The organism is Streptomyces viridochromogenes DSM 40736 (assembly GCF_000158955.1).
GTDB lineage: Bacteria > Actinomycetota > Actinomycetes > Streptomycetales > Streptomycetaceae > Streptomyces > Streptomyces venetus.
The window spans coordinates 6,536,849-6,594,519 of record NZ_GG657757.1 but is presented as its reverse complement, the minus strand read 5'-3'; the positions used below and the strand labels follow the sequence as shown (position 1 = coordinate 6,594,519).

42 protein-coding genes, 5 pseudogenes and 1 riboswitch (2 of these 48 running past the window's edge) are annotated in these 57,671 nt (G+C 71.5%); of the genes and pseudogenes, 23 read left to right on the top strand and 24 right to left on the bottom strand.

What is annotated here, in order from left to right:
* The 14 genes and pseudogenes from SSQG_RS29080 to SSQG_RS29030 form a co-directional block, all read left to right on the top strand.
* A pseudogene (locus tag SSQG_RS29080) lies at positions 1 to 4,183 on the top strand (type I polyketide synthase) (its annotated part extends 107 nt beyond the left edge of the window); the annotation flags it as partial.
* Positions 4,184 to 4,219: 36 nt separating this feature from the next.
* Positions 4,220 to 4,693: pseudogene (locus tag SSQG_RS44085) on the top strand (KR domain-containing protein); the annotation flags it as partial.
* A gap of 51 nt (positions 4,694 to 4,744) precedes the next feature.
* Positions 4,745 to 6,151 carry a phosphopantetheine-binding protein gene (locus SSQG_RS43095; RefSeq protein WP_338117312.1) on the top strand — a complete coding sequence of 469 codons (1,407 nt, stop codon included), beginning with the start codon at positions 4,745 to 4,747 and terminating at the stop codon, positions 6,149 to 6,151.
* Positions 6,148 to 6,582, top strand: coding sequence for a hypothetical protein (locus SSQG_RS43760; protein ID WP_338117289.1), 435 nt, complete (start codon positions 6,148 to 6,150; stop codon positions 6,580 to 6,582). Before SSQG_RS43095 ends, SSQG_RS43760 begins: the two co-directional genes overlap by 4 nt.
* On the top strand, positions 6,579 to 7,100 hold the full coding sequence (locus SSQG_RS43755; RefSeq protein ID WP_003993494.1) for a 3-oxoacyl-[acyl-carrier-protein] synthase III C-terminal domain-containing protein: 522 nt from the start codon (positions 6,579 to 6,581) through the stop codon (positions 7,098 to 7,100). The genes SSQG_RS43760 and SSQG_RS43755 overlap by 4 nt, the downstream gene beginning before the upstream one ends.
* 26 nt (positions 7,101 to 7,126) lie before the next feature.
* Positions 7,127 to 8,125: a 3-oxoacyl-ACP synthase III family protein gene (locus SSQG_RS29070; RefSeq protein WP_003993493.1), complete on the top strand. Its 999-nt coding sequence runs from the start codon at positions 7,127 to 7,129 to the stop codon at positions 8,123 to 8,125.
* Positions 8,122 to 9,393, top strand: coding sequence for a type III PLP-dependent enzyme (locus tag SSQG_RS29065; protein WP_003993492.1), 1,272 nt, complete (start codon positions 8,122 to 8,124; stop codon positions 9,391 to 9,393). Before SSQG_RS29070 ends, SSQG_RS29065 begins: the two co-directional genes overlap by 4 nt.
* A gap of 50 nt (positions 9,394 to 9,443) precedes the next feature.
* Positions 9,444 to 9,701 (top strand): acyl carrier protein, encoded by a 258-nt coding sequence (locus SSQG_RS29060; protein ID WP_003993491.1) that lies wholly within the window; start codon positions 9,444 to 9,446, stop codon positions 9,699 to 9,701.
* Between the two features lie 2 nt (positions 9,702 to 9,703).
* The gene (locus SSQG_RS29055) at positions 9,704 to 10,546 is read left to right on the top strand and encodes a hypothetical protein (RefSeq protein WP_039933831.1); all 843 of its coding nucleotides are present in this window, start codon (positions 9,704 to 9,706) and stop codon (positions 10,544 to 10,546) included.
* 9 nt (positions 10,547 to 10,555) lie between these two features.
* Entirely contained in the window at positions 10,556 to 11,029 is a 474-nt protein-coding gene (locus SSQG_RS43090; RefSeq protein ID WP_003993489.1) for a holo-ACP synthase, read from the top strand.
* Between the two features lie 45 nt (positions 11,030 to 11,074).
* A complete protein-coding gene (locus tag SSQG_RS43085) occupies positions 11,075 to 11,482 on the top strand; it encodes a 3-aminobutyryl-CoA ammonia lyase (protein WP_244299271.1) in 408 nt (135 codons plus the stop codon).
* Positions 11,483 to 11,492: 10 nt separating this feature from the next.
* Positions 11,493 to 12,749, top strand: coding sequence for an MFS transporter (locus SSQG_RS29040; RefSeq protein ID WP_052310355.1), 1,257 nt, complete (start codon positions 11,493 to 11,495; stop codon positions 12,747 to 12,749).
* Positions 12,746 to 13,216 carry an ester cyclase gene (locus tag SSQG_RS29035; protein WP_003993486.1) on the top strand — a complete coding sequence of 157 codons (471 nt, stop codon included), beginning with the start codon at positions 12,746 to 12,748 and terminating at the stop codon, positions 13,214 to 13,216. Before SSQG_RS29040 ends, SSQG_RS29035 begins: the two co-directional genes overlap by 4 nt.
* 168 nt (positions 13,217 to 13,384) lie before the next feature.
* Complete coding sequence (locus tag SSQG_RS29030) at positions 13,385 to 14,911, top strand: class I adenylate-forming enzyme family protein (RefSeq protein WP_039933829.1); 1,527 nt, start codon at positions 13,385 to 13,387, stop codon at positions 14,909 to 14,911.
* Positions 14,912 to 15,119: 208 nt separating this feature from the next.
* Here SSQG_RS29030 and SSQG_RS29025 read toward each other — a convergent pair whose 3' ends face one another.
* The 4 genes from SSQG_RS29025 to SSQG_RS29010 are packed head-to-tail and all read right to left on the bottom strand — an operon-like array spanning position 15,120 to position 20,468.
* Entirely contained in the window at positions 15,120 to 15,770 is a 651-nt protein-coding gene (locus SSQG_RS29025; protein ID WP_003993484.1) for a thymidine kinase, read from the bottom strand.
* Between the two features lie 37 nt (positions 15,771 to 15,807).
* On the bottom strand, positions 15,808 to 17,004 hold the full coding sequence (locus SSQG_RS29020; RefSeq protein WP_039933828.1) for an alkaline phosphatase family protein: 1,197 nt from the start codon (positions 17,002 to 17,004) through the stop codon (positions 15,808 to 15,810).
* On the bottom strand, positions 17,004 to 17,591 hold the full coding sequence (locus SSQG_RS29015; RefSeq protein WP_003993482.1) for a DUF5998 family protein: 588 nt from the start codon (positions 17,589 to 17,591) through the stop codon (positions 17,004 to 17,006). The genes SSQG_RS29020 and SSQG_RS29015 overlap by 1 nt, the downstream gene beginning before the upstream one ends.
* A 51-nt stretch (positions 17,592 to 17,642) precedes the next feature.
* Positions 17,643 to 20,468 carry a bifunctional GNAT family N-acetyltransferase/acetate--CoA ligase family protein gene (locus SSQG_RS29010; protein ID WP_003993479.1) on the bottom strand — a complete coding sequence of 942 codons (2,826 nt, stop codon included), beginning with the start codon at positions 20,466 to 20,468 and terminating at the stop codon, positions 17,643 to 17,645.
* A 177-nt stretch (positions 20,469 to 20,645) separates the two neighbouring features.
* Here SSQG_RS29010 and SSQG_RS29005 point away from each other — a divergent pair, with 177 nt between their 5' ends.
* A complete protein-coding gene (locus SSQG_RS29005; RefSeq protein ID WP_003993478.1) occupies positions 20,646 to 20,927 on the top strand; it encodes an HPr family phosphocarrier protein in 282 nt (93 codons plus the stop codon).
* A 147-nt stretch (positions 20,928 to 21,074) separates the two neighbouring features.
* Here the strand turns inward: SSQG_RS29005 and SSQG_RS29000 are convergent.
* From SSQG_RS29000 to SSQG_RS28985, 4 genes and pseudogenes are all read right to left on the bottom strand, one after another.
* A pseudogene (locus SSQG_RS29000) lies at positions 21,075 to 21,769 on the bottom strand (GntR family transcriptional regulator).
* Between the two features lie 188 nt (positions 21,770 to 21,957).
* Positions 21,958 to 22,743 carry a M23 family metallopeptidase gene (locus tag SSQG_RS28995; RefSeq protein ID WP_003993476.1) on the bottom strand — a complete coding sequence of 262 codons (786 nt, stop codon included), beginning with the start codon at positions 22,741 to 22,743 and terminating at the stop codon, positions 21,958 to 21,960.
* Between the two features lie 12 nt (positions 22,744 to 22,755).
* Positions 22,756 to 22,920: riboswitch (cyclic di-AMP (ydaO/yuaA leader) on the bottom strand.
* Positions 22,921 to 23,110: 190 nt separating this feature from the next.
* Positions 23,111 to 24,499, bottom strand: coding sequence for a M16 family metallopeptidase (locus SSQG_RS28990; protein ID WP_003993475.1), 1,389 nt, complete (start codon positions 24,497 to 24,499; stop codon positions 23,111 to 23,113).
* Positions 24,496 to 25,893 (bottom strand): M16 family metallopeptidase, encoded by a 1,398-nt coding sequence (locus SSQG_RS28985; RefSeq protein ID WP_039933825.1) that lies wholly within the window; start codon positions 25,891 to 25,893, stop codon positions 24,496 to 24,498. Before SSQG_RS28985 ends, SSQG_RS28990 begins: the two co-directional genes overlap by 4 nt.
* 253 nt (positions 25,894 to 26,146) lie before the next feature.
* On the opposite strand from SSQG_RS28985, the gene SSQG_RS28980 reads away from it, so the two are divergent.
* On the top strand, positions 26,147 to 28,603 hold the full coding sequence (locus SSQG_RS28980; protein WP_003993473.1) for a DNA gyrase/topoisomerase IV subunit A: 2,457 nt from the start codon (positions 26,147 to 26,149) through the stop codon (positions 28,601 to 28,603).
* Here the strand turns inward: SSQG_RS28980 and SSQG_RS28975 are convergent.
* Positions 28,600 to 29,718, bottom strand: coding sequence for a CobW family GTP-binding protein (locus SSQG_RS28975; RefSeq protein ID WP_003993472.1), 1,119 nt, complete (start codon positions 29,716 to 29,718; stop codon positions 28,600 to 28,602). The genes SSQG_RS28980 and SSQG_RS28975 overlap by 4 nt on opposite strands.
* A gap of 132 nt (positions 29,719 to 29,850) precedes the next feature.
* On the opposite strand from SSQG_RS28975, the gene SSQG_RS28970 reads away from it, so the two are divergent.
* The 3 genes from SSQG_RS28970 (at position 29,851) to SSQG_RS28960 (ending at position 33,238) form a co-directional block, all read left to right on the top strand.
* Positions 29,851 to 30,795 (top strand): sucrase ferredoxin, encoded by a 945-nt coding sequence (locus SSQG_RS28970; protein ID WP_003993471.1) that lies wholly within the window; start codon positions 29,851 to 29,853, stop codon positions 30,793 to 30,795.
* A gap of 92 nt (positions 30,796 to 30,887) precedes the next feature.
* Positions 30,888 to 32,558, top strand: coding sequence for an ATP-binding protein (locus SSQG_RS28965; protein ID WP_039933823.1), 1,671 nt, complete (start codon positions 30,888 to 30,890; stop codon positions 32,556 to 32,558).
* Positions 32,558 to 33,238: a DUF7342 family protein gene (locus SSQG_RS28960; protein WP_003993469.1), complete on the top strand. Its 681-nt coding sequence runs from the start codon at positions 32,558 to 32,560 to the stop codon at positions 33,236 to 33,238. Before SSQG_RS28965 ends, SSQG_RS28960 begins: the two co-directional genes overlap by 1 nt.
* Before the next feature lie 12 nt (positions 33,239 to 33,250).
* Here the strand turns inward: SSQG_RS28960 and SSQG_RS28955 are convergent, their stop codons facing one another.
* From SSQG_RS28955 to SSQG_RS28940, 5 genes and pseudogenes are all read right to left on the bottom strand, one after another.
* Positions 33,251 to 34,843: a solute symporter family protein gene (locus tag SSQG_RS28955; protein ID WP_003993468.1), complete on the bottom strand. Its 1,593-nt coding sequence runs from the start codon at positions 34,841 to 34,843 to the stop codon at positions 33,251 to 33,253.
* Positions 34,840 to 35,400 (bottom strand): DUF485 domain-containing protein, encoded by a 561-nt coding sequence (locus tag SSQG_RS28950; protein ID WP_003993467.1) that lies wholly within the window; start codon positions 35,398 to 35,400, stop codon positions 34,840 to 34,842. The genes SSQG_RS28955 and SSQG_RS28950 overlap by 4 nt, the downstream gene beginning before the upstream one ends.
* A 69-nt stretch (positions 35,401 to 35,469) precedes the next feature.
* Positions 35,470 to 35,928: pseudogene (locus SSQG_RS28945) on the bottom strand (LuxR C-terminal-related transcriptional regulator); the annotation flags it as partial.
* Positions 35,904 to 36,050, bottom strand: a pseudogene (locus SSQG_RS44080) (DUF1453 domain-containing protein); the annotation flags it as partial. The pseudogenes SSQG_RS28945 and SSQG_RS44080, both read right to left, overlap by 25 nt.
* 209 nt (positions 36,051 to 36,259) lie before the next feature.
* Positions 36,260 to 38,380, bottom strand: a complete 2,121-nt coding sequence (locus SSQG_RS28940; RefSeq protein ID WP_003993465.1) for a DNA gyrase/topoisomerase IV subunit B — start codon at positions 38,378 to 38,380, stop codon at positions 36,260 to 36,262.
* Positions 38,381 to 38,821: 441 nt separating this feature from the next.
* On the opposite strand from SSQG_RS28940, the gene SSQG_RS28935 reads away from it, so the two are divergent.
* Complete coding sequence (locus SSQG_RS28935; protein WP_003993464.1) at positions 38,822 to 39,052, top strand: DUF7455 domain-containing protein; 231 nt, start codon at positions 38,822 to 38,824, stop codon at positions 39,050 to 39,052.
* 126 nt (positions 39,053 to 39,178) lie between these two features.
* On the opposite strand, the gene SSQG_RS28930 is transcribed toward SSQG_RS28935, so the two are convergent.
* From SSQG_RS28930 to SSQG_RS28900, 7 genes are all read right to left on the bottom strand, one after another.
* A complete protein-coding gene (locus SSQG_RS28930) occupies positions 39,179 to 40,015 on the bottom strand; it encodes a S1 family serine peptidase (protein WP_039933821.1) in 837 nt (278 codons plus the stop codon).
* Between the two features lie 135 nt (positions 40,016 to 40,150).
* Complete coding sequence (locus tag SSQG_RS28925) at positions 40,151 to 41,692, bottom strand: RNA polymerase sigma factor (RefSeq protein ID WP_003993462.1); 1,542 nt, start codon at positions 41,690 to 41,692, stop codon at positions 40,151 to 40,153.
* Between the two features lie 427 nt (positions 41,693 to 42,119).
* Entirely contained in the window at positions 42,120 to 43,007 is an 888-nt protein-coding gene (locus SSQG_RS28920) for a FadR/GntR family transcriptional regulator (protein ID WP_039933819.1), read from the bottom strand.
* A gap of 161 nt (positions 43,008 to 43,168) precedes the next feature.
* On the bottom strand, positions 43,169 to 45,655 hold the full coding sequence (locus tag SSQG_RS28915; protein ID WP_003993460.1) for an ATP-binding cassette domain-containing protein: 2,487 nt from the start codon (positions 45,653 to 45,655) through the stop codon (positions 43,169 to 43,171).
* A 108-nt stretch (positions 45,656 to 45,763) separates the two neighbouring features.
* Positions 45,764 to 46,522, bottom strand: a complete 759-nt coding sequence (locus SSQG_RS28910; RefSeq protein WP_010034909.1) for an NUDIX hydrolase — start codon at positions 46,520 to 46,522, stop codon at positions 45,764 to 45,766.
* Between the two features lie 130 nt (positions 46,523 to 46,652).
* The gene (locus SSQG_RS28905) at positions 46,653 to 48,572 is read right to left on the bottom strand and encodes a glycogen debranching N-terminal domain-containing protein (protein ID WP_039933817.1); all 1,920 of its coding nucleotides are present in this window, start codon (positions 48,570 to 48,572) and stop codon (positions 46,653 to 46,655) included.
* Positions 48,573 to 49,237: 665 nt separating this feature from the next.
* Positions 49,238 to 50,977, bottom strand: coding sequence for a DUF4192 domain-containing protein (locus SSQG_RS28900; protein ID WP_003993457.1), 1,740 nt, complete (start codon positions 50,975 to 50,977; stop codon positions 49,238 to 49,240).
* Positions 50,978 to 51,106: 129 nt separating this feature from the next.
* Here SSQG_RS28900 and SSQG_RS28895 point away from each other — a divergent pair, with 129 nt between their 5' ends.
* Both SSQG_RS28895 and SSQG_RS28890 read left to right on the top strand, forming a co-directional pair.
* Positions 51,107 to 53,272, top strand: coding sequence for a RecQ family ATP-dependent DNA helicase (locus SSQG_RS28895; RefSeq protein WP_039933815.1), 2,166 nt, complete (start codon positions 51,107 to 51,109; stop codon positions 53,270 to 53,272).
* A 364-nt stretch (positions 53,273 to 53,636) separates the two neighbouring features.
* Positions 53,637 to 54,251 (top strand): hypothetical protein, encoded by a 615-nt coding sequence (locus tag SSQG_RS28890; RefSeq protein WP_003993455.1) that lies wholly within the window; start codon positions 53,637 to 53,639, stop codon positions 54,249 to 54,251.
* A gap of 290 nt (positions 54,252 to 54,541) precedes the next feature.
* Here the strand turns inward: SSQG_RS28890 and SSQG_RS28885 are convergent, their stop codons facing one another.
* From SSQG_RS28885 to SSQG_RS28875, 3 genes are all read right to left on the bottom strand, one after another.
* Positions 54,542 to 55,159: a hypothetical protein gene (locus tag SSQG_RS28885; protein WP_078506938.1), complete on the bottom strand. Its 618-nt coding sequence runs from the start codon at positions 55,157 to 55,159 to the stop codon at positions 54,542 to 54,544.
* Between the two features lie 68 nt (positions 55,160 to 55,227).
* Entirely contained in the window at positions 55,228 to 55,929 is a 702-nt protein-coding gene (locus tag SSQG_RS28880) for a ribonuclease HII (RefSeq protein ID WP_003993453.1), read from the bottom strand.
* 82 nt (positions 55,930 to 56,011) lie between these two features.
* Positions 56,012 to 56,632 carry a TetR/AcrR family transcriptional regulator gene (locus tag SSQG_RS28875; protein WP_003993452.1) on the bottom strand — a complete coding sequence of 207 codons (621 nt, stop codon included), beginning with the start codon at positions 56,630 to 56,632 and terminating at the stop codon, positions 56,012 to 56,014.
* Positions 56,633 to 56,819: 187 nt separating this feature from the next.
* Between SSQG_RS28875 and SSQG_RS28870 the strand changes: the two genes are divergently transcribed.
* A protein-coding gene (locus SSQG_RS28870; RefSeq protein WP_003993451.1) for an MFS transporter crosses the window boundary here: on the top strand, positions 56,820 to 57,671 show its 5' portion. Its footprint extends 696 nt past the window's final position; only the first 852 of its 1,548 coding nucleotides appear in the window; its start codon is at positions 56,820 to 56,822; its stop codon lies beyond the right edge, outside the window.

Below are 57,671 nucleotides of genomic sequence, written 5' to 3'. Positions count from 1 at the left end.
CGAAGCGCAGTTGTTGCAGTACCTCAAGCGCACGACCGCCGAACTCGACCGTGTCGAGGCCCGTCTGCGGCAGGTGACGGAACGGGACACCGAGCCGTTGGCGATCGTCGGCATGAGCTGCCGGTTCCCCGGCGACGTGACCACCCCCGACGAGCTGTGGCGGCTGGTGGACGAGGGCCGCGACGCGATCACCGGGTTCCCGACCGACCGGGGCTGGGATCTGGAGAACCTGTACGACCCGGACCCGGAGAGCATCGGCAAGAGCTACGTCCGCGAGGGCGGCTTCCTGCACGACGCGGCCGACTTCGACGCCTCGTTCTTCGGCATCTCGCCGCGCGAGGCCGTCACCGTCGACCCCCAGCAGCGTCTGTTGCTGGAAACCACGTGGGAGGCGTTCGAGAACGCCGGGCTCGTCCCGGACACCCTGCGCGGCAGCGACACCGGCGTCTTCGTCGGCATCATGTTCGACGAATACGGCCTCCGCTTCCTCAAGTCCCCGGTCGAGGGCTTCGACGGCTACCTCGGTGTCGGCAGCGCGGGAAGCGTCGCGTCGGGCCGCATCTCCTACTCCTTCGGATTCGACGGCCCCGCCGTGACCGTCAACACCGCGTGCTCCTCCTCGCTGGTGGCCCTGCACATGGCGGGTCAGTCGCTGCGGCGCGGCGAGTGCGGCCTGGCGGTCGTGAGCGGTGTGATGCTGATGGCCACGCCCTTCTCCTTCACGGAGTTCAGCCGGCAACGCGGTCTGGCGGCCGACGGGAGGGCCAAGTCGTACGCCGCCGGAGCCAACGGCACCTCCTGGGCCGAGGGTGTCGGTTCCCTGATCGTGGAGCGCCTGTCCGACGCCCGCCGCCACGGGCACCGCGTCCTGGCCGTGATCCGCGGCTCGGCCGTCAACCAGGACGGCGCGAGCAACGGGCTCACCGCCCCGCACGGTCCTTCCCAGGAGAAGCTGATACGTGAGGCGCTGGCCGCCGCCGGGCTCAAGGCGAGCGACGTGGACGTGGTCGAGGGGCACGGCACCGGCACCAAGCTCGGCGACCCCATCGAGGCCAAGGCACTGCTGGCCACCTACGGCCAGGGACGCGACGGCCGACCGCTGTGGCTCGGTTCGCTGAAGTCCAACGTGGGTCACACCCAGTCCGCCGCGGGAATCGGCGGCATCATCAAGATGATCAAGGCCATGGAACACGGCCGACTGCCCCGAACCCTGCACGTGGACGCGCCGAGCCCACACGTGGACTGGTCCTCCGGCGACGTCCGGCTGCTCACCGAGCCGGTCGAGTGGCCCGCCTCCGACCGGGCGCGCCGGGCGGGTGTCTCGAGCTTCGGCATCAGCGGCACCAACGCCCATGTCATCCTCGAGGAGCCCGCGCCCTCCGACAGGGCCGGCGCGGCGCCCGAGGCCGCTGTGCGACCGGAGCCGCCCGAGGGTTTCGTTCTCCCCTGGCTGCTGTCCGGACGAAGCGCGGAGGCGCTGCGCGCCCAGGCCCGGAAGTTGCTGGCGGCCCTGGGCGGGGAGCACCCCCTCGACATCGCCTACTCCCTGGCCACCTCACGTGCTGCGATGGAGCACCGCGCCGTCCTCACCGCGGGCGACCGGGACACCCTGCTCTCCGCCCTCGAGGCGGTCGCCGACGGCACCCCCACCGCATCCGCCGTCCAGGGCCAGGCCCGGGCGGCGGGGCGGACCGCGTTCCTCTTCACCGGCCAGGGCAGCCAGCGGCTCGGCATGGGACGCGAACTGTACGCCACGTACCCCGCGTTCGCCGCCGCTCTGGACGCCGTGTGCGACGCGCTGGACGAGCACCTCGCCCGCCCGCTGCGCCAGGTCGTCTTCGCCGACGAGGACGCCGACGGGCTGCTCGACCGGACCGAGTACACCCAGCCGGCCCTGTTCGCCCTGGAGGTGGCGCTGTTCCGGCTGCTCGAAGGCTGGGGTGTGCGGCCCGACTTCGTCACCGGCCACTCCATCGGCGAGATCGCCGCCGCGCATGTCGCCGGAGTGCTCTCGCTCCCGGACGCGGCCAAGCTCGTCGCGGCCCGCGGGCGGCTCATGCAGAACCTGCCCGGCGGCGGCGCGATGATCGCCGTGCAGGCCACCGAGGAGGAGGCCCTCGCCGCCCTCGCCGGCGCCGAGGACCGCGCGTCGGTCGCCGCGCTCAACGGCCCCGGCTCACTCGTCATCTCGGGTGACGAGGACGTCGTCACCGCCGTCGCCGCGCGTTTCGAAGGGCAGGGACGCAAGACCAAGCGGCTCACGGTCAGCCACGCCTTCCACTCGCCCCACATGGACGGCATGCTGGACGACTTCGCCGCCGTGGTGGAGAGCCTTTCGTTCGCGGCTCCCGTCATCCCCGTGGTCTCCGACGTCACCGGAGAGGTGGCCGGTGCGGACACCCTGGGCCGGCCCGAGTACTGGGTCCGGCACGTACGCGAAGCCGTCCGCTTCAGCGACGCGGTCGCCACCCTGCGGGAGGCGAAGGTCAGGACGTTCGTCGAGATCGGCCCGGACGGCACGCTCTCGGCCATGACCCGCCAGTGCCTCGGCGACGAACACGACGCCCTGGTCGCGCCGTTGCTGCGCCGGGACCGGCCCGAGCCCCACTCCCTCGTCACGGCCGTCGCCGAGCTGCACGTCCGCGGTGTCCTCGTGGACTGGGAGGCGTTCTTCGAGGGCTTGGGCGCACGCCGTGTCGACCTGCCCACCTACGCCTTCCAGCGGCAGCGGTACTGGCTGGACGAGCCGGACGCGCCCGGCGACGTCTCCTCCGTCGGCCTCACCGCGGCCGACCATCCGCTGCTCGGGGCCGTCACCACTCTGGCCGCCGGCGACACGGCGGTCTTCACCGGTCGCCTCTCCGGTCGGACCCACCCGTGGCTCGCCGACCATGTCGTCTTCGACAGGACTCTGGTGCCCGGTACGGCATTGCTGGAGCTGGCGAACCTGGCAGGTGCCCACACCGGGCACGAGACGGTGGAGGAACTGACGCTCCAGGCACCGATGGTCCTGCCGGAGGAAGGCGGCATCCGGGTCCAGCTGATCGTCGGCGCTCCCGAGCCGGACGGCCGCCGTCCGGTGACGGTGCACTCACGGCCCGACGACGAGGCCGGGGACGACGAGGCGGCCTGGACGCTGCACGCCGCGGGCCGGCTCGCCCGCGCCGAGGAGGCCACGCCGGAGTCCGGCATCACCGAGTGGCCGCCGCGGGACGCCGTCGAGGTGGACGTCGACGGCCTCTACGACCGGCTGGCCGACACCGGCTTCGCCTACGGTCCCGCCTTCCAGGCCCTGACCGCCGTATGGCGGCGCGGGGACGAGCTGTTCGCGCAGGTGGACCTGGCCGAGGAGCCGGCGGCTGAGGCAGCGCGGTTCCGGCTGCACCCGGCGCTGCTCGATGCGGCCCTGCACGCCCTGGCGTGGGAGGAGCTGCGTGACGGCACCCCCTCGGGCCGACTGCCCTTCTCCTGGAACGGCGTACGGCTGCACGCGCTCGAAGCCTCCTCACTGCGAGTCCGCTACACCCGCCAGGATGCCGACACGGTCACGCTGACGGCCGCGGACCCGGAGGGCAACCCGGTCATCACCGTGGAGGGGTTCGTCTCCCGCGCCGCCTCGGTCGGGCAGTTCGGCACCGCCCGCGTGACCGCTCCCGACGGACTCCACCAGGTGGACTGGACGGAGCTCCCGTCGGCTTCCCGCACCGCCCCGGCCCGCACGGTGCGGCACTTCACCACCCCGGCGGCCGCGCTGGAGGCGCTGGCGGGTGGGAGCGGCATGGCCCAGGACACCGTCGTGCACTGTGCCGGGGCCATCGGCACGGACCTCGCGGGCGCCCTGCGGGAGACCACCGGCCAGGTGCTCGACCTGCTGCGGACCTGGCTGACCGAGGGGCCCGAGGCGCCGTCCCGGCTGGTGCTGGTCACCCGCCGGGCCGTCGCGGCGCGGCCCGACGAGGACGTCTCCGACCTGGCCGCTGCCCCGGTGTGGGGTCTGGTCCGGTCGGCCCAGTCGGAGGCGCCGGAGCGTTTTGTCCTCGTCGACCTCGACGGTGACGATGACATCGGCGAACAGCTCCGAGGCCCGGACCTCGCGGCGGCGCTGGCCTCGGGTGAGCCTCAACTCGCGGTGCGGGGCGGCACATGGCTCACTCCTCGCCTGGTCAGGGCCGCCGTCTCGGCCGCCGTCGAACCGGATCCCGCCGCCTGGCAGGGCACGGTGCTGATCACCGGCGGCACCGGCGAACTCGGCGCTCTGCTAGCCCGTCACCTGGTGACCGAGCACGGCGCCCGCAGGCTGCTGCTCACCAGCCGGTCGGGACCTTCCGCGCCCGCAGCCGCCGAACTGACCGCACAGCTGCGAGAGCTGGGAGCGGGACGTCAACCGTCGCGGCATGCGACGTCAGCGACCGCGAGGCGCTGGCCGGGCTCCTGCGCACCGTCCCGGCCGAGCATCCGCTGACAGCCGTGGTCCACACCCGCGGGCGTTCTCGACGACGGGGTCGTCACGTCACTGACCCCCAAGCGGCTGGACACCGTCCTGCGCCCCAAGGCGGACGCGGCCCTGCACCTGCACGAACTCACCGAGGGCACCGGTCTGAAGGCGTTCGTGCTGTTCTCCTCGGTCGCCGGCACGCTGGGCAGCCCGGGACAGGGCAGCTACGCGGCGGGCAACACCTTCCTGGACGCGCTGGCCCAGCACCGCGCCGCCCGGGGGCTGCCCGCCACCGCGCTCGCCTGGGGCATGTGGCAACCCAGCGGCGGCATGGCCGGCACGCTCGGGGCCGCGGACCTCAAGAGGATGGAGCGCTACGGAGTGCTGGCCATCACTCCGGAGCAGGGCACGGCCCTCTTCGACGCCGCGTGCGCGACCGGACGGCCCGTCCTGGTCCCCGTGCGGCTGGACCGCAAGTCACTGCGCGACTCGGCGCGGGCGCTGCCGCCGCTGCTGCGCGGACTGGTGCGCGGCACGGCACGGCGCTCCGCGGCCGCCGCCGCGCCCGCGACGGGCGTCCCGGCCGGCCCGACACTGCGCGACCGGCTGGCCGGGCTCGCCGGAGAGGAACGGGCGAAGGCCGTGACCGAGGCGGTGTCGGCCGCTGTCGCCGGGGTGCTCGGCCACAACAGTGCCGACGCCGTCGACGCCGAGACGTCGTTCAGGGATCTGGGATTCGACTCGCTGACCTCGCTGGAGCTGCGCAACGCGGTGAACCAGGCCACCGGTCTGCGGCTCCCGGCCACCGCGGTCTTCGACCACCCGACGCCGGAGCAGTTGGCCGCCTTCGTGGACGGGCAGCTGGGGGCCGTCCCGGCCGGCTCACCGGCGACGGGCCAGGACGGCGGGGGCACCCTGGTCTCCCTCTTCCGCGACGCCCACGAGCGGCACCGGCTCGGGGACGCGGTGGACCTGCTGGTCACGGCGTCCCAACTGCGCCCGTCCCGCGACGAAGGGGCGGCGCCGGCCGCCTTCCCGAAGGCCAGTGGGCCGGAGGGGGGTCCCGTGGTGGTCTGCTTCCCCTCCATGATCGCGATCTCCGGGCCGCAGGAGTACGCCGCCTTCACCGCCGCTCTCCCGAGCCGTGCCGTGTCGGTTCCGCCGCTTCCCGGCTTCTCTCCCGGCGAGGAGCTGCCCGCGTCGCTGACGGCCCTGGCCGACGCGCAGGCGCAGGCCGCCCTGGATCTCGCCGGAGACCGGGGGCTGGTGCTCCTCGGCCGGTCCACCGGCGGCTGGATCGCCCACGCCGTGGCGCGGCGGCTTGCGGAGCGGGGCGCGGCGCCCCGGGCGGTGGTGCTGATCGACACCCTCGCCTGCCCCCTGGACCTGGACGACCTCTCCATGGTGGCCGACCAGATGCTGGCGCCGGAGAGCAGCGTCTGGATGGACGACCACCGGCTGATCGCGATGGGCGGCTATCTGCGCGTCTTCGACGGCTGGGCCCCTGAGGGCATCGGGGTGCCGACGGTTCTGGTGCGGGCGCAGGAGCGTTCCGGGTCGCACGACCGACCGCGCTGGCCGCTGGCCGACACGGTCGTCGACGTGCCCGGTGACCACTTCACCATGCTGGGCGAGCACGCGGCGACGACGGCCCGCGCCGTGGACGAGTGGCTGCGCGCGGCCCTCGCCGCGGACCGGGGCGGGGAGAGCGGATGACCCGGCCCCTGCTGACGCTGGAGAGGATCGAGTCCGCCATGCCCGACCGCACGGTCGCGGTGGAGTCGATGGCACGGCCTCTCGGTCTGAGCCGCGCGAAGGTCGCGCTGTTCCGCAGAGTGCACGGACTGCACACACTGCGGCTCGACGAGGAACTCCCCTTGCTGGACCTGGTGGTCTCGGCGGCCCGGGACATCGTGGCCGGGCTCGCCGAGCCGGACCGGGTGCGGTACGTCATTCACGCCCGGGCCATCCACCAGGTGGCACCGGCGGCGACGGACGTCGCGCGCCAGGTGCGGGACCAGCTCGGTCTCGGGCACGCCCAAGCGTTCTCGATGACGCAGCAGAACTGCGCCACCGGACTCGGCGCCCTGGAGGTCGCCGCCGCGCTGCTGCGCGGCGGCGACCCCCGCGACCGGGCGCTCGTGTGACCGGAGAGAAGTCCTTCTCCCCGCTGGTCCGGCTGGTTCCCAACACCGCGATCATGGGTGAGGCCGCGGCCGCCTGCCTGGTCGCGGTGGAGGGCCCGGCCCACCCCGTCCTGTCCCATGTCACCCGTACTCTCGGCGACTTCGCGGATCTCCTCTCGCTGCCCGCCGAGGAGCTGGCCCGTTTCGGCAAGGCGTACGCTCCGACGCTCGCGGAGGTGGTCCGGCAAGCCGTCGCCGAGGCCGGGCTCACCCTGCCCGACATCGACCTGATCATCCCGCACAACGTCAACCTGATGGCGTGGCGGCAGACCAGCGCGGAACTGGACGTCCCGGCCGAGCGCGTCTTCCTGGACAACGTCGCGCGGTACAGCCACTGCTTCGCCTCCGACGTCTTCGTCAACTACACGACGCTGCGCGAGGAGGGCCGGCTGACGGAGGGCCGGCACTACGTGATGGCCTCGGTCGGCGCGGGCGCCACTTTCAACGCCGCCGTCCTCACCTATCGGGGGCCGCGATGACCATGAACGGAGGGAGGAGTTCGACAGTGAGCACGGGAGTCACGACCCTTGAGGCGATCGCGTCCTTCGCGCCCGAACGGAAGGTTCCGATCGAGGACCTGGTGGACCGGCTGGGGCTGCGCCGTACCAAGCTCCGGCTCTTTCAGCGGGTGCACGGCCTCAAGGAGATCCGCTTCGATCCGGAGCTGAGCCTGTTCGACGTGGTGTTGCCGGCGGCCCGCCGCGTGCTCGCCGACGAGGACACCGCGAGCCGTGTCCGTCATGTGCTGTACGCCCACACCACGCAGGCGGTGACGCCGGCGCACATCGATCCCGCGCGGGAGATCAGGGACCGGCTCGGGCTGCACCGGGCCGAGGCCTTCGGGCTGAGCCAGCAGAACTGCGCCAGCGGGATGGCGGCCGTCGACGTGGCCGGTGAACTCCTGCGGGCGGAGGGGGGGCCGGGCGACTGTGCCTTGGTCGTGACCGGGGAGCAGGCGTTCTCGCCCAAGATCCAGCTCATCGAGGACGTGGCGATCATGGGCGACGCCGGAGCGGCCTGCCTGGTCACGCTCGACGGGGCGGGAGACGCGGTGCGTTCCTACGCCACCAGGACCCTGGGCGAGTTCTCGGCCGCGATGCTGCTGGACGAGGAGAGAGCGCTGCGCTTCTCCAAGGTCTACGCGCCGGAACTCGCGGCGGTGATGCGACAGGCCGTCGCCGAGGCGGGGCTCGGATTCGCGGACATCGACCTGATCGTTCCGCACAACGTCAACCTTCAGTCGTGGCGGCAGACCATCAGCGAGCTGGGCATACCCCGCGAGCAGGTGTTCCTGGAGAACGTGGAGCGCTTCAGCCACTGCTTCGCCTCGGACGTCTTCCTCAACCACACGACACTGCGGGAGGCCGGCCGGCTGGTGCCGGGACTGCATTACCTCTTCGCCACCGTCGGCCTGGGCGCCACCTTCGCGGCCATGGTCATCACACATGGGGCGTCCGTCACTGCGCAGGGCGCGCAGCGGGACGCGGGGAGGGAAGCGGCATGACCACCACCGAATTCCGTGTGCAGGGGCTGCCGGTGTCAGCGATCGCCGAAGAGTTCGGCACGCCGCTGTACGTGTACGACACGGACGTGCTGCGCCACACGTACGAGGAGCTGCGTGCTCTGACGCATCCCGCTGTCGACATCTACCTGTCGCTCAAGGCCAACCCCAACATCAGTGTCTGCGGCTACCTCGGCAGCCTCGGCGCGGGCGCCGAGGTGTCGTCCCTGGTCGAGCTGGAGACGGCGCGGCGAGCCGGTGTCGCGGCCGAGGACACGATCTTCCTGGGCCCCGGCAAGACCCGGGCGGAGCTCGAGGCGTGCGTGGCCGCGGGACTGCGCGCCATCGTGTGCGAGTCGCTGGAGGAGCTGGCGGAGGTCGACGAGATGGCCGTGTCGGCCGGCCGTGCCGACGTGCCGGTCATGCTGCGTGTCAACCCTGACTTCCACACCAAGGGGTCAGGGCTGGCGATGGGCGGAAAGCCACGCCAGTTCGGCATCGACGTGGCTCTGCTGCGCAATGCCAAGAGGGTGCTGAAGGGACTGCGGCGCACCCGGGTCATCGGTTTCCACGCCTATATGGGTACGCGTTTCCTCCGGCACGAGGATTTGATCCACAACACACGCGAGATTCTCGCCGTCGCGTCGGCCCTCGCCGCCGAGACCGGAATCGAACTGGACATCGTCGATTTCGGTGGCGGCTTCGGGATACCGTACTTCGACAATGAACCGGACCTTAATATTCCGGAACTCGCGGCAGGCATCGACGCCACGGTCACACGATTTCTCGAGGACCACCCCGACTGCCGGCTGATCAACGAGCTCGGCCGCTACCTCACCGCCAGGTGCGGGACGTACGTGACCCGGGCGCTGTACGTCAAGGAGTCCATGGGCGAGCGGTTCGTGGTGGCCGACGGCGGGACCAACCACCACATGGCCGCCGTCGGGGTGGGCAGCTTCGTCAAGCGGAACTTCCCCATTCGTTCGCTGACCCGCTACCACGCGGAACCGACCGGCGCCTACACGGTCACCGGTCCCCTGTGCACCCCCAACGACGTCATCGGCAAGCGGGTGGCGCTCCCCGAGGTGCGGCCCGGGGACCTCATCGGGGTGGAGCGCTCCGGGGCGTACGGCCCGTCGGCGTCACCCGGGCTCTTCCTCAGCCACGGGTTCCCTGCCGAGGTCATGGTCCACGAGGGCACCGCCCATCTGGTCCGCCGCCGGGACGTCCTGGACGACCTGCTGGGCAAGCAGCACCTCATCGCTTTCTGACGTTTCCGCTCCCCCCGCTATTCGGCTTTCCGACAAGAGGATGGAACCCCATGGAGAACACGGCAGTCGTGGAGTCGGTCGAGACCGCGCTCACCGAGGTGCTCGAACGCGAGGTCAGCGGGCTCACCCCTGACGTGCGGCTCTTCGAGGACCTGCACCTGGACTCGACCTCGGTGATGGAGATGCTCATGTCCCTGGAGGACAGCATGGACGTCGCCATCGACCCCGAGACCCTGGACATGGACGACTTCATGACCGTGGGCACGCTCACCGCGTACCTGCAGCGACTGCTCGGCGAGGGAAAGTGACGATGCCAGTCCTGCGCTCGGCCGCCGCGATCGCCGACCCGCCTCGCCGGCCGTACCACGACGACCCGTCCATCGTCGGCTTCTTCCGTGACCTGGTGGAGCCGTTCGGCTCCACCGTCGACGAACAGCGCCTGCTGGACGGCGCCAACGTCTCCCACCGTGACCTTGTGGACCACCTGGTCACGGCGGACGGGATCGACGGGCCGGCGGACCTGGTGGTCGTCAGCCATGCCCTGCCCGACGTGCACCCGTTCACCGCTGTCGCCTCGCACCTGAACATGCTGCTCGGCGGCGCGGCGCAGAGTTTCTGCGTGTCCGAGCAGGGCCTGGCGGCCCCGTTCACGGCGCTGCGGATCATCGCCTCCTACCAGCGCGCGGGACGGGCAGGACGTGCTGTGCTCGCGATCCTGGAGCAGACCACCCTGCCGACCCCTCATCCGCTCGTGGACACCCTGGATCTGACCGACTCCGGCGTCCTGCTCGTCCTCGACGACGCGGGTCGGCCGGGCGGGGAGGACGGACCGGCCCTGTCCGGCGTCGAGTCGTTCGCGTCCCCGGAGGACACCGCCGCCCGGCTGAGAGAGCTGGCCGCCGCCGACCCGGCCGGGACGCTGCTGGTGCTCGGCCCGGGGGTCCAGGACGGCTCGGTGGACCCGGCGGGGGCGCGGGTCAGCCGCACCGGGGACACCAGCTACTGCACGAGCGTCTGGCTGGAACTGGCCCGTCACTGGCAGGAATGGCGTCAGGAGGTCGCCACGGTGGTCCTCTGCGACGTCGATCCCCTGACGAAGGAGGGGCAGCTGGCCGTGTTCCGCTCCCCCTCGGCTCCCGGCCGGGCCGGGTAGGGCGGCCCCATGCGCATCGGGATCGATGTCCTCGGCCTCGGCGAACTGGACCGTCTCCAAGCCCGCTCCTGGTTCCGCCGGTACACCTACGCCGCGGAGGAGCTGACACTCGCCGACGGTTTCGGCCGGGAGCGCGCGCGGGAGTTCCTCGCCGGCCGGTTCGCAGCCAAGGAGGCGGTGCTCAAGGTGCTCGGCACGGGATGCCGCGGTGGGTTGTTGCCCCGGCACATCTGCGTCACCCGTGGGGCACGGTCCGCGCCGCTGGTGCGGCTGACCGGTGCGGCGGAGCGCAGGGCCGCGGAGATCGGGCTGACGGACCTGACGGTGTCCATCGCCCACAAGGGGGAGCACGTGGTCGCTGTGGCCCTGGGCCGCGGCGACCACGAGTCGGCGCCGGAGGCCGGTGACGTCAGGAGGACCGCACGGACGGTCCTGGAGGAAATCGCCTTGCGCGAGTCGGTGCCAAGCGGTCGGTCGGAGTGAGGTCGAAGTATGTCTGAAGCGGTTTCCGCGACACTGTGCGCGCGAATGGCTCAAAAGGACGCCCATTACGGCGGGAATCTTGTTGACGGCGCCCGGATACTTCAATTGTTCGGCGATGTTGTGACAGAGATCACCGTCCGAATGGATGGGGACGAGGGTCTGCTCAGTGGCTACAGCGAGGTCGAATTCAAGGCCCCCGTGTATGTCGGTGATTACCTTGAGGTGAGCGGACGCCTGGTGGGCAGGAGTAGACTCCGGCGCGTCGTGGAATTCACGGCACGGAAATACATTGCCGCCCGTTACGAGCAAGGGACGACACGAGCCGAGTTGCTCGGGGAGCCCGTGGTCGTCTGCCGGGCGGTGGGCACCGCCGTGGTTCCCCGCGACGCCGCGCGGCGTCGGCCGGCCAGTGCCGGGGGGACTGCGGACGCCGACGTGTCCCGAGCAGAGTGAGAAAGGTGTCATGTCCTTATCCACAAACACGTCCCCGCAGCCCAGCCGGGTGCTGCTCGTCGCGGTGGCCAGCGCCTTCCTGGTGGGCCTCGATTCGATGATCACTGTTCCGCTTGTGCCGGCCATCGCCGAGGACACCGGAACCGAGGCGCGGCTCGGTGGTCTCTTCGTCAGCGCCTACGCCCTGTTGTTCGCGCTCGCGGCCCCCCTGTGCGGCGCCATGTCGGACCGCCTGGGCAGACGCACGATCCTCACCGGCGGCCTGGTCGCCTTCACCCTCGGCAACGCCCTCACGGGCATCACCTCCGACTTCACCCTGCTGCTCGCCTGTCGCGCCCTGGCCGGCCTGGGCGCCGCGATGATCATGCCGAGCGTCTACGCGATGATCGCGGACACCTTCCCGTTCGAACGCCGGGGCAAGGTCATGGGCATCGTGGTGGCAGGTCTGCTCAGCTCCACCGTCATCGGTGTGCCGCTCGGCTCCTACCTCGCCCATCTCCTGGGCTGGCGCGTCGCGTTCTTCGCCGTCGGCGGGGTGGCCGTGCTCGTCTGCGCCCTGGTGCTCGCGTTGATCCCCCCGGTACAGCCGCCGGCGGCACAGCAGCAGAGCGCCAAGAGCCCGGTGGCCGTCTACCTCGGCATGGTCGGCCGCGCCGTGACGACACCCGCCGTGCTCTGCGTACTCGGCTGCACCTTGCTGTGGTCCTTCGCGCTGTACGGCATGTTCTCCAACATCGGCATCTTCTACGCCGAGCGTTTCGGCTTCAACGAGGCCCAGACCGGTCTCGCCATCATGGGATCGGGCGCCGGCAGCATGGCGGGGGCGCTGCTCGGCGGCCGAATCGCGGACAAGCTTGGCAAGCGCACCGTGATCGTGGTGGCCGCCCTGGTCGCGGCAGCCGGCGTGACCTCCGTGGCCCTCATCGGCGACCACATCGTCCCCGTGCTCATCGTCTTCATCGTGTGGGGTACGGCGGTCGGCGTCGGCCAGCCGTCCCTCAGCGCCCTGGTGAGCGAGCTGCGGCCGGAGACGCGCGGCACCGCGCTGGCGCTCAACGGCTCCGCCCAGTACGGCGGCATGATGCTGGCGACCAGCATCGCCGCCCTGCTGCTGGACAACGGCGTCTCCTTCGCCGTGATCGGCGCGATCTGCGGTGCCTGCGCGCTCGCCGTGCTGCCGCTGCTCGTCGGCGTCCGGGTGGCCGGCAGGGCCGATGCCGCCGCCGTGGCGGGAGCGCCCGCGCCGGAAGCCGGGGCGAAGGCATGAGCGACACCCGTGCCGCGGAGACCGACGCGGGCAAGGTGGTCTTCGAGCGTTTCGTCGATCTGTGGAACGGAGAGGTGGACTTCGCCGACACACCGGAGTTCATCGCCGACGACTTCACCGTGCACAGCGCCGAACTCGCCCGCTACCTCGGCTTCCCCGACTCCAGGCGCATCACCACCCGCGACGGCCTGCTCGACTGGGTCACCTCCGTCCGCACACTGCTGCACGACGTGCGCTTCACCACGCGTCCCGGTCCGCTCAGGGAGGGCGACCTCGTCGCCGGCGGGTACACCGTGACCGGCACCTACGCCGGTGGCGCCCCCACCGCGACCGTCGCGCCGGGGACCGCCGTCCGCTACTCCGGCATGTCCATCATCCGTCTCGAGAACGACAAGATCGCCGAGTACTGGGTGCTGTCCGACGCCCTCGGGCTGCTGTCCCAGCTGGGCGCCGTACCAAGACCCTGACCTCACGCACCCGACGGGTCGCGCCGACGGCGCGTCCGGGGACGGCCGTGCGCCGCCCCGGCGCGCCGTCCCCGGCCCCGGCACGACCGGGGCCGGGTACCGCATCCGGGCGATCGAGCCATTCGACATGGCGACGGGGGAGTCGTCGCCTGAAGGGAACTGAGCAAGTTGTCCGAGAACACGCTCCTTCACCATCTCCTGGACGCCGCCGCGCAGGCCTGGCCCGAGCGCCCGGCCGTCAGCAGACAGGAGTCCACCTCGACGTTCACGGCGCTGCGCGACGCCAGTCACCGGCTGGCCGCCTGGCTGCACGCCCAAGGGGTCGGCCGAGGGCGGCGCGTGGTCATCGCGGTGCCCTCGGGTCCGCTGGTGCCCGCGCTCGTCTTCGCGGCATCCCGCCTCGGCGCCCCGTGGTCCGTCCTCCACGAGCAGGTGCGGGGCGTACCGCTGGAGCATGTCCTCGACGACTGCGAGCCGAGCCTCGTCGTCGCCGAGGATCCCGCGTCGCGCCAGGCCGCGCGGGACCGCGGCGTCGTCGCAGCCGGCCCGGAGGACCTGCTTCCGATCGCGTTCCCCGAGCCCGGCACGGCCGCCCCCGTGGAGCGGCTCACCCTGCCCGAGCCGCTCGCCGTCGACCCGGTCTGCCTGATCTACACCTCGGGCACCACGTCCCTGCCCAAGGCCGTGGTGAGCACCCATCAGCAGGTCGTCTTCGCCGCTCGGGCCATCCAGCAGGTCCTGCGGTACCAGGACGACGACGTCGTCTACTGCCCGCTGCCGCTCTCCTTCGACTACGGCCTCTACCAGATCTTCCTCGGCGCCCTCAGCGGTGCGCACGTGGTGCTCGGCGGCGCGGCCGAGGCCGGTCCGGCCCTGCTGCGCAGCCTGCTGGACAGCAAGGCGACCGTCCTGCCCGCCGTCCCGTCGGTCGCCGAGTCGCTCGTGTGGCTGCTGAAGCGGGCCACGGCCCAGCGCCCGCCGCTCAGGCTGGTGACCAACACCGGCGCCGCCCTGTCGACCGAGACGGTCAACGCCCTGCGCGCCGCGCTGCCCGGACTGCGCGCCCAGGTGATGTACGGCCTCACCGAGTGCAAGCGCGCCGTGATCATGCCGCCGGACGGGGACCTGGAACGCCCCGGTTCCTGCGGACTTCCGCTGCCCGGCACCGAGATCCTCATCGTCGACGACCGCGGTGAGCCCGTGCCGGCCGGCGTCGTCGGCGAGATCGTCGTCCGCGGCCCGCACGTGATGGCCGGGTACTGGCGACGGCCCGAACTGCACGCCCAGCGCTTCCCGCGCCGCGACGGTCTCTTCCCCGAACTGCGCACCGGTGACTACGGCCACCTGGACGAGGACGGCTATCTGTACTTCTCCGGTCGGCGCGACGACCTGTACAAGGAGCGCGGCTTCCGGGTCAGCGCCACCGAGGTGGAGGCCGCCGCGCACCGGGTGCCCGGAGTGGTCTCCGCCGCCGTTCTGCCACCGTCCGGCAAGAGGCCTGCCGTCCTCGCGGTGGTCGCGGAGATGAGCGCCGAGCAGGTTCTCGGCGGGATGCGTGATCAGATCGAGGAGTTCAAGGTCCCGAGGCGCTGCGTCGTTCTGGAGGAGCTACCGCTGAGCGGCAACGGAAAGGTCGACCGCAAGAAGCTCGCCACCGTCGTCGAGGGCCGCTCCGGCCTGCCCGGCAGGGCATGAGGAGAGGGAAGCCCGGATCATGAGCACACTCTTCGACGTCGTCGTCCTCGGAGCGGGCCCCGGGCGGCTACACGGCCGCGGTCCGGTCCGCGCAACTCGGATCTGATCGGTCCGGAGGTGACGGAACTGCTCCCCGAGCTGACCCTGGCTCAGCAGTGGGACCTGACGGTGCATGAGGTCGCCCCCGGACGACAGCGTCCGGCGGCGCTCAGGCGGAGGGGACGGGCAGGACGTCCGGCGAGAGCGCGCCGACACGGGCGGAGGCGCTCGTCATACGGCGAAGATGGTGACGTCGGCACAGTACCTCGTAGCCGACCTCCGCGGCGGGGCCGCTCACGTCGCCCACCACGACCTGCTCACCTTCCAGCACCATCTCGCCGCCGACCGTGCGCGCATTGTGCGTGGCACGCGCCCCGCACCAGCACATCGCCTCCACCTGGAGCGTCTCTATCCGGTCCGCCAGCTCGATCAACCGCCGGGAGCCCGGGAAGAGCTTCGTACGGAAGTCGGTGGTGATACCGAAGGCGAAGACGTCGAGACGCAGATCGTCCACGACCCGGGCCAGCTGGTCTATCTGCTCCGGCGCGAGGAACTGCGCCTCGTCCACGATCACGTAGTCGACCTTGCCGCCCTGCGACAACTGGTCGACGACATGGCCGTACAGATCCATCACCGGCGCCGCCTCGACCGCGTCGGTCACCAGGCCGAGCCGGGACGAGAGCTTCCCCTTCCCCGCACGGTCGTCCCGGGTGAAGATCAGAGCCTGCAGTCCCCTCGCCGACCGGTTGTGCGCGATCTGGAGCGCCAGCGTCGACTTCCCACAGTCCATGGTTCCCGAGAAGAAGACCAGCTCAGGCATGTCGAGTTGAGCACCTTTCGGTGGGGGTCCGGGGACGTCAGGAGCGTACTTCGAGCAGGGGCACCCATTGCTCGGCAGGGGTCATCGAACCGTGGTTGCCGACCATCGCCGACTCCTTCGGCTCCCGCTCGGAGGCGATGAGCAGGACGTCGTCGCGGGCCGCGGCGACCACGTCGCCGATCCGGCCGTAGACCCGTTCGTCGATGTGCGGGCCGAACCAGCCCGCCGCGATGGCCTCGTCGCGGGAGGCCACCCAGAACTGCTCGCCGAGGACCTCGCGCCAGCAGGTCAGGACGTCGTTCGCGGCACCGGGCACCGCGTACACGTGCCGGGCACGGCCCTCCCCGCCGAGCAGGGCGACCCCGGCGCTCAGCTCCCAGTCCTCGTCGAAGTCGATGCGGTGCTGCTCGTCGAAGGGCACGTCGATCATGCCGTGGTCGGCGGTGACGTAGAGCGCGCTGCGCGGCGGCAGTTGCTCGGCCAGGCGCTGGACCAGGCGGTCGGCGTACATGAGCTGGCCGCGCCAGGTGTCGGAGTCGACGCCGTAGCGGTGGCCGGCGCCGTCGACCTCGGCGAAGTACGTGTAGACGAGGGAGCGGTCGCCCGCGGCGAGTTGCTCGGCCGCCAGGTCGACGCGGTCCTCGCCGGACAGTCGCCCCAGGAACGTTCCGCCACTGAGGGCGACCTTGGTCAGCGGGGTGTTCTGGAAGGTCGGGGACGACACCTGCGCCGCGTGCACGCCCGCCTGGTGCGCCAGCTGGAAGACCGTCGGGTAGGGCTGCCACGGGCCGGGCGGGGCCCAGGGCTGCCAGCGCAGCTGGTTCATCAGCTCGCCGGTGTCGGGGTTGCGCACGGTGTAGCCGGGCAGGCCGTGCGCGCCGGGCGGCAGGCCGGTGCCGACGGAGGCGAGGGAGGTCGCGGTGGTCGCCGGGTAGCCGGCGGTGAGCGGACGCCCGGTGCCGCCGCGCGAGGTGGCGAGCAGGGACGTCATGAAGGGGGCATCCTCGGGGTGTGCCCTGAGCTGCTCCCAGCCGAGGCCGTCGATCAGGAACACGCAGTTCCGGTCGGCGGGCGTCAGCTCCGTGATCGCGGCGGTCATTTCCGGTACGCCGAGGCCTGCGGCGAGTGTGGGCAGCAGGTCCGCGAGGGAGCCGCTGCCGTACTCGGGGACCGGCGCGGAGGAGACGGTGAGCGGTTCGGGATGGGGGTCCCAGGCCGTCGTGGACTGTGTCATCAGCGGGTGGTGTCCGCGGTCGCCTCGGAGAGGGACTGCGCGAAGGCGAGCGCCTCGCGCACGGTCTCCGGTCCGTCCCCGGCCTCGCTGACGCGCAGGCTGAGGTCGTCCGCCGTCGAGTTGCCGGTGTAGCCGTGGTCCGCCTCGCAGTTGGGGTCGCCGCACGCGGCCGGCTCCAGGTCGATACGGGAGACGGCGCCCCAGCCGATGGTGAGGACGACCTCGCGGGGCAGGGTGCCCGGCTTGTAGGACTCGGGGTTGGCGACCACCCGGCTGACCACGATCGACGAGATACGGCCGAGCTTCACGGACTCCGTCGACGTCGTGGCGTAGGGCGTCGGGGAAGTGCTGTCGGCGGCCTGCTCGTCGGTGTGGCTGACGATGAAGCGGTGGTCCGTGAGGACGAGCACCGTCACGTGCCGTCGGACCTCGTTCTGGTCGAACGTCGTCTCCTGATGGACCAGGTACGACCGGATGGGCTCGCCGCCCACGGCGGCCTCCACCGCCTCGGCCACGAGGGCCGGGTAGTAGCCGCTGCGCTCGATCGCCGCCCGCAGCCCCTGGGTCGTCGTACTGGTCTTGGCCATGACGCCCATCCTACGGGGGACCACTGACTGCGAGAGACCGCTCGCCCCCTGTCAGTACGCGGGGAGGGTCCGCGGGCCGAGGTCGTCGCGGGCCGGCGGTGGTGCGAGGCGGACGGAGGCGCCCAGGACGCTCAGGCCGTGCGAGGCGACGACGACCGGCTCCAGGGTGATCGCGACGACCTCGGGGTGGTCGTCGACCAGCCGGGACACACGCAGCAGCAGCTCCTCCAGGGCGCGGGTGTCGGCCGGTGCGGAACCGCGCCAGCCGAACAGCAGGGGTGCCGTCCGGATCGACCGCACCAGGGAGGTCGCTTCCTTGTCGGTGACCGGGATCAGCCGGTGGGCCGTGTCCCCGAGCAGCTCGGAGGCGGCTCCGGCGAGGCCGAAGGAGAGCACGGCTCCGGCCGCCGGGTCGATCACGGCCCGCACGACGACGTCCACCCCGCGCGGCGCCATCCGCTGCACCACCGGGCGCAGCTCCTCGGGCGCGCCGAACTGCTCCGTCAACTCGGCGTACGCACGGCGCAGTTGGTCCTCGTCCAGCAGGTCCAGACGCACGCCGCCCAGGTCGGCGCGGTGCCGCAGGTGCGGAGCGGTGGCCTTGAGGGCCACCGGGTAGCCGAGGCCACGCGCGGCCTCGGCCGCGGCGTCGGGGCTCGGGGCGGGCAGGGCGCGGTGGACGTGGATGCCGTAGTGGCCGAGCAGGTCGCAGGTCTCTTCCGTGCCGAGCGTGAACCCCTTCCCGCGCGCGAGGAGCCCGTCGATCAGCGTGGCGGTGCCCTTCTCGTCGATGTCCTCGTACTCGGGCACCCTGCCGGGGTCCACGGCGTCGCGCCGCCACTGCGCGTAGGCGACGGCCTGGCCGAGAGCGCGTACGGCGCGTTCGGCGGCGGGGTAGGCCGGAATGAGGTGGGCGCCCTCGGGGGGTTCTCCGGCGGGCGTCGGGTGCGACGTGACCATGGGGGCATGGGGGCTGCTTTGCAGCGGATTGTCCGCCTCGGCCTGTGGTGCCGTGCTCGCCGCCGCCGACAGGGCCTCCGCCAGGCCGCCGAGTTCCACGTGGACGACCAGGACGGGTTTGGCCGGAGCCGCGGCCGCGGCCGAGCGCAGCGCCTCGGCGAGGGCCGCGTCCGCGACGGAGCCCTCCCCCACCGCCGGTATGGCGGTGACGACCACCGCGTCGCAGGAGTCGTCGGCCAGCGCCCGCGACAGGGACGCGTGGAAGTCCGCCGCCGAAGCCGCCGTGGTCAGGTCGAGCGGGGGGTGGGGCCGCAGCCCCTCGGCGAGGCACGCGTCGTACGTGAGCAGGCCGAGCGACTCGGAGTTGCCGAGGATCGCCACCCGGGGTCCGGCGGGCAGGGGCTGGCGGGCGAGCAGCAGGCCCGCGTCCACCAGGTCGGTGATGGTGTCGACCCGGATGACACCGGCCTGCCGCAGCAGCGCCGAAACGGTGGCGTGCGGCAGCCGGGTCGCCCGTACGGCATGCCCCTGGGGAGCGGCCGCGTGCCGGGCGCCCTGGACCACGACCAGCGGTTTCGCCGCGGCCGTCCGGCGGGCGAGCCGGGTGAACTTGCGGGGGTTGCCGATGGATTCCAGGTACATGAGGACGACATCGGTGTCGGGGTCCTCGTACCAGTACTGGAGGAGGTCGTTGCCGGAGACGTCGGCGCGGTTGCCGGAGGAGACGAAGGTGGAGACGCCGGTCACGCCCGTGACGCCGCCGCCGCGCCGGTGCAGCCGGGAGAGCAGGGCGATGCCGATCGCGCCGGACTGGGCGAACAGGCCGATCCGGCCCGGGCGGGGCGTTTCGGGGGCGAGGGAGGCGTTGAGCCGGACCTGCGGGGAGGTGTTGATGATGCCGAAGGCGTTCGGCCCGATGATCCGCATGCCGTACGTGCGCGCGTGCCGCACGAGGGCGCGCTGGCGTTCGCGTCCCTCGGGGCCGCTGTCGGCGTACCCGGCGGAGACCACGACGAGGCCCTGCACGCCGTGTTCACCGCACTCGGTCACGATCTCGGGGACGTGCTCGGCGGGCACGGCGACGACCGCGAGGTCGACGGGGCCGTCGATGTCGCGCACCGAGCGGTGCGCGGGCACTCCGTCGAGCTCCTTCTCTCCCTCGGGCAGGGCCTTGTTCACCGCGTACAGGCGGCCGCGGTACCCGGCGTCGCGGATGTTGCCGAGGACGCTGCGGCCCACGCCACCCGGGGTGCGCCCGGCGCCGATGACGGCCACCGAGCCGGGCGCCAGTAGCCGCTGCACGGAGCGCGCCTCGGCGCGGTGTTCGCGCGCGTACTGCACGGCGAGGGAGCGGTCGGTGGGTTCGAGGTCGAACTCCAGCCGGACGACTCCGTCCTCGAAGCTGCGCTTCTGGGTGTACCCGGCGTCCGTGAACACCTTGATCATCTTGGTGTTGGCGGGCAGCACCTCGGCGGCGAAGCGGCGGATACCGCGCTCCCGGGCGACAGCGCCGATGTGTTCGAGGAGGGCGGAGGCGACGCCGCGCCCCTGGTGGGCGTCCTGGACCAGGAAGGCGACCTCGGCCTCGTCGGCCGGGGCGGACGCGGGTGTTCCGTCGGCGCCGATCCGGTCGTAGCGTACGGTGGCGATGAACTCGCCGCCGACTGTGGCCGCGAGTCCCACCCGGTCCACAAAGTCGTGGTGCGTGAAGCGGTGGACGTCCTTGGCGGACAGGCGAGGGTACGGCGCGAAGAAGCGGTAGTACTTCGACTCGTCGGAGACCTGCTCGTAGAAGCTGACCAGGCGCTCGGCGTCATCAACGGTGATGGGCCGGATGCGCGCGGTACCACCGTCGCGCAGCACCACGTCGGCTTCCCAGTGGGCGGGATACTCGTGCCGGTCCGGCGAGGTCTGCATGGGCCCCAGAGTACGGCTAGCGTCCGACAGCGGACGCGAGGCAGTCTGTGGAGGGCGTCAGTCGGGTCGAGGCCGCGACCCGACGGCACCCCGGGGCGGTCCCAGGACCGCTCCGGTACAGCTTCACGATATGGAAAACTGGTCTAGACAACCCTGAAAACCGAAGGGCAGCAACACATGGCTGAGCGCCGCGTCAACGTCGGCTGGGCCGAGGGCCTCCACGCCCGCCCCGCCTCCATCTTCGTCCGAGCCGCCACGGCCGCAGGCGTCCCGGTGACGATCGCCAAGGCAGACGGCAACCCCGTCAACGCGGCTTCCATGCTGGCCGTCCTCGGCCTCGGTGCGCAGGGCGGCGAGGAGATCGTCCTCGCCTCCGACGCCGAGGGCGCCGACGCCGCCCTGGACCGGCTCGCGAAGCTGGTCTCCGAGGGTCTCGAGGAACTGCCCGAGACCGTCTGAGTATTTCTCCGCGCCTGATCCGGCGCGCTTGGAGGGGCCCGTCCGATTTCATCGGGCGGGCCCTTCGCTTTTTCCCCGAATTACGGTCCGCGGGCAGCGCAAATAATCCCCACGAGAAATGCCCGTTCTTTGTATACGGCTTCCGTGTTAATGCCGGAGGCTCGCCGTGTTTACGGGATGTTGCGAGTTCCTCACGCGTTCGGCGCGCTCCCCGGCCGAACCGAATCGCAGGCGGTGCGCGGCCGTCGCTCGCTCGGTGTGCAGCGCCGTGACCGCCCGCGCGCGCTCACTGTCCCCGCGCGCCACCGCGTCCACGATCGCACCGTGCTCGGTCCAGGACTCCACGGGGCCGGCCGGCGCCTCCACCGCGTACATCCAGGCGATCTTGTGGCGGAGCTGGGTGAGCACCGAGGTCAGCGCGGGGCTGCCGGAGGCCTGCGCGAGCGTCTCGTGGAACCAGCCGCCCAGCGAGCGCAGGTCATCGCTGTTGCCCCTGCGGGCGCGTTCCTGACCCAGCCGGACCAGCCCGCGCAGGACCTTCAGATGCGGCGCTGGGCGGCACGGGCGGCACGGGCGGCACCGAGCGGCTCCAGCAGCGTGCGCATCTCCAGCAGGTCGGCGGCCTCCTGCTCGGTGGGTTCGGCGACACAGGCGCCCGCGTGCCGCCGGGTCACCACGAAGCCCTCGGCCTCCAGGGTCCGCAAGGCCTCCCGGACGGGAACGCGCGAGACGCCGTAACGGCGCGCGAGGAGTTCCTCGGTCAGCCGGCCGCCACGCTCGTAGACACCCGCGACGATGTCGTCCCGGATGGCCGTGCACACCGAGTGCGCGGGAATACGCATGACCGACCTCCGCTTAATCCCCGTGAAACGTCGACGAGTGACGTGTGTTCCGTGACTCTATTGCAATCAGCGGGAATTTCCGACGGCGATCCGGAATCCATGGATATTTTTTGGACGGCCGGCCGTCACATACGCCGAAAGCCCCGGCTCGGGGAGCCGGGGCTTCGGTGAGCGGTGGGGTGCGTCGCCTAGACGTTCACGCCGTGCGAGCGGAGGTAGGCCACGGGGTCCATGTCCGAGCCGTACTCGGGACTCGTCCGGGCCTCGAAGTGCAGGTGCGGGCCGGTGACGTTGCCGGTCGCGCCGGACAGGCCGATCTGCTGGCCGGGGGTGACCTTCTGGCCGACCGAGACACCGATGGACGACAGGTGGCCGTACTGGGTGTACGTGCCGTCGTTCATCTTGATCACGATGTTGTTGCCGTAGGAGCCGCCCCAGCCGGCCTCGACGACCTCGCCCATGCCGACGGCGTGGACGGAGGTGCCGGTGGCGGCGTGGAAGTCGATGCCGGTGTGGCTGCCGGAGGACCACAGGCCGCTGCTGGCCTGGTAGCCGGTGGAGACGTACGAGCCGGAGATCGGGGGCACGAAGGAGTTGAGGCGCTTGCGCTCGGCCTCACGGGCGGCGCGCTCCTTGGCCTCGCGGGCCTTCTCGGCCGCCTCCTTGGCCTTCTTGGCGGCTTCGGCGGCCCGCTCGCGCGCGGCCTCCTCGGCCTTCTTCTTGGCGGCGGCCTCTTCGGCGGCCTGCTTCTGGGCGGCGGCCTGGGCGTCGATCTGCTGGGCCACGGTGTCGCCGAGGGTGACGACCGGGGTGAGGCCGGTCTGCTCGGCGGCGGGCTCGGCCGCGAAGGCCGGAGCCGCCACGGTGCCGATGACGCCGGTGGTGGCGAGGGCCGCGACGCCCGCCGCGCGGGCCGTGCCGCGCTGAATCCTGCTGGGACGCCGGTGCTTCCCGGTGGCGCGCGTGAACGCCATGAAGTGGCTGATCCTTTCCTTCCCTCTCGCCTACCGGGTTAGCTGACGGGTTCGGAGCAGGAAGGTCTCCTACGGACCCCCTCGCGATGCGCGCGGGCGTCCGATTCACCCCAGGGACTGCGGTGGGTCCCCGGCTCCCCTGGCTCGCGCCGTACGGGGACTCGGCGATGACTGTCCGGTGCCGCGGGTGCGGCGCACTGCCTGACGAACAGCCCGGATGACGCTAAGCGGCGCCACTTTCAATTCCCAAACGAATCCCAGTTTTTGTAGCGCATCCCACAGGGCAGACGGGCAACTCCCACACCAATTCGGGCATAAAGGGGCCCTGGTGCCTTGACGACAACCAGGGCCCCTGCGCGCGCCGCCGCTACTCGGCGGCCACGACGGTCACTTCGCCGATGCCGAGGGCCTCCACAGGGCCCTTGATCTGCGCCGCGTCACCGACGAGGACGGTCACCAGACGGTCCACCGGGAAGGCGCTGACGGCCGCCGCGGTGGCCTCCACGGTGCCCGTCGCGGCGAGCTGCCGGTACAGCGCTGCCTGGTAGTCGTCGGGCAGGTGCTGCTCGACCTGGTCCGCCAGCGTGCTCGCGACGGCCGCCGCCGTCTCGTACTTCAACGGCGCTACGCCGACCAGGTTCTGCACGGCGACGTCCCGCTCGGCGTCGGTCAGTCCCTCGGCGGCCAGGGTGCGCAGCACCGTCCAGAGGTCCTCAAGGGCGGGCCCGGTGTTGGGCGTGTCCACGGAACCGCTGATGGCGAGCATCGCGGCACCCGTACCGTCCGGGGCGGACCGGAGGACCTGGGCGAACGCCCGCACGCCGTAGGTGTAGCCCTTCTCCTCGCGCAGGACGCGGTCCAGGCGGGAGGTGAGGGTGCCGCCGAGGCAGTACGTGCCGAGCACCTGGGCGGGCCACACGCGGTCGTGCCGGTCCGAGCCGATCCGGCCGATCAGCAGCTGCGTCTGGACGGCGCCCGGGCGGTCCACGATGACGACCCGGCCCGTGTCGTCGGCGGTCACCGGCGGCACCGGCCGCGGCTCGGCCGAAGAGCCGGTCCAGGCGCCCAGCGTGTCGCCGAGCAGGGCGTCGAGGTCGATGCCGGTGAGGTCGCCGACGACCACGACGGTGGCCGTGGCGGGGCGGACGTGCGTCTCGTAGAAGCCGCGAACCGCCGGGGAGTCGATCGCGGCGACCGTCTCCTCGGTGCCCTGCCGGGGCCGCGACATGCGCGAGCCGGCCGGGAACAGCTCCTTGGAGAGTTCCTTGGCAGCGCGGCGGGAGGGGTTGGCCAGCTCGTGCGGGATCTCGTCGAGACGGTTGCGGACCAGCCGCTCGACCTCGCTGTCCGCGAACGCGGGCGCCCTGAGGGCGTCGGCGACCAGGGCGAGTCCCTTGGCGAGCCGGGACGCCGGCACCTCCAGGCTGAGCCGGACGCCGGGGTGGTCGGCGTGCGCGTCGAGGGTCGCACCGGCGCGCTCCAGCTCGGCGGCGAACTCCTCCGCCGAGTGCTTGTCGGTGCCCTCCGAGAAGGCCCGGGCCATGATCGTGGCCACGCCGTCGAGGCCGGCCGGCTCCGCGTCCAGGGGCGCGTCCAGCAGCACCTCCACGGCGACGACCTGCTGGCCGGGGCGGTGGCAGCGCAGCACCGTCAGGCCGTTGGCGAGCGTGCCGCGCTCGGGGGCCGGGAAGGCCCACGGCCGGGCCTCGCCTTCCCGCGGCTGGGGGTGGAAGTCCATCGTGGCGAGCTCGGTCACTTGGCCGCCTCCTCGTTCTCGTTCGTGACCGCGGCTGCGGTGTCCTCGGTGGTGCCGGCGTCGTCGGTGGTCTCCCCTTCGCCGGCCTCGCCGGCGACGGGCTCGTAGACGAGCACCGCGCGGTTGTCGGGCCGCAGGCGGGCCTTGGCCACCTCCTGGACCTCCTCCGCCGTCACCTCCAGCACGCGCTGCACGGCGGTCAGGGCGAGCTGCGGGTCGCCGAACAGCACCGCGTACCGGCACAGTTCGTCGGCACGGCCGGCGACGGTGCCGAGCCGGTCCAGCCACTCGCGCTCCAACTGGGCCTGGGCGCGCTCCATCTCCTCTGCCGTGGGGCCCTCCTCGGCGAACCGGGCGAGCTCCTCGTCGATGGCGGTCTCGATCACCGGCACCTCGACGTCACCGGACGTCTTCACGTCCAGCCACCCCAGGGAGGGCGCCCCGGCGAGCCGCAGCAGGCCGAAGCCGGCCGCGACCGCCGTACGGTCCCGCCGCACGAGACGGTTGTACAGGCGGGAGGACTCGCCGCCGCCGAGAATCGTGAGGGCCAGGTCGGCCGCGTCGCACGCGCGCGTGCCGTCGTGCGGCAGCCGGTAGGCGGCCATCAGGGCGCGCGCCGGAACCTCCTCCTCGACGACCTCGCGCAGCTGCTCACCGATGGTCTCCGGCAGCGAGCCGTCCCGCGGCGGGTGCTTGCCGTCGTGGCCGGGGATGGAGCCGAAGTACTTCTCGATCCAGGCCAGGGTCTGCTCCGGGTCGATGTCACCGACCACGGAGAGCACGGCGTTGTTCGGCGCGTAGTAGGTGCGGAAGAACGCGCGCGCGTCCTCCAGGGTCGCCGCGTCCAGGTCGGCCATCGAACCGATCGGGGTGTGGTGGTAAGGGTGGCCCTCCGGGTAGGCGAGGGCGGTCAGCTTCTCGAAGGCGGTGCCGTACGGAACGTTGTCGTAGCGCTGGCGGCGCTCGTTCTTGACGACGTCGCGCTGGTTCTCCATCGACTCGTCGTCGAGGGCGGTCAGCAGGGAGCCCATGCGGTCGGCCTCCAGCCAGAGGGCGAGCTCCAGCTGGTGAGCGGGCATGGTCTCGAAGTAGTTGGTCCGCTCGAAGCTGGTGGTGCCGTTCAGCGAGCCGCCCGCGCCCTGGACGAGCTCGAAATGGCCGTTGCCCTTCACCTGCGCGGAACCCTGGAACATCAAGTGCTCGAAAAGGTGAGCCAGGCCGGTACGCCCCTTGACTTCGTGGCGCGAGCCGACGTCGTACCAGAGGCACACCGCCGCGACCGGGGTCAGGTGGTCCTCGGAGAGCACCACGCGCAGGCCGTTGGCCAGGCGGTGCTCGGTCGCTGTCAGGCCCCCGGTGCCTGCCTGGGCTGTGGCCGTGTGACCCATGGGCATGTACGTCCCTTCGATCGCGGCGCGGTCTTCACAACCGCGGATTTCTGCCGGTCCTGCCACTGTATGCAAGCGCGCGAAGCGCCGGTGAAGTTCCCGGGGGGCGTACGCGCAGAGCGAGACGGCGTGACCCGCCGTGCCGGGGCCGGACGGCGCGGCAGGCGTCCAGAGGACGGGTCCTGGTCCCGGTTGTCGGTGCGGCGGTCCACAATGGTCGGCGTCAGATCCGGATCGCAGAGGCAAGGAGCCGGCAGCGATGGCCCGCCGCAGCACGAAGACCCCGCCGCCCGACGACTCGTACGAGGAGAGGATCCTCGACATCGACGTCGTCGACGAGATGCAGGGCTCCTTCCTCGAGTACGCGTACTCGGTCATCTACTCCCGCGCCCTGCCGGACGCCCGAGACGGTCTCAAGCCCGTGCACCGCCGCATCGTCTACCAGATGAGCGAGATGGGCCTGCGCCCCGAGCGCGGGTACGTCAAGTGCGCCCGCGTCGTCGGCGAGGTCATGGGCAAGCTGCACCCGCACGGCGACGCGTCGATCTACGACGCCCTGGTGCGCATGGCCCAGCCCTTCTCGATGCGCGTCCCCCTGGTCGACGGGCACGGCAACTTCGGCTCGCTGGGCAACGACGACCCGCCGGCGGCCATGCGGTACACCGAGTGCCGGATGGCCGAGGCGACAAGCCTGATGACGGACTCCATCGACGAGGACACCGTCGACTTCAACCCCAACTACGACGGCCAGGAGCAGGAACCGGTGGCGCTGCCCGCCGCCTTCCCGAACCTCCTGGTCAACGGCGCCTCGGGCATCGCGGTCGGTATGGCCACGAACATGCCGCCGCACAACCTGCGCGAGGTCATCGCCGCCGCCCGCCACCTGATCAGGCACCCGAACGCGGATCTCGACGCCCTGATGAAGCACGTCCCGGGCCCCGACCTGCCCACCGGCGGCCGCATCGTCGGCCTGTCCGGCATCCGGGACGCCTACGAGACGGGCCGCGGCACCTTCAAGATGCGCGCCACCGTGTCCGTGGAGCCCGTGACGGCCCGGCGCAAGGGCCTCGTGGTCACCGAGCTGCCCTTCGCGGTCGGCCCGGAGAAGGTGATCGCCAAGATCAAGGACCTGGTCGGTTCGAAGAAGATCCAGGGCATCGCCGACGTCAAGGACCTCACCGACCGCGCGCACGGCCTGCGCCTGGTCATCGAGATCAAGAACGGCTTCGTGCCGGAGGCGGTTCTGGAGCAGCTCTACAAGCTGACGGCGATGGAGGAGTCCTTCGGCATCAACAACGTGGCGCTGGTCGACGGCCAGCCGCTCACGCTGGGCCTGAAGGAGCTGCTGGAGGTCTATCTCGACCACCGCTTCACGGTCGTGCGGCGGCGTTCGGAGTTCCGCCGCGGCAAGAAGCGCGACCGGCTGCACCTGGTCGAGGGTCTGCTGACGGCCCTGCTGGACATCGACGAGGTCATCCGTCTCATCCGCTCCAGTGAGAACTCGGCGCAGGCGAAGCAGCGCCTGATGGAGCAGTTCTCGCTGAGCGACGTCCAGACGCAGTACATCCTCGACACGCCGCTGCGCCGCCTCACCAAGTACGACCGCATCGAGCTGGAGACGGAGAAGGACCGGCTCAACGCGGAGATCGAGGAACTGACCCGGATCCTCGAGTCGGACGCGGAGCTGCGCAAGCTGGTCTCCTCGGAACTGGCCACCGTCGCCAAGAAGTTCGGCACCGACCGGCGTACGGACCTGCTGGAGTCGGGCGGTGCCCCCGTCGCCACCGTGCCGCTCCAGGTGGCCGACGACCCGTGCCGGGTGCTGCTCTCCTCGACGGGTCTGCTGGCCCGTACGGCGAACGGCGAACCGTTCGCGGAGAACGCCGGCGCCAAGCGCGTCAAGCACGACGTGATCGTCTCGGCGGTGCCGGCCACCGCCCGCGGCGAGATCGGCGCGGTCACCTCGGCGGGCCGGCTGCTGCGGCTGAACGTGATCGACCTGCCGCAGCTCCCGGAGTCGATGCCGACGCCGAACCTCGCGGGGGGTGCCCCGCTGGCGGAGTTCCTCTCCCTGGAGGACGACGAGACGGTGGTCTGCCTGACCACCCTCGACGAGTCGTCGCCGGGCCTGGCGATCGGCACGGAACAGGGCGTGGTCAAGCGCGTGGTGCCGGACTACCCGTCCCACAAGGAGGAGCTGGAGGTGATCACCCTCAAGGAGGGCGACCGGATCGTCGGCGCGGTCGAGCTGCGTACCGGAGACGAGGATCTGGTCTTCATCACCGACGACGCCCAGCTGCTGCGCTACCAGGCCTCGGTGGTGCGTCCCCAGGGCCGCCCCGCGGGCGGCGTGGCGGGCATCAAGCTCGCCGAGGGCGTCAAGGTCATCTCCTTCACGGCGGTGGACCCGGCCGCGGACGCCGTCGTCTTCACGGTGGCGGGGTCGCGCGGCACCCTGGACGACTCCGTCCAGACGACGGCCAAGCTGACCCCGTTCGACCAGTACCCGCGCAAGGGACGCGCCACCGGCGGCGTCCGCTGCCAGCGGTTCCTGAAGGGCGAGGACTGCCTGTCACTGGCCTGGGCCGGCCCTGCCCCGGCCCTCGCCGCGCAGAAGAACGGCACCCCGGCCGAACTCCCGGAGATGGACCCGCGCCGCGACGGCTCGGGTGTGTCCCTGGCGAAGACGGTGGCGGTGGTGGCGGGGCCGGTCTAGGCCGGCTCCGCGCGGTCCTCCTCGGGATCGCGCACGTACCGCAGGACGCCCCACATGCCGCGCTCGTCGGCGTGCGGGGCGTCGCTCCGGCACGCGTCGAGTTCCTTGTCGAGGGCGGGCGCGTCGATCCCGGAGCCGATGAGGACCAGCTGGGTCAGGCGTTCCGCGTCGGTCGGCCACGGCTCCGGGTAGAAGCGCAGGAACCGCCCGACGGCATGGACGGCGTAACGGTTCCGGACGTCGTACGGCCCGAAGTCCACGTAGCCCTTGATCCGGTACAGCCCCTGGGGCCGGCTGTCGAGGAACTCCATCAGCCGGCGCGGGTCGAGGGGCTCCCGCGAGACGAACGACAGGCTGTCGTAGGCGGTGTGCAGGTGCCCGGTGTGGTCGTGTCCGCCGGGCTCTTCGCCGTCGTGCGCGTGCGGAACTCGTTCGTGTGCGTCTCGTTCGTGCAGGTCGTGCTCGTGCAGGTCGTCGAAGGACAGCTGCCCGATGCGTTCCTCGCTCGGCCGGCAGTCGAAGAGGAACTCGGGGTCGATCCGGCCGTAGGTGGCCGGGACGACGGCGGCGCGATCGACGAGGGACCGGACCAGCCCGAGTACGCGGTCGCCGTCGGCCGCCCGGTCGGTCTTGTTGACCACGACGAGGTCGGCCAGCGCGAGATGCCGGTCGATCTCGGGGTGCCGGGACCGGGTGTCGTCGAACTCGGCGGCGTCCACGACCTCGACGAGCCCGCCGTAGACGATCCCAGGGTGCTCGCTGGCCAGCACCATCCTCACCAGTTCCTGCGGCTCGGCCAGCCCGCTCGCCTCGATGACGATGACGTCGATGCCGAGGGAGGGCTCGGCGAGCCGCTCCAGGTACTCGTCCAGCTCACTCGCGTCCACTGCACAGCACAGGCATCCGTTGCCGAGCGAGACCGTCGAGTCGCCGAGTGCTCCGGCCACGGCCATCGCGTCGATCTCGATGGCCCCGAAGTCGTTGACGATGGCGCCGATACGGCTGCCGCCACTGCGGTGGAGCAGGTGATTGAGCAGGGTGGTCTTCCCCGAGCCGAGGAATCCGGCCAGGACGACGACCGGGATCTGCTGCGGTTCCTGGCTCGGCTGACTCACCGTGCGACCTCTCTCATGCCGAAGCGTGCACCGGCTCGCGGCCCCGGCACACGCAGGAAAACGGGATGCCGCCCCAGAATACGAGCCAGGCCCGGAGGCCGCTGCGAGGCAACTCAGGTTAGGCTCACCTCTGTGAGTACGTGTTCAAGCGTCTCCCGGGACCTCGACGAGCCTGTTTCGGGAACCGCGGCCACCGCGAGGACCTGGCTGTTGCTGGAACAGCCCGGGCCCTGGGGTGCCAAGGCGCTCACCTCGAGCCACCTGGACCCCGCTCTGGGGCGTGCCCTGGAGGCCGCCGCGAAGGACACGGGTGTCCGGATCGTGCTCATCCGCCGCCCCGGGCGCCACGCGGACCGCCGGATGCCCGCGACACGCAGGGTCTACGTCGCCCACACCGTCCCGGGCAACGTGTGGCTGCGCGCCGCCACGACCTCGGACCCCGGCCAGCTGCTCGATCTCGACTTCGCCGCACTCGGCCGCGGCGACCACCGCACCTTCGACGCGGTGCTCGGCGGGCGGCCCCATGACGGTGATCCGCTCGCCCTCGTCTGCACCAACGGCAAACGCGACCGCTGCTGCGCCCTCCTCGGCCGGCCCCTCGCGGCGGAACTCGCCACGTCCGGGGTCGGCGGCGTCTGGGAGGTCACCCATCTGGGCGGCCACCGCTTCTCCCCGACGGTGCTGGTACTGCCGTACGGATACGCCTACGGCCGGGCCGAGGCCCACACCCTCAAGGAAGTCCTGCACGGCGCTCGGGAGGGGCGGATCGTTCTGGAGGGGTGCCGGGGCGGATCGGCCTGGGAACGGCCCGGTCAGGCGGCCGAGCTCGCCGTACGCGCCAGGACCGGCGAAGACGCCGCGCAGGCGCTGAGCGTCGTACGGACGGCCGGCGCGGCACCGCGCTGGGAGGTGACCGTCGCCCACACCGACGGGCGCCGCTGGCAGGTCGACGTCGCTCAGGGAGCGGGCCTGCCGCCCCGTCCGGAGAGCTGCGGGGCCTCGGTCCTCGGGTCGCCCGCGCGCATGGACGTGGTGGCGGTCCACGAGGTCAGGGTGGCCACGGCCCTCGCGAGCTGACCAGGGCTCCGGGACGTCCGCCCAAGCACTGATCAAGAGATCCGTGCCACACCCATTACGGCAGGTAGGCGGGCCCACGTACCTTCTTGGGTATGAGCCCCACTCCCCCCGCGCGCCGCCTGCGCCTCGGCCTGCCCCGGCGGGTGTTCTCGCAGGTGCTGCTGATGCAGGTGGCCATCGCCGCGGGGGTCGCGGTCCTCGCGACCGGGCTGTTCCTCGCGCCTCTCGGTGACCAGTTGGACGACCAGGCGATGCGCCGGGCGCTCGCGATCGCGCAGACGACCGCCCAGCAGCCCGAACTCGCGCGGGACGTGCGGGAGACCCCTCCCTCGCCGAACGGTCCGGTACAGCGGGAGGCGGAGCGGATCCGGAAGGCCACCAAGGCCGAGTACATCGTGGTCATGGACTGGCGCGGCGTGCGCTGGTCGCACCCCGACCGGAAGCAGATCGGCGGCATCGTCTCCACCGACCCCGGCCAGGCCCTGGCCGGCAAGGAGGTCATGGAGATCGACAGCGGCACGCTGGGCCGCTCCGCCCGCGGCAAGGTGCCCCTGCGTGACAGCGACGGCAGGGTCGTCGGCGCCGTCTCGGTGGGCATCGCCTACGACAACGTCCGGGCCCGGCTGATCCACGCGATCCCAGGACTGTTCGCGTACGCCGGAGGCGCGCTGGCCGTCGGCGCGCTGGCCGCGTGGCTCATCTCCCGACGGGTCCACCGGCAGACCAGGGACCTGGCCTTCTCGGACATCGCGGCGCTGCTGTCGGAACGCGAGGCGATGCTGCACGGCATCCGGGAGGGCGTCGTCGCCCTGGACCGCGCCGGACGCATCCGCCTCCTCAACGACGAGGCGCAGCGCCTGCTGAGCATCGGGGAGACGGCGGTGGGCCGTTCCCCGGACGAGGCGCTCGGCACGGGCCGCACGGCCGACGTGCTGGCCGGGCGGGTGACCGGTACGGACCTCCTCACCGTCCGCGGCCAGCGGGTGCTGGTCGCCAACCGCATGCCCACCGATGACGGCGGCGCCGTGGCCACCCTGCGCGACCGCACCGAGCTGGAGCAGCTGGGCCGCGAGCTCGACTCCACCCGCGGCCTGATCGACGCGCTCCGCGCCCAGGATCACGAACACGCCAACCGTATGCACACGCTGCTGGGGCTGCTCGAACTGGAGATGTACGACGACGCCGTCGAGTTCGTCGGCGAGGTCGTCGGTGACCACCGGGCCACCGCCGAACAGGTCACCGAACGCATCGAGGACCCGCTGCTCGCCGCCCTGCTGGTCGGCAAGGCGACCGTCGCGGCCGAGCGCGGCGTCGCCCTGTGGGTGTCGGACCGGACCCGGCTGCCCGACCGGCTGATCGACTCCAGGGGGCTCGTCACCGTCGTCGGCAACCTGGTGGACAATGCCCTCGACGCGGTCGCCGGCGAGCCCCACGCGCGCGTGGAGGTCGAACTGCGCGCCGAGGGGCGTACGGCGATCCTCAGGGTGCGCGACACAGGGCCGGGCATCCCGCTGGAACACCGGGAGTCGATCTTCACCGAGGGGTGGTCGACGAAGAAGCCGCCGGCGCACCGCGAACGGGGCATCGGGCTCTCCCTGGTGCGCAGGTTCGCCGAGCGGCTGGGTGGCAGCGCGACCGTGGGCGAGGCGCACGGCGGGGGCGCGGAGTTCACCGTCGTCCTGCCCGAGGCGCTGGCCGGTCATGGTCCGGAACCGGCGCTGGCCGCGCCGTCAGCTCCGCAGACCGCCAAGAAGGAGTCGTGATGATCGAGGTCCTGGTCGTGGACGACGACACCCGGGTCGCGCGGGTCAACGCCGCCTACGTCGAGAAGGTGCCGGGCTTCCATGTCGCCGGCGAGGCCCACAGCGCGGCGGAGGCACTGCGCCGGCTGGAAACGCTGCCCCGGCTGGACCTGGTGCTCATGGACCACTACCTGCCCGACGAGACGGGGCTCGCGGTCGTCCAGGAGATGCGCCGGCGCGGCCACCAGGCCGACGTGATCATGGTGACGGCGGCCCGGGACGTGTCGACCGTGCAGGCGGCGATGCGGCACGGCGCGCTGCAGTACCTGGTCAAACCGTTCGCCTTCGCGGGCCTGCGCGCCAAGCTGGAGGCGTACGCGGAGCTGCGCCGCACCCTCGACGGCGGCGGGGAGGCGGAGCAGGCGGAGGTGGACCGCATCTTCGGGGCGCTGTCGGCCCCGTCGGAACCCGACCTGCCGAAAGGCCACTCCCCCACCACCGCGGAGCTGGTCCGCCAGGCCCTGATGCATGCCGACGGGCCCCTGTCCGCCCAGGAGATCGCCGAGCGGACCGGAGTGAGCCGCCAGACCGCCCAGCGGTACCTGAAGCTGCTGGAGCGCACGGGACGGGCCAGGCTGACCCTCAAGTACGGCGACGCGGGCCGCCCGGAACACCGCTACGTGTGGGCGACCCGCTCCTAGCTCCCGGGAGCCTTACGCCGCCCCCGCGCCGGTGAGCGACCGCACCTCGGTCTCCGCGTGCCTGGCCTCGTCCGGCACCTCCGCCGAGGTGACCGTGCCCAGCCAGCCCGCGAGGAAGCCCAGCGGGATCGAGACGATGCCCGGGTTCTGCAGCGGGAAGTACTGGAGGTCCACGCCCGGGAACAGCGAGTCCGGGCTTCCCGAGACCACCGGGGAGAGCACCACGAGGACCACGGCCGGCACCAGACCGCCGTAGACGGCCCACACCGCGCCGCGTGTGGTGAAGCCCCGCCAGAACAGGGAGTAGAGCAGCACCGGCAGATTCGCCGACGCGGCGACGGCGAAGGCGAGGCCCACCAGGAACGCCACGTTGAGATCCCGCGCCAGCAGGCCGAGCGCGATCGCCACCACACCGACCCCGACGGCCGCGACCCGGGCCACGGCCACCTCGCTGCGCGGCTTGCCGCCCCGGCGCCGCAGGGACGCGTAGAGGTCGTGGGCGACGGAGGCCGAGGAGGCGAGCGTGATCCCGGCGACCACGGCGAGGATCGTGGCGAAGGCGACCGCGGCGACGATCGCGAAGAGAACCGTGCCGCCCGTGGAACCGGCACCACCGCCCAGGTCGAGCGCCAGCAGTGGAACCGCCGTGTTGCCGGCCGCGTTCGACCCGCGTACGGCGTCCGGGCCCAGGATGGCGGCAGCGCCGAAGCCGAGCACGATCGTCATCAGGTAGAAACCGCCGATCAGCCCGACGGCCCAGACGACCGAGCGACGTGCGGCGCGGGCGGTGGGCACGGTGTAGAAGCGGGACAGGATGTGCGGCAGCCCGGCCGTGCCCAGCACCAGGGCCAGGCCCAGACTGATGAAGTCGAAGCGGGCCGTCCAGTCCCCGCCGTACTTCAGACCGGGCGCCAGAAACGCCTCCCCGTGGCCACTGCGCTCGGCCGCCGTGAGCAGCAGCCGGTCCAGATCGCCGTGGAAGCGCACCAGCACGAGCGCCGTCAGCACGACCGTGCCGCCCAGCAGCAGGACCGCCTTGACGATCTGGATCCACGTCGTCGCCCGCATCCCGCCCAGCGACACGTAGATCACCATGAGCGCGCCGACACCGATCACGGTCCAGTCCCGCGCCGCCTCGCTGGTGCCTCCGAGCAGCAGCGCCACCAGGCTGCCCGCGCCGACCATCTGTGCGACCAGATACAGCACGGACACGGTGACCGAGGAGGTTCCCGCCGCGATCCGTACCGGCCGCTCCCGCATCCGCGCCGCCACGACGTCCGCCATCGTGAACCGGCCGCAGTTGCGCACCAGTTCGGCCACCAGGAACAACACCACCAGCCAGGCCACGAGGAACCCGACGACATACAGCAGCCCGTCGTAGCCGAACAGCGCGATGAGTCCGGTGACCCCGAGGAAGGACGCGGCCGACATGTAGTCGCCCGCGATGGCAAAACCATTCTCCATGGGAGAGAAGAGCCGTCCGCCCGCGTAGAACTCCTCCGCCGATCCGCGCCGGTTGCGGCTCACCCAGGTCGTGATCCCCAGCGTGACCGCGACGAACGCGCTGAACAGCAACAGCGCCAGTGTCTGGTGTTCACCCGTCACGAGGCACCGCCGTCCACACCGCGCGTCAGCTCCTGTGTGTCCCAGCGCAGTTCGAGCGCCGCCCGGTCCCTGCGCAGCCGCGCGTGCCGAGCGTACGCCCAGGTGAGCAGGAACGTGGTCGCGAACTGCCCGAGCCCCGCCGCCATCGCCACGTTCACCGCTCCCGCCACGGGACGCGCCATCAGCTCCGGCGCGGTCGTGGCGGCCACGACGTAGCCCACGTACCAGGCGAAGAAGGCCACGCAGGCCGGCACCACGAACCTGCGGTACCGCCGCCGCACCTCCTGAAAGGCCGCGCTGCGCTGCACCTCCAGATACACATCGGCCGCCGCGCCCCGGCTCTCGTCCTCCCGGCGCGCCGCCGCAACCACCGCCGGAACGGGCTCCCCGGCCCCGGCCGACTCACCCCAGCCGGAGGCGAGTGCGTCGTACCAGGGATCGTCGTACCTCAGGTGCCCGGCGTCCTCGGTCGGCTCCCGGCCATGGCCGTCGAGTCGCTCGGCCGAACTCTCCTGACCGGCCCCGGCTGTGCGGGGACGGCCCTTGCTCTGCTGCATGCCCAAGGATGGACAGAACGGGAAGATCCCCGACTCTTCTTCCCCTCGCTCTTCACCCCATCAGGTGACTCAACCCGCTGGTGGCCGCACCAGCCCCTTCCCATAGGCGTAACGCACGGCCTGCGCACGGTCCTTGAGACCCGTCTTGGTGAAGAGGTTGTTGATGTGGGTCTTCACGGTCGCGGTGGAGACATGCAGTCTGCGGGCGATCTCCTGGTTGCTGAGCCCGTCGGCGATGAGCACCAGCACTTCCGTCTCCCGCGCGGTGAGCCCGTCCGGCACCTCCGGGGGCGCCGGCGGTCTCGTCCCGCCCTCGGCCAGGCGCTCGAGCAGCCGCCTCTGAACGCTCGGCGAGAGCCCCGCCTCCCCCGACAGCACGCTGTGCACGGCCCGCACGATCACCTCCCCGCCCGCGTCCTTCGTGAGGTAACCGCGCGCTCCGGCCGCCAGTGCCGGGAACAGCGACTCGTCGTCGGCATACGTCGTGAGCACCACGACCTGCGTCCCGGGGTACTCCGCACGGATTCGGCCAGGATCACGGGCAGGAGCCGCCAGCGACGCTCGCCGTCGATCCGGCTCGCCCGGAACTGCCGCGTGATCACCACGACGGCAACGACCACGATCACCAACGCGTCGACGAGCCCGGACATCACAGCCTCCGTGAGCGGGAAGGGAGACGTCGGCCGCGGGTGCCGCCGACGCCTTCGACGCTACGGAAATCGCCTGGTCACGGGATCGGAGCCCGGGTGGATCGTCGTCGGGCGGCTCTCCACCCAGGGGTGGAGAGCCGGGTCGGGTCACGGCCGGGCCGTACGGCTCCTGCCAGCCCTGATCCGCCGTCCGAAGCCGGGCGGATCAGCTATGCATCGATCCGCGACCGGTCCAGCGTGGCCGCCGAGTTGGAGATGAACTCCTTGCGCGGCGCCACGTCATTGCCCATCAACAGGTCGAAGACCTGCTCGGCGGCTTCCAGGTCGGAGAGGTTGATCCGGCGCAGAGTGCGGTGGCGCGGGTCCATGGTCGTCTCGGCCAGCTGGTCGGCGTCCATCTCACCGAGGCCCTTGTACCGCTGGATCGAGTCCTTGTAGCGGATGCCCTTGCTCTGGAACTCCATGAGCTTGTCGCGCAGTTCGCGGTCCGAGTACGTGTAGACGTACTTGTCCTGGCCCTTCTTGGGCTGGACGATCTCGATGCGGTGCAACGGCGGCACCGCCGCGAAGACCCGGCCGGCCTCGACCATGGGCCGCATGTAGCGGTGGAACAGGGTCAGGAGCAGCGTACGGATGTGCGAGCCGTCGACGTCGGCGTCGGTCATCATGATGATCTTGCCGTAGCGGGCCGTGTCGATGTCGAACGTTCGGCCCGATCCGGCTCCTATGACCTGGATGATCGCGCCGCACTCGGCGTTCTTCAGCATGTCCGTCACGGACGACTTCTGGACGTTGAGGATCTTGCCTCGGATCGGCAGCAACGCCTGGAACTCGGAGTTCCGCGCGAGCTTCGCCGTGCCGAGCGCGGAGTCACCCTCGACGATGAACAGCTCGCTGCGGTCGACGTCGTCGCTACGACAGTCGGCCAGCTTGGCGGGCAGCGATGAGGACTCCAGGGCCGTCTTGCGGCGCTGCGCGTCCTTGTGCTGCCGGGCGGCGATGCGCGTACGCGCCGCGGCGACCGCCTTCTCCAGCACGACACGGGCCTGCTGTGCGGCGTCCCGCTTCGTGGACGTCAGGAACCCCTTGAGCTCCTTGCTGATCACGTTGTTCACGATGCGGCGGGCCGCCGAGGTCCCGAGGACCTCCTTGGTCTGGCCCTCGAACTGCGGCTCGGCGAGACGCACGGTGACGACCGCGGTCAGGCCCTCCAGGGCGTCGTCCTTGACGATGTCGTCCTCGGCGACGCGCAGGAGCTTCTTGGTGCGCAGCACCTCGTTCATCGTGGTCGCGACGGCCTGCTCGAAGCCTGCGACGTGGGTGCCGCCCTTGGGGGTGGCGATGATGTTCACGAACGACCTCAGCGTCGTGTCGTAGCCCGTGCCCCAGCGCATGGCGACGTCGACGTCGAGCTCACGGGTGACCTGGGTGGGGGTCATCTGACCGTGCTCGTCGAGGACCGGGACGGTCTCCCTGAAGGTGCCCTGACCGGAGAACCGGAGGACGTCGCACACCGGCTTGTCGCTCGCCAGGTACTCGCAGAACTCGCTGATTCCGCCGTCGAAGCGGAAGGACTCCTCGCCCTTGCTGCCGCCCTCGCCGAGCCCGAACTCGTCGCGGACGACGATGGTCAGGCCGGGTACCAGGAAGGCGGTCTGGCGGGCTCGCTGGTGCAGCGTCTCGAGGGAGAGCTTGGCGTCCTTGAGGAAGATCTGGCGGTCGGCCCAGTACCGCACGCGCGTGCCGGTGCGGGTCTTGGGGATCTTCTTGACCTTGCGCAGGCCGCCGGCCTCGAACTTTGCGTCCGGGCCGCTCGCGGAGAAGGCTCCGGGGACACCGCGCCGGAAGCTGATCGCGTGCGTGTGGCCACCGCGGTCCACCTCGACGTCCAGACGGGCGGACAGGGCGTTCACCACGGAGGCGCCGACACCGTGCAGACCGCCGGAGGCGGCGTAGGAGCCGCCGCCGAACTTGCCGCCCGCGTGCAGCTTGGTCATGACGACCTCGACACCGGAGAGGCCGGTCTTGGGCTCGACGTCGACCGGGATACCGCGGCCGTTGTCCCGGACCTCGACGGAGCCGTCGTCCTGGAGGATGACCTCGATGTGGTCGCAGTAGCCACCGAGTGCCTCGTCGACGGAGTTGTCGATGATCTCCCAGAGGCAGTGCATCAGGCCACGGCTGTCGGTCGAGCCGATGTACATGCCCGGACGCTTGCGCACGGCCTCGAGCCCCTCGAGGACGAGCAGGTGCCGCGCGGTGTAGTTGGAACCGTCCCGGTCTGCTCCTGCCAGCAGAGCTGTGGATGGCACGGACGTTTCGGCGGTCACGCGGTTCGCTCCTCGCTGAATTTCGAATGGGGCCCTCACGGGTAAGGGCGCGGCATCAGTCGCCGGTGAGAGGGTACCGAGGCCTGGTAGAGCCGTTGTAACGCCACCCTCCTCGAGAACTCAGACTAGTCCACGCTCGCATACTTGTTCGATCCCTCGATGGAGTGAAGTACACATCACGTTCCCTTCCAGGCATGAACCATTTAGGCTCCGGGCACGTCCTCATGAACAACCGGCAACCCAGCCGGGAGGACCGACCACCGATACACCGCGAAGCCCCGTAAGACACATAGACACGCAATACGGCACATTCGCCGCCAACCGGCAGCAGACAGCCACCTCGGAAAGATTTTTCGAGGAAAAGCCACGAGCGGGAACGTTTTGGGGCTGGTTGGATGTTGACCCTGGTACGACAGCTCGTCGAGCTAGAGAAGAGGCGACGTGACTACTGTTCTGACCCCCGCGAGCCCGTTGACGGCCGCCGATCGCTGCGACCGCTGCGGCGCCCAGGCATACCTGCGCGTCGTCTTGCTCAGCGGCGGAGAACTGCTCTTCTGCGCCCACCACGGCCGCAAGTTCGAGCCGGAACTCAAGAAGATCGCCGCTGAGATACAGGACGAGACGGAGCGGCTCACGTCCGCTCCCGCGACTGCCTCCGAAGAAGAGCGCTGACACTCGCGTCCGACGACGAGCCAGCCCGGCACAGGCCGGTGAACGGGCGGCTGCTTCTCCTCCGAGAGGCAGCCGCCCGTCCTCGTCATCGGAAGTCTGCTCAGGCTCTCCCGGCCCCCTCCGCCCTCACCCCCGTGTCCAGCCGAGCGTGCGGATGATGTCGGACACCCGCACATACACACCCGGATTGCCGGCTCGCCCGCAGCCGATGCCCCAGGACACCAGTCCGATCAAGCGCCCCTGGGCCACCAGCGGTCCTCCGCTGTCGCCCTGGCAGGCGTCCCGGCCTCCCTGCACCTCCCCGGCGCACAGCATGCTCCTGGCGTCGTAGGTGCCGTCGGCACCGCCCGGGTACGCGTCCTCGCAGAGAGCATCGGGCAGCACGCGCACGCGTGCCGCACGCAGACTGTTGGAATACTCGCCGGCGCCTGAGGTGTCACCCCATCCGTACACCGTCGCGCCCCCGCCCACCGCGTACGCGGGGTCACCGTCGGCCGCCATGGCGATGGCCGAACCCGCGGGGAGCGGTTGGGCCAGGGTGATGACGGCGAAGTCGCCGACATTGCTGACACCGTCGTAGGCGGGATTCACCCAGGTCTCCCGCACGGCGACCTCCAGGCCGTCCCTGCCGGAGAGCAGGTTGGTGCGTCCGGCTATGACCCTGAGGTCGCTTACACGCTCCGGCGGCCCGCCCAGGACCTCCTTGCCCAGGCAGTGGGCCGCGGTGAGCACGGTGCTGTGACCGACCGCCACACCCCCGCAGAACTGCCCCGCACGCGTACCCCCGAACCGGTCACGACTGGACAGGGCCACCGTCCACGGGCTGTCCGACGCCTCGACGGGGAAGCCACCTATGACCACGCTGTCGGCGGCCACAGGGGCGGTGGAGCCCGCTGACAGGGCGGATACCGCGGCTGCCAGGACCAGTGGCCGGGCCAGGACCCGGACCAGGCGACGACGCATACTCACTCCTCACTCCGTGGTATCGGTGAGACACCCAGAGTGATTCACCCCGTGATACCTCGCACCTGCGGCGAGGCAGGCACGACGAAGGCCCGGCCCCCTCGGGGACCGGGCCTTCCGCGCCGTACGGCTCGACTAGTCGAGGTAGTCGCGCAGCACCTGCGAACGCGACGGGTGGCGCAGCTTCGACATGGTCTTGGACTCGATCTGGCGGATCCGCTCACGCGTGACGCCGTAGACCTTGCCGATCTCGTCGAGGGTCTTCGGCTGACCGTCGGTGAGACCGAAGCGCATCGAGACGACGCCCGCCTCGCGCTCGGACAGGGTGTCCAGGACGGAGTGCAGCTGCTCCTGGAGGAGCGTGAAGCTGACCGCGTCGGCCGGGACGACCGCCTCGGAGTCCTCGATGAGGTCACCGAACTCGCTGTCGCCGTCCTCGCCCAGCGGGGTGTGCAGCGAGATGGGCTCACGGCCGTACTTCTGGACCTCGATGACCTTCTCCGGGGTCATGTCGAGCTCCTTGGCCAGCTCCTCCGGGGTGGGCTCGCGGCCCAGGTCCTGGAGCATCTGGCGCTGGACGCGCGCGAGCTTGTTGATGACCTCGACCATGTGCACCGGGATGCGGATGGTGCGGGCCTGGTCAGCCATGGCGCGGGTGATGGCCTGACGGATCCACCAGGTGGCGTACGTGGAGAACTTGTAGCCCTTGGTGTAGTCGAACTTCTCGACCGCGCGGATCAGACCGAGGTTGCCCTCCTGGATGAGGTCCAGGAAGAGCATGCCGCGACCGGTGTAGCGCTTGGCCAGGGAGACCACCAGACGGAGGTTGGCCTCCAGGAGGTGGTTCTTGGCGCGACGGCCGTCCTCGGCGATGATCTCCAGCTCACGCTTGAGCTTCGGCGCCAGCTTGTCGGAGTTGGCCAGCTTGTCCTCGGCGAACAGACCCGCCTCGATGCGCTTGGCGAGCTCGACCTCCTGCTCGGCGTTGAGCAGGGGGACCTTGCCGATCTGCTTGAGGTAGTCCTTGACCGGGTCGGCGGTGGCACCGGCGGCGGCGACCTGCTGGGCGGGCGCGTCGTCCTCGTCCTCGTCGGAGAGCACGAAGCCCGCGTTCTCGGTGGTGCCCTCGGGCTCCTCGCCGGCCTTACCGGGAGCGGCCTCCTCGAGCACTTCCTCTTCGAGAAGCTCGACGTCGTCCTTCTTGGCGCTGGTCTTCTTGGCCGCGACCTTCTTGGCAGGCGCCTTCTTCGCGGCCGCCTTCTTAGCGGTCGTCTTCTTGGCCGCCGCCTTCTTGGCGGGCGACTCCTCCTCGGCCCCGGGCTCGGCGGCGGGTGCCGCCGGCGTGGCCGTGGCGGTGGGCTTCCTGGTGGTCACCGCCTTGGCCGCGACCGACTTCGTGGCGGTGCGCTTGGCGGGACTCTTCGCTGCGACGCTCTTTCGGGTGCGCTTGGGCTCTGCGGCACTGACCATCAGCGTCACACCCTCTTCCTCGAGGATCTGGTTGAGGCTGCGCAGTACGTTCTTCCACTGAGTGGCCGGAATCTGGTCAGCTTCGAAGGCCCGACGCACGTCATCGCCGGCGATCTGCCCCTCAGCCTTTCCCCGCTCAATGAGCGCCATGACAGAGACGGACTCGGCGATCTCCGGCGGGAGCGTACGGGATGTGCTGGCCGACACGAACAACCTCTCGGAACGTTGGAAAACGGCTTCCGGCCCCGTCCACAGTGGACAGGAGCCGACCGCCGGCTTGGGGATGGGCCGACGGCGCGGGCGGGGGCCGGGGAAGATGCACAGCGCCGTGAACGGCGTCCGCATTCCCTCCGCGGCTGTCACCTCTTAGGTCATCGCGTTCCCACCATGAGCGTTACGCCCAATTCGCGTGGCCCGAGTCACACCCCGTAAGCGAATAAAGACGGCCAAAGGCGGGCAAACGAGGTCACACTGTGTTGTGACCTGATCGCTCCAGCGGAACCGGGGCCCATCGCACCGTCGGACCCCGCGGGATCACGAGGATCCCACAGGGTCCGACGGGAGGCGGTTCACCGATCGGGCACTGCCACAGGAGGGGGGTGGCACACCCGGCCGCGCCGCCCGTGGAACGCGGTCAGTGCTCGCGCGGGGCGGGCACTACGCGCTCCACCTCGGGGTGGAGTGTGAGGAGTTGCCGCATCGCCGCCTCGGCGGCAGGGCCGTCACCGGTGGCAAGGGCCTCACAGATGCGTCCGTGGTGCGCCAGCGACGTCTCGTTCGGCCGCTCACAGCCCGTGACGGGACCACCCGAGACCTGGAGGGCCGCCGACACGATCCCGGACAGATGCTCCAGCATGCGGTTGCTTGCGACCTGGATGAGCAGCGAGTGGAACTCGGAGTCGGCACGGGAGAAGGTGAGCGCGTCACCCTGGGCCATCGCGTGCCCCATGATCTCGACCATGTCCGTCAGGCGCTGCTGAACGTCCTCGCGCCCGTGCCCGGCGGCGAGGCGGGCGGCGAGCGGCTCGATCGTCCACCGCAGCTCGCTCAGCTCGCGACGCTGATCGTCACGCTGCGGCCCGAAAGCGCGCCACTCGATGATGTCCGGGTCGAGGAGGTTCCAGTCACTGACGGGGCGCACGCGTGTGCCGACGTTCGGGCGGGCGCTCACCAGGCCCTTGGCCTCCAGGACGCGGAGCGACTCGCGGACGACGGTGCGCGAGACCTCGAAGCGCTGGCCGATCTCCTCGGGCACCAGAGGACGGTCCGCGCCCAGGTCGCCGGAGACGATCATCTGACCCAGCTGCTGTACGAGTTGGCCGTGCAGCCCGCGTCCGCGGCTGCCCGCGGCGCGCCGGCCCACACGGCCCAGCTCGGGGTCCGCGCCGTCCCAGGCAGGGGCCCCGACGCGGTCGACGGCGGGCGCCTCGGCGTAGGGGTAGCGGTCGAGTTCGCCCGGGCTCGCGAGGCCGGAGTCAGCGGAGCGGGCGGCGGTCATCATGGTGTGCGCAAGGGTACTCACGCATCCTTTGTCGGCGCCGTCTTCAACTCCCTTGAGGTCTTTGGTGAAAAGCACACGAAAGGGTGATCGCTCACGGCGTCGCAATTGACGCCTTATCGGAAAGAAATGGGCGTTCTGCGGGGAGTTGTGGGCATGGCCGGACGAAGCGTTACGGACAGTTGTCAGCGGAGCCTGCTGCGCAGTGTGGTGAGCAGATACGCGCAGAGCAGAGCGGTCAGCGACAACGTCAGTGCGCCACCGACAGGTTGGGAGATCGCTCCGAGAGCGGCCTCCAGGTAGCGCTCTCCCCCGAAGGGCCACCGCGGCAGCAGGACTTCCCGCAGACGCAGGGGAAGTCCCGCCGCGGTCCGCACGGACGGGCCCGCCAGGACCTTGTGCACCAGGGGTACGACGAGGAGTGGCACGGCGGCCACCGCCGCGAGTCCCGCCGTGGTGGACCGGAAGACGCCCGCGGCCAGGACGCCGGCCCAGGCGCAGCCGACCACGAGCCCGACCCAACTCGTACTGAGCGAGAGCCAGTCTGAGGGAACCTGGACGAGTTCCCGTCCGTAGACGAGATAGAGCACTTCGGCGTCACAGCCGACGGCCAGGACGGCAAGCGCCAGCGCGGTGACCGAAGCGACCAGCAGTTTGGCGGCCAGCAGCCCCAGTCGGCGGGGCACGGTGCCGCGATCCGCCGCCAGAGCGGGGTGGCGGAACTCGTCGCCGAAGGCCAGCGCCCCGAGCAGTCCGGCGCCGAGCGCTGCGGGCGGCAGGGGCAGCTCCCGGGGCCATGCTGCGAGCAGGCGCGGTTGCGGGGTGTGCCCGATGCGTGCCAACACGACGGCTGTCACGGCGGACACAAGGAGGACGACGGCCCCGGTGAGGAAACCGGTGCCGATTCCGGCAGCACGTCGGATCTCGTAGCGGAGGGGGCGGAGAGGGCTGGGGGCGGGGCGGACGGAGATGGGAGGCGGGAGAGGGGGCAGCGCGTCGAGCCTGCGGGCCGGGTTCGCCGTGTGACCGTTGGCCAGGTGGGGAGGCCCGGCCGAGTCCGCCTGAGGAGTCACGGCGGCACTGCCCACTGGGCCGCCTGCGGGCACATCCGGACCCCCGTGCGACATAGCTGCGGGCTGCGCGTGACCGGCGGAGGGCAGCGGCTCGTCGACGAACGGCTCGGGTGTGTCAGAGGTGGGGTGCTGCTCAGCGGCGGCGGGCTGCTGGGGGGCAGGGGGCTCATCGTCGACGAACGCCTCGGACGTGTCAGCAGCGGGGCACTGCTCGCCGGCGGGGGGCTCGGGTGTGACAGCGGCGGGGTGCGGCCCGTCATCGGCCGGCTCAGGTGTGCCGGAGGTGGCCGGCTCAGATGTGCCAGAGGTGGCCGGCTCAGATGTGCCGGAGGTGGCCGGCTCAGATGCGCCGGAGGTGGGGCGCTGCTCGACCGCAGCGCGCTCAAGTACGTCAGCGTCCGGCCGCAGCTCCCCGCCGACCGGCTCAGGCGCGACACCCTTGAGCCGCAGTGTGAGAGTCGGCCACGGCTCGGCCGCGGCTGCCGCGGCCGCCTCACCGGACGCGTCGCGGGGTGAGGCCGGCACGTCGGGAGAGCCAGGGCGCGTGGCGGTTGCCCGATGTGCGTCGGTCGCGTGCGTCGGCTCGTCGTCGGTATGGGGCTCGCCATTGGCGGACGTCCTCACGGCACTGGTCTGGTGCCACTCGTCCGCACCCCACCCCGCGCTGACACGACCCCGGTCACGGCCGCCGTGCGGCCCGCCCTTCCGAGCGACGCCCGCGCCGGGCCCCATGTCTCCGATCTCGTCGGCGAGTTGGTGGACGACGATGCCGTGGCGGAACGCGGTCTCACCGATGTCCGCACAACTGCTGCCGTACACGGAGAGGCGGTTGCCGTCCTCGTGTACGACCTCCACGGAGCGCTGCGCGGTGCGGGCCTGCTTGGCCAGGAGCGCTCCCAGACGGGCCGCGTGCGGGCTGCGTACGGCGACCCGGGGACGCAGGCGGGTTCGGGAGAACTCCGCTGCCTCCTGGTCGGCCACTAGCTTGCCCTGCTCCAAGGTGACGACGCGGTCGGCCGCACGTGCGGCCTCCTTGGGGTCGGCCGTGGTGAACAGGACTGTGCCGCCCTCGGCGGCGTGTGCGCGCAGCATGCCGTGCAGCCAGTTGCTCTCACGGCTGGAGAGCCGGTCGGCGGGGTCGTCGAGGACGAGGGTGTGCGGGTCGGCCAGGAGCGCGCAGGCCAGGCCGAGACGGCGGTCCATGCCGCGCGACAAGGTGCCGAGGCGTTCGTCGCGCAGGCTGCCGAGCCCGACCGTCTCAAGGGCTTCGTCGGCACGCCGGACCGAGACTCCCGCTGCGGCACACAGCATGCGCAGGTGACCTCGAACCGTGCGCCCCGGGTGCCCCGGCACCTCGCCCAGCAGCACACCGACCTCGCGCGAGGGATGGGCCATGCGGTGCAGGGGGCGGCCCCGGAAGTAGGTGACGCCACGGCCCTGTTGCAGTTCGAGCATGAGTCTGAGGACCGTCGTCTTGCCGGCGCCCGGTGCTCCGAGCAGCGCGGTGACGCGGCCCGCCCGCGCCTCGAAGGAGACGTCGTCAGCTGCGGGCGGCAGCTCCTTGCGGGGGTTGCTGGTCAATCCGAACGCCTGGATCACTCGCAGCAAGATAGCGCGCTATGTCCGTTTTTTCGGGCAGCGCACGGCCTGCCGTGGCTACGGCGATGGGCCATGCCCGGCCACAGAAGGTCGCCTCCGAGCCTGGCCTCACACCTCAGGACGCAGCATCGGCGGGTTGAGCAGAGTCGCGCCGCCGGCCCGGAAGAGCTGGGCGGGGCGGCCCCCCTGGCGGGTGGTCGTCCCCCCGGTGGGCACGAGGAAGCCCGGTGTGCCTGTGACCTTGCGGTGGAAGTTGCGGGGGTCGAGCGCGACGCCCCAGACCGCCTCGTAGACACGGCGCAGTTCCCCGACGGTGAACTCGGGCGGGCAGAAGGCCGTGGCCAGCGACGAGTACTCGATCTTGGAGCGAGCGCGCTCCACACCGTCCGACAAGATCTGCGCGTGGTCGAAGGCGAGCGGCGCGACCGGCTCGGCGTCCCGTCCGTACCCGCCCTGCCGCAGCAGTTCCTCGACCGGAGCCCAGCGCGCGTTGCTGGCGTCGCCGCCCGCTCTGGGCGCGGGGAGGTCGGGAGCGAGGGCGAGGTGGGCGACACTGACGACCCGCATCCTGGGGTCGCGCTTGGGGTCGCCGTAGGTGGCGAGCTGCTCCAGGTGCGCGCCGTTGTCCTGGGCGGGCACGGACGGGTCATGGACACGCAGTCCGGTCTCTTCGGCCAGCTCGCGCGCCGCGGCCTGCGCCAGGTCCTCGTCGGCCCGCACGAAGCCGCCGGGGAGCGCCCAACGCCCCTGGAAGGGCGGTTCACCCCTGCGTACCGCCAGCGCACACAGGGCATGGCGGCGCACGGTCAGCACGACCAGGTCCACGGTGACGGCAAAGGGCGGAAAGGCTGACGGGTCGTAGGGCATGCGGCGATCATAGTCGTCTGCCTGACGATAAACACTCCTTTCGCCCCGCGCATCGGCCACTGATCCACTTCGGTCCGGCATGCTCTCCGCCGACTGTTCCCGCTGGCCGGCAGCCGCACGTCCTTCCAGTTCACACCCCCAGTTGCAGGCCGTCGGCCGCCTCCTCGACCATGGCGAGGCCGAGTCGGCTGACCCGCACGGAGAACGGTGCTCCCGCCACCCGCAGCCCCGTCAAACCGATCTCGCCCAGGGGCGCGCCGCGCATGGGGCAGAGCGTGATCGTCCCTGCCGGGGCGTCGGGGCGAATGCCGGCGAGCGCGGTCACCAGCAGGACCCCGGCAGCCGCCGGTGTAGCCGCCGGGCGGCAGGCGGCCGGGTGCGGGAGGGGAGCGCTCCCCTCCGTGCGCTGTTCACCGGCGTACATCTCCGGCAACCGGTAGGCGAAGGTCTCGGCCGCCCCGAGTACGCCGCGTAGCAGCGAGCTCGCTTCCTTCTCGTAGCCGACGGCGGCCAGACCCGCGACGGCGAGGGCCGTCTCCTGGACCCGTACGGCCCCGGATCGGTGGCCGAAGGGGTTGAATCCCGCTTCCTTCGCGCCCAGCCCGCGCAGGCCCCAGCCCGAGTCCATGAGGGGGCTGCCGAGCAGCCGGGCGAGTTTCTGGGTCTGCACCTCGTCGAGCAGTCCGGGTGCCAGCGCTCCCCCGCCCAGCAGGCCGGTGTCGAGGAGGTGGACGGCGGCCACGCCCAGGTGGGGCACGGGCCTGCCGTCCAGTGCCCGGGCCGCGGCGGGCCGGCCACCCCCTCGGTCGTCGACCCAGAAGTCCGTCCGGAACGCGGTCCGTAAGGTCTGCGCCCACTGCCGGAGTGCCGTCGCTCCCGCGCGGCCGCATGCGTCGAGCAGGTCGGCACCGAGCAGCGCCGCTCGGTGGGCATGGGCCTGTATCTCGCACCGGGCGGGACCGCCGGGGTGCGGGTCACGCAGGTACGTGTGCTCACCCACGGTGGTGCGCAGCCAGGTCAGGCAGCGCTCGGCGGCGGGCAGCAGCTCCTCCGTCTCCTGGTCGCTCAGGCCCCAGCGGCGGGCCTCGGCGAGCAGTGCCGGGAAGAGCAGCGTGGCCTCCGTGCCGGTGCACTGCGGGGGAAGGTGCGGCCCGGCGTCCCGTCTCGGGCCGGGAATCATCCCGGACTGCGGCCCCGGGCCGGTGAGTTGTGTCCGGGCGAGGGTCCGCAGTGTCCCCGCCGCCAGGCCCGTACCGAGCGGCAGGGCCATCCGGGCGGCCACGAGGGCGTCGGCGGGCGCCAGACCACAGCGCCAGGGCACGCCCGCCGCCAGGTGGGTGTCGGCGGGATGGGCGGAGTCACGCAGCAGGAGTGCCTGGAGATCCTCGATGCTCGTCCGCAGGAGCGCCGGGACCCTGAGGTCGTCGCCTTCCGCACGCGCGGCGGCGAGTGGGCTGGTCGCCGCACGGCCGACGACCCGGAGAGGACCGGCGCCGTCCGGACGCATCCGCAGTTCGACGCTTGTGCTGCCGCCTGGCGGCAGGTCGAGCTCCCATCGCAGCAGACCGGCCGAGGCCAGGGCGTCCGAGGGCGGAGGTTCGGCCGTCACGGACACGTTGCCGGTGTCACAGGACCAGCGCAGTCCGGAGGCGTGGACGCTGGCGGGCAGTTCCGGCCCCGTGCTGCCCGAGGCGATCGATCCGAGGTCGGCCAGGTCCGTACCGAGGGACACTTCGACCGGCAGGCGCAGCGGGCGGGGCGCGGCGCTGTGCAGGGTGATCCGCTCCGTGCCGTCCGCGTACCGGTTGCGTTCCACGATCACATCCGGGTCCGGTCCTGCTTGCGGGGACGTGCGCAGCGTGCCCACGAACCTGGCGCGGTCGGCCGCGGCCATCCGGGCCTGAACGGGGAGGGGTTCCCGTCCGGCCACGCGGATCTCGCACCGGGAGAGCACACGTCGTCCGGCGCGGTAGAACCCCTCCAGTCCCCGGCCGGTCATCTGTCCGGTCTCCCTCGAGATGGCCAGGCCGGGCAGGGCGACGCAGATCATCACGGAGTGGGCGGGCGGCAGGTCGGCGGACCAGCGCAGTCCGGGGATCGTGGCGCCCCTGGGAGGAGCGGGGGACGTGGGCGCCTGTCCGGCGGGGGACGGAGTCCGACCTTGAGCAGCCGGTCGGCTCTGGGTCGAAGTCGGTGCGGGCTGCGAGGGCGAGCCGTACGTCGACGTGAAACCGGGGCTGCGGGACCGGCCCGCCCGGCTGGCGGACGAACGGCCCGGGCCCGGTGGCGACGGCGGGCCCGAGTCCCGGCCGGAAGGCGACAGAGCGCGCGAGGTGCCTGTGGGAAACCTGGGTCCAAACCCGTCGACACGCGCCTCCGGCCGTGGACCGATGTCCTGATCACCCGACCCGGTTGTGCCTGCCTCGGGCATTTCGGGGTCCGGCCCCTGGGGCGGCAAGGGCCCACCCAGAGAGCGTTCGTCGTAGGTAGCGGCGGCGGAGGGCGGAGTCGGCTGGTGCATGAAGAGGCTTCCTCTGCGCTCTGTGCGCCTCGATCGGGTTCGGCGCCGGTGCCGGGGGGCTCCGGCGGAGCAGGGGCGGTGCGGCGCCACGGCCCGTTGAGCCGTTCCGCCACTCAGGTGAACGGCGTCAACCTCCTCCGGGTCACGCCCATGGCCCGGCCCCGCCTTGCCCGCCGAAGCCACCGGGTCGGCACTCACTCCTCCCCCTCCGGGCTGTGACCGGGCTGCGCGTCCTCCTGGCCTGCGTCGACGCGCGGCATGGCCGTCTTCCGTGTCGGACGCGCACGAAGGCCGGCTTCCGAGGCACCGGCAGGTCGTGCGGTGCCCGCAGGTCGCGCGGTGCCCGGCTGCGTACGCCGCCGGGGAGCCCGCATGCCCGGGGCACGTTCTCCCGCGCGCGTACGGCCAGGGGCCGCGCCGGCCGCGCCAACCGTCCCGACGGAACGGGGACGGCGTCGACGACGTGAGGGCACCGCTGTCGACGTGGGTGCGGTCGCCGGGGAACCGTCCGCCGGCCCGGCGGAGCCACCCGCCGTCACGGCCGCTCCGTCCGCCCGGGCTTCCAACCCGTCGGCCTGAGCCTCCAGGTTCTCGGCCTGAGCCATCCGGCCATCGGCCTGGGCCTCCGAGCGATCGGCCCCAGCTTCGGGGCCGTCGGTCTCGGCGCTCCCCCTGTCATTGCGCTCCACCCGCAGGCAGCTGCGGATCGACTCCGGGTCGAGACCTTCGTTGCACGCCTGGTGCAGGAGGCGGGCGAAGAGGTAGTCGGGATCCGCGCCCAGGGCCATGGCGAGCGCTTCCCGGGCCTCCAGTTCGTCACCCATGGACCATGCGACCCAGCCGGCCAGCGTGAGCGGCGCGGCCGCATGCTCGGCGTAGGGTCCGACGCAGCGGCGGGCCAGTGATCGCCACAGGCGCAGGGCGCGTCCGGCTTCGTCCCCCTCCATCCACTCGGCCGCACGGTCACGGGTCCCACGGTCCTGGAGGCCGAGGATCAACCGGGCGGCCTCGTCATGCCCGAGAAGCTCGTCGTCGCGGAGATCCGCCAGGAGCATGCCGGAGACCGGCTGTGCCTCGGCGAAACGGTCCAGGACGCGCCCGGCCAACTCCAGCGTCTCGTCGGCCACGCCGGCACGACCGACGTCGTCCAGGATCCTCGGGACCAGCGCCATGCTGGCGGTGTCGAGGGCGGCCTCCTGCGCGAGGGCGGCGGCGCTCTCCCAGGGGAGCAGCCGGGCCCGGAGCTCCCGCAGGCTGCCGCGCACCTGGATCCCCGCGTAAGTGGCCGCGGCGGCCAGCACGGATGTGCCCGGCAGTCCCATGGGGGCTCCCTCGGACGGGCAGCACACGGCGTTGTCACAGCAGTAGGACCAGTAGCGGCCGTCGGAGATGCACAGGGCCTCGACCACCGTCACGTCCAGGGAACCGCACTCCACGCGCAGCTTGTGGGCCAGCGGCTTCAGCCGCTCCATGACCTGCTGTCCCGTCTGGCCCTTCTCCGGTTCCTGGCACACGAAGGCGACCATCGACTCCGGCCGGGCCCCTCGGCGCTCACTGCCCTTCACCAGTCCGGTGGCCAGTTGCCGGGCGGCGGACGGCCAGTCGTCCGCGTTCGCGGGGATGCCGAGCCGGGCCCGGCCCCCGAACCGCCCGCGTCCGTCCTTGTCGTGCAGCGCGACCAGGACGATGCTGTCCTCGGGCCGGTACCCGAGCAGATACGGCAGTGCGTCGGCCAGTTCGGCCGGGGTGCGCAGCGTGACCTGGTGGTCGCCACCGTGACCGTCGTAGGCGGGGCTGGGGACATGCAGCCCGGCCGGGTCGCCGGCTTCGCGGTGCCGCTTCTCCCGCGCACCGGCCTCACGCTCGCCGAAGGCCTCGGGCCCGGGGATGTCGCCGTTTTCAGAGGATCCAGTCGTTTCGCTGTGGTTCGTCATGCGAAGACGATCTCGCGGAATACAAAGCTCCGCTTGAGCCTGTGGATAAGTCCGAGCAGGGACACGTCACAGGCGAAGAGCGGCGATGCACCGCTCGCGGTGTCAGTGCCGTCCTGTTGTATGGATCGCATGGAGCACACGAGCAACGCGGATCTCCGGGCATCGGCCGACGCGGTCCTCGCCCGTCTCGTCGGGGACGCCTCGGGCACGGCCCGGCTGCGCGAGGACCAGTGGCGGGCGATCGAGGCACTGGTGGCCGACAGACGCCGGGCCCTGGTCGTCCAGCGCACGGGCTGGGGCAAGTCCGCGGTCTACTTCGTGGCGACCTCGCTGCTGCGGGCGCGGGGCAGCGGTCCGACCGTGATCGTCTCCCCCCTGCTCGCGCTCATGCGGAACCAGGTCGAGGCAGCGGCACGGGCCGGCATCCACGCCCGGACCATCAACTCCTCGAACACCGAGGAGTGGGACGCCGTCCAGGACGAGATCGCCGCCGGTGAGGTCGACGTCCTGCTCGTGAGCCCCGAGCGGCTCAACAATCCGGACTTCCGGGACCAGGTACTGCCCCGGCTCGCCGCAGCCACCGGGCTGCTGGTGGTGGACGAGGCCCACTGCATCTCCGACTGGGGCCATGACTTCCGGCCGGACTACCGACGGCTGCGCACCATGCTCGCCGACCTTCCCCCCGACGTGCCGGTGCTCGCCACCACCGCCACCGCCAACGCGCGCGTGACGGCCGACGTCGCGGAGCAGCTCGGCACCGGGGGCGGCTCGGACGCCCTCGTGCTGCGTGGCCCGCTGGACCGGGACAGTCTGAGCCTGAGCGTGCTACGGCTGTCGGACGCCGCGCACCGGATGGCCTGGCTCGCCCAGCACCTCGACGAACTGCCGGGTTCGGGGATCATCTACACGCTCACCGTGGCCACCGCCGAGGAGGTCACCGCGTTCCTGAGGCAGCGCGGACACACTGTCGCGTCGTACACGGGCAAGACGGAGAACGCCGATCGCCAGCAGGCCGAGGAGGACCTGCTCGGCAACAAGGTGAAGGCGCTGGTCGCCACGTCGGCGCTCGGGATGGGCTTCGACAAGCCCGATCTGGGCTTCGTGGTGCACCTCGGCTCGCCCTCCTCCCCCATCGCCTACTACCAGCAGGTGGGTCGCGCGGGACGTGGCGTGGAGCATGCCGAAGTGCTCCTGCTTCCGGGGAAGGAGGACGAGGCGATCTGGGAGTACTTCGCGTCGCTCGCGTTCCCCTCGGAAGACCTGGTGCGCCGCACGCTCGACGTCCTCGCGCACGCGGAGAAGCCCCTGTCGCTCCCCGCGCTGGAGCCCCTGGTGGAGCTGCGCCGCTCCCGCCTGGAGACCATGCTCAAGGTCCTCGACGTCGACGGGGCGGTCAAGCGGGTCAAGGGCGGCTGGATCGCGACCGGGCAGCCGTGGGCCTACGACGCTGACCGATACGCGTGGGTGGCGCGTCAGCGCAAGGCCGAGCAGCAGGCGATGCGCGAGTACGCGTCGACGACGGACTGCCGTATGGAGTTCCTGCAGCGCCAGCTGGACGACGAGGCCGCGAAGCCGTGCGGCCGCTGCGACAACTGCGCGGGCCCTCGCTTCGCCGCGGACACCTCCGAGGAGGCACTCGACGCGGCGCGCGTGGACCTGGGGCGGGCCGGTGTCGAGGTGGAGCCCCGCCGGATGTGGCCGACGGGGCTGCCGGCGATCGGAGTGGATCTGAAGGGGCGTATCCCGGCCGGTGAACAGGCCTCGGCCGGACGTGCGTTGGGGCGTCTGTCGGACATCGGCTGGGGCAACCGGCTGCGCCCGATGCTCGCACCGCACGCGGCCGACGGTGCCGTTCCGGACGATGTGGCGAAGGCGGTCGTGAGCGTGCTGGCCGACTGGGCCAAGGGACCCGGCGGCTGGGCCCCGGGCGCTCCGGACGCCCAGCCGCGCCCGGTCGGGGTCGTCACCGTCGCCTCGCGCACACGTCCCCGGTTGATCCACTCCCTGGGAGCGCGCATCGCGGAGATCGGCCGGCTGCCGCTGCTGGGCGCCGTCGAGTACACGGGCGACGCGCATCCGGGCTCGCGGAGCAACAGCGCACAGCGGCTGAAGGCGCTCGACGGGGCGCTGGACGTGCCGCCCGCCCTCGCGTCCGCCCTCGCCGAGGCCCAGGGCCCGGTCCTTCTCGTGGACGACTACACGGAGAGCGGCTGGACCCTCGCGGTCGCGGCCCGCATGCTTCGACGCTCGGGTGCGCAGGGGGTGTTGCCGCTGGTGCTGGCCGTGCAGGGCTGACGGCGCATCGGGAACTCGACCGCCACGTCGCGTGCCGGCCCGGCGCCGGCCACGCGACCGGGCACCGGCCACCACACCGCTTGCGCATGCCTCTGGACGCCGCGCACCTGCTTGACGTACGAACGTGTCGGGCTCGAGCGCCCCAGGGTGGCCTGTCGGCGCACGGGGTAGGGATATTAGCGGCGCATCATCTGATAACGGTCGGCTGCCCCAATTGCTCGTTGCCGCATTCACGTTCGACAGGAAGAATTGAGGTCCGCTCCCCGCACGGCATGTCCGCCGCTCCGGCAGGGCTTCGCCGCGGTGTGCGCTCCCAGGAATCCGACCCCGCCCGCAGTGTGGGCGCGTAGCCGAAGGGAGGACCGTGACCTTCGGATTCGCTCCGGCCTCGGCAGCGGCGTCGACATCCGCCGCGTCCGCCAACCGCTTGCTCGAACCCGCGGAGTGGGCCGCCGCCGGGATCCCGCTGCTGCGCAACCCTCGCGAGATCGTCAGCGGACTGCACGCCCGGCACCACCCGCAGCCGGCGACCGCTGTCGTCGCCGTGCTCGACCCTGACGAGCGGCTGCGGGCGAGCGCCTCGTTCGTCCGGCGTCCGGCCCCGGCCGACGGCTGGATGTTCCGCAACGTACTGCTGGCGCAGCTGCGCCGGGTCATCCCGCACGATCTGCGGCGCCGCACACCGGTGCGCACCGCGGTGCTGCTCTACTGCCGTGAGGGCGACGCGCGTTGGACGGAGGAGGACGGCGCGTGGATGTGGGGGCTGCGCGACGCCTGCACCCTGCACGGGCTGCGCTGCGGGGCCTACATCACGCTGACCCGTGACGGCTGGCAGGTCCTGGGCGAGGGCCGCGGTGGACGCCGCCCCCACTCCGCCTCGGAACCGGAGCCGTTCGGCATGTCCGAGGCGCCGCCGCCACCGCCGCGCACCGGCGGCGCGGCTTCCGAGATACTGCGCCGCGCGGCGGCGGCGCGCTGAGGCCCCGGCCAGGTCTGTCGGCACCGATCGGGGCCACGCCACGTCGCACAACACACCATGGTCCCTGTGACCGGCAGTCGCCGCGTAGGACCGCAGTTCCCGAACCGGGCTGAGCCCGGACGGGAGCCGACCGCGTACAGCCGCAGAGCACGCTCCCCCGACGGTGCGGGGTCGCCGCGCAGTCACGGTGTCCAGCTCTCGGGGGCACGCCGAACCGCTCACCGTGCGGCGCCGCCGGAGCGGCGCCTGAAGCCGACGACCAGCGCCCGGCCGGGCGCGGCCGAACCGGCTCAGACGCCGGCGCCCAGCACCGAGTTGATCCGCTGCGGATCGCCACAGACGATCAGCAGGGCGGTGGCCCGGGCGTGAGCCAGGGACAGCGCGCTCGCGGCTGCGGTCTCGGATTCGCCGTTGACGGCGACCACGACCACCGGCCGCGAGGCGGCGCGGGCCGCGACGGTGGCGTCCGTGTAGAAGACGTCGTCCCGGGCGTCGTGCTGGGCCCAGTAGGAAGTCTCGCCGAAAGACAGCTCGTGGGTGGCCCACGGGTGCTGTTCACCGGTCGTGATCACCAGGACGTCGCTGGGGGCACGACCGGAGTCCAGGAGCAGGTCCACGGCTTCCTCGGCGGCGTCGAGCGCGCCTCCGGCGGAAGCAGGGATCAGCTGGATCTGCGGAGCGGCCGGAGCAGCGGGGCCCGACGGACCGGGCTTGGCGGCCGCGTCACGCGCCGTGCGCTGCACCGGCGGCGCAGGCCGCAGAGGGCCGGGACGACCGGGACGCGACGGAGCCGCGGGACGGGGGCCGGGTACGGGACGAGGGGTCGGCGCGGTGCGGCCGCTGGCCGGAGTGGCGCGGGGACCCTGGGCACTCTCGTGAATCTGAGGCTCCTCGGGAATGAGAGGCATGAGTTGATATTTATCAAACGTTGGTACGGCCCGCGTCGGCGGGTGGCGCATGCGTGCGAACAAAACCGTCAGAAATCGAAGCCGAGCTGACCCTCGATTTCCGGAACGCTTCCGTCCGTCCAGTTGCGGACCTTCTTGAGGTGCCGCCACTGGGGCAGCGCATCAAGATACGCCCACGACAACCGGTGGTAGGGGGTGGGGCCCCGCTCCGCCAGTGCGGCCTTGTGCACGGGTGAGGGATACCCGGCGTTGTCCGCAAAGCCGAAGTCTGCATGGTCGATACCCAGTTCGGCCATCATTTTGTCGCGCTGGACCTTGGCGATCACCGAGGCCGCCGCGACAGCCACGCACGACTGATCGCCCTTGATCACCGTACGGACCCGCCAGGGCGCACCGAGATAGTCGTGCTTGCCGTCGAGGATGACCGCGTCCGGGCGAACCGGCAGGGCATCCAGAGCACGGCACGCCGCCAGCCGCAGCGCGGCCGTCATGCCCAGCTCGTCTATCTCCTCAGGGGAAGCGTGCCCCAGAGCGAACGACGTGACCCACGTCCGCAGCACCTCCGCGAGTTCGGTACGCCGCTTGATGGTGAGCAGCTTCGAATCCGTGAGGCCCTCGGGCGGCCGACGCAGGCCGGTGATCGCCGCGCAGACGGTGACGGGCCCGGCCCACGCACCTCGCCCCACCTCGTCGACACCTGCAACGATCTTCGCTCCGGTCGTGGCTCGAAGGGAGCGCTCGACGGTGTGAGTAGGCGGTTCGTACGGCATGGCGCCCCTAGATTACGCCGCCCGGAACCGCCCGCGACACCCTGGCCCACTCGAACGGCGCCAGAGCCCTCGCCAACCCCGGTCAGGCGCCGCTCGGCCGCAGCAGCGGAACCATCAACTCGTCGATCATCTCGTCGATTTCATGGTCTTGCCATTCGCAGCCGCACATCTTGTTGCGGTACATCATCATCGCCGGGATGGCGTCGAAGACATATCCGTTCGCCGCGTCCGAACGCACCTCCCCTCGCGTGATTCCACGCTCGATGACCTCTCGCAGCATCTTGATGGTGGGCTCCACAACCCCGTCGAAGATCACGGCATGGAAGCGCTCCGCTTGCACCGTGTCGCACTCGTGAATCACTGAGCGAAGCGCGAAACCCGGGCGGGAGAACATCGCGTCGCGGGCCCGCCGGCACAGCGCCACCAGATCTTCGCGGACACCACCCTCGTCCGGCGCCTCGTCGAAGTGCGGCAGTCCGGCTCGCAGGGCGTCGGCGACGAGGTCCTCCTTGGAGGACCAACGCCGGTACACCGCGGCCTTTCCGGTCTGGGCGCCGGCGGCGACACCTTCCATCGTCAGGCCGTTCCAGCCGACGGTACTGAGTTGGTCCAACGCGGCGTCGAGGATCGCGCGTTCGAGCACGGCGCCGCGGCGGCGGGCGGCCGTCTGAGCGGGGGCATCCGCCCAGCTCGGGGTAACCATCTGACTCTCTCCAACGAGCGACTGAAGCGGGCATTCCGGGGATGGGGTGCGCCTTGGGCGGCAGCAAAGGGGGACGTGCCGCACGACGACGCCTTGAGTGAACGCTTGCGTTCACTGTCGAGGACTCACTACCGTTGACGCGACAGTGAACGCCATCGTTCACTAACGCTTTCGTGGGGGACCCATAGTGACAACCTCTCCGTTGCTCCAGGACAAGAAGCCGGGCGCGGCGCGCCGGGACGGACATCCCGGCATCGCGCTCGCCGTCATCGCGGCCTGCCAACTCATGGTGGTACTCGATGCGACGATTGTGAACATCGCGCTCCCGCACATTCAAGACGCGCTCAAGTTCAGCACCACCGACCTCACCTGGGTCGTCAGTTCCTACACACTCACCTTCGGCGGACTGCTGCTCCTCGGCGGCCGCGCCGGTGACATCCTCGGCCGTCGCCGGGTCTTCATGACCGGCATCCTGCTCTTCACCTTTGCCTCGCTGCTCGGCGGGCTCGCCCAGGAACCCTGGCAGTTGCTGGCCGCGCGGGTCCTGCAGGGCGTCGGAGGCGCGATCGCGTCGCCCACCGCGCTGGCACTCATCACCACCACGTTCCCCGAGGGCCCGGAACGCAACCGGGCCTTCGGCGTCTTCGCCGCGGTCTCCGCGGGTGGTGGCGCCATCGGCCTGCTCGCGGGCGGCATGCTCACCGAGTGGCTCGACTGGCGCTGGGTGCTCTTCGTCAACGTGCCGATCGGCTTGCTGATCGCCGTGCTCACACCGCTCTACATCGGCGAGTCCGAACGGCACACCGCCCGCTTCGACATAGCGGGCGCACTCACCTCGACCGCGGGCATGGCGTCTCTCGTCTACGGCTTCATCCGGGCCGCGGACGAGGGGTGGCGGGACAACCTGACCATCGGGTCCTTCGTTGCCTCGGTGGTCCTGCTGCTGGCCTTCGGGGTCATCGAGTCCCGGGCCAAGGAGCCGATCACCCCGCTGCGGATGTTCGCCGACCGAAACCGCTCGGGCACCTACGTGATCATG

What these genes read in the sequence shown, in the direction of transcription:
- SSQG_RS29065 (WP_003993492.1), top strand. Translation starts at nt 8,122, where the DNA reads ATGACCACCACCGAATTCCGTGTGCAGGGGCTGCCGGTGTCAGCGATC.
- SSQG_RS28905 (WP_039933817.1), bottom strand. Translation starts at nt 48,572, where the DNA reads ATGATCTGCGTCGCCCTGCCCGGCCTGGCCATCTCGAGGGAGACCGGA.
- SSQG_RS28950 (WP_003993467.1), bottom strand. Translation starts at nt 35,400, where the DNA reads ATGCAGCAGAGCAAGGGCCGTCCCCGCACAGCCGGGGCCGGTCAGGAG.
- SSQG_RS29055 (WP_039933831.1), top strand. Translation starts at nt 9,704, where the DNA reads ATGCCAGTCCTGCGCTCGGCCGCCGCGATCGCCGACCCGCCTCGCCGG.
- SSQG_RS29035 (WP_003993486.1), top strand. Translation starts at nt 12,746, where the DNA reads ATGAGCGACACCCGTGCCGCGGAGACCGACGCGGGCAAGGTGGTCTTC.
- SSQG_RS29040 (WP_052310355.1), top strand. Translation starts at nt 11,493, where the DNA reads ATGTCCTTATCCACAAACACGTCCCCGCAGCCCAGCCGGGTGCTGCTC.
- SSQG_RS29020 (WP_039933828.1), bottom strand. Translation starts at nt 17,004, where the DNA reads ATGACACAGTCCACGACGGCCTGGGACCCCCATCCCGAACCGCTCACC.
- SSQG_RS43095 (WP_338117312.1), top strand. Translation starts at nt 4,745, where the DNA reads ATGTGGCAACCCAGCGGCGGCATGGCCGGCACGCTCGGGGCCGCGGAC.
- SSQG_RS28995 (WP_003993476.1), bottom strand. Translation starts at nt 22,743, where the DNA reads ATGGCGTTCACGCGCGCCACCGGGAAGCACCGGCGTCCCAGCAGGATT.
- SSQG_RS29015 (WP_003993482.1), bottom strand. Translation starts at nt 17,591, where the DNA reads ATGGCCAAGACCAGTACGACGACCCAGGGGCTGCGGGCGGCGATCGAG.
- SSQG_RS28880 (WP_003993453.1), bottom strand. Translation starts at nt 55,929, where the DNA reads ATGCCGTACGAACCGCCTACTCACACCGTCGAGCGCTCCCTTCGAGCC.
- SSQG_RS29005 (WP_003993478.1), top strand. Translation starts at nt 20,646, where the DNA reads ATGGCTGAGCGCCGCGTCAACGTCGGCTGGGCCGAGGGCCTCCACGCC.
- SSQG_RS28885 (WP_078506938.1), bottom strand. Translation starts at nt 55,159, where the DNA reads ATGCCTCTCATTCCCGAGGAGCCTCAGATTCACGAGAGTGCCCAGGGT.
- SSQG_RS29010 (WP_003993479.1), bottom strand. Translation starts at nt 20,468, where the DNA reads ATGCAGACCTCGCCGGACCGGCACGAGTATCCCGCCCACTGGGAAGCC.
- SSQG_RS28985 (WP_039933825.1), bottom strand. Translation starts at nt 25,893, where the DNA reads ATGCCCATGGGTCACACGGCCACAGCCCAGGCAGGCACCGGGGGCCTG.
- SSQG_RS28980 (WP_003993473.1), top strand. Translation starts at nt 26,147, where the DNA reads ATGGCCCGCCGCAGCACGAAGACCCCGCCGCCCGACGACTCGTACGAG.
- SSQG_RS28910 (WP_010034909.1), bottom strand. Translation starts at nt 46,522, where the DNA reads ATGCCCTACGACCCGTCAGCCTTTCCGCCCTTTGCCGTCACCGTGGAC.
- SSQG_RS28875 (WP_003993452.1), bottom strand. Translation starts at nt 56,632, where the DNA reads ATGGTTACCCCGAGCTGGGCGGATGCCCCCGCTCAGACGGCCGCCCGC.
- SSQG_RS28895 (WP_039933815.1), top strand. Translation starts at nt 51,107, where the DNA reads ATGGAGCACACGAGCAACGCGGATCTCCGGGCATCGGCCGACGCGGTC.
- SSQG_RS28900 (WP_003993457.1), bottom strand. Translation starts at nt 50,977, where the DNA reads ATGACGAACCACAGCGAAACGACTGGATCCTCTGAAAACGGCGACATC.
- SSQG_RS29025 (WP_003993484.1), bottom strand. Translation starts at nt 15,770, where the DNA reads ATGCCTGAGCTGGTCTTCTTCTCGGGAACCATGGACTGTGGGAAGTCG.
- SSQG_RS28930 (WP_039933821.1), bottom strand. Translation starts at nt 40,015, where the DNA reads ATGCGTCGTCGCCTGGTCCGGGTCCTGGCCCGGCCACTGGTCCTGGCA.
- SSQG_RS43085 (WP_244299271.1), top strand. Translation starts at nt 11,075, where the DNA reads ATGGCTCAAAAGGACGCCCATTACGGCGGGAATCTTGTTGACGGCGCC.
- SSQG_RS43090 (WP_003993489.1), top strand. Translation starts at nt 10,556, where the DNA reads ATGCGCATCGGGATCGATGTCCTCGGCCTCGGCGAACTGGACCGTCTC.
- SSQG_RS29060 (WP_003993491.1), top strand. Translation starts at nt 9,444, where the DNA reads ATGGAGAACACGGCAGTCGTGGAGTCGGTCGAGACCGCGCTCACCGAG.
- SSQG_RS28965 (WP_039933823.1), top strand. Translation starts at nt 30,888, where the DNA reads ATGAGCCCCACTCCCCCCGCGCGCCGCCTGCGCCTCGGCCTGCCCCGG.
- SSQG_RS43760 (WP_338117289.1), top strand. Translation starts at nt 6,148, where the DNA reads ATGACCCGGCCCCTGCTGACGCTGGAGAGGATCGAGTCCGCCATGCCC.
- SSQG_RS28960 (WP_003993469.1), top strand. Translation starts at nt 32,558, where the DNA reads ATGATCGAGGTCCTGGTCGTGGACGACGACACCCGGGTCGCGCGGGTC.